Origin of the sequence: Thermodesulfovibrio sp. 1176 (assembly GCF_029946585.1) — a bacterium.
In the GTDB taxonomy this organism is placed as follows: Bacteria; Nitrospirota; Thermodesulfovibrionia; order Thermodesulfovibrionales; family Thermodesulfovibrionaceae; genus Thermodesulfovibrio.
In genome coordinates this window covers 173,015-213,757 of sequence record NZ_JARZRZ010000005.1, presented here as the reverse complement: position 1 = coordinate 213,757, position 40,743 = coordinate 173,015, and the positions used below count along the sequence as shown (strand labels likewise).

Genomic DNA, 40,743 nt, shown 5'->3' with positions numbered 1-40,743 from the left:
TATCCTTGCTGTGGCTCACAAGCTCCTTAGAACAGTATGGGCTATGCTTACTAAAAAACAACCTTTTTTTGTTAATCATACTCTTTCACCCTGTTTCTGAAGGAGGTGATTTTTCATAGTTGACTCCTTTAAAAGCTAAATGTAATGTTTATTCCTGTTACCCATGTGTCATCAAGATGTCCATTGGGATTGTAAGGGCTTCCATCAACAATTCTTTTTGTCTTACTTGAAAGTGGAAACCAATACTGAACCATAGGTTGAACTGTTAAATTTTTTGCAATTGGTATTGTAAATCCTGCCTGAAGCTTTCCATCATGAAATCCTCTGTATTTTTTCCCTGTGTAATCACCTGTGCTACTTTCGTAAGTTTTCCAGTAGGAGTCATCACCCATAAAATAGCCAAAGGATGCTGCAAGGTCTAAAGTTATGTCTTTGTAAACAGGCAGAGAATGGGAGAAACTGAGATTAATGTAAGTGCCAGGATAGGTTGAAATATCTCTGTAAATCGTCAATGTAGGCTTCGTAATTACATCATAGCTTGCACTAAGGAAAATTTCCTCTGTTTCGTCAGTATACTTTGTTCCGTAGTAAATGTAACCGCCTGTAAGAGAGAGTTTATCAATTGTGTAAGTGTAACTTAGTGTAAGGTCAGATTCATTAAAGCTTTTTCTACCTGGTCTGTCTGGAATAAAACTCTGCGTAGCCCTTTCATTTGTGTCAATGTTTCCCCAGTAGTTGACTGAAAAGCCTTTGTAAGAGAGTGTTATAGATGGTTGGATGACAACACTACCAGAACTTAACTCATAGCCTCTGAAAATATACCTGTTTGAGGCTCCTAAAGAAACACTCCCTGTTACTTTGTCCTCCTGCTTTGTATCCTCTGCCATAGTAACAGAAAAAGTAAGAAGCAGTAATACAGCAACTAACATATAGTTAATTGCTTTGTAAGTCCTCTTAAAATTTTGATGTTTCATAAAGGCACCTCCTGTTAATTTTTTATTGAATATTGCCAAAATCATACCAGATTGTAATTTGTTGGAAAATAAGGATTTTTTTAAATTAATTGCCTGACAAATTTGTAGAACAATACAAAATTGTAAGATTTTTTTATTTTTGCTGAAATTGATTATAGAGAAAAGTTGAATTTTTCCAAGAGTCGTTGTCATAAGTCCTTTGGCTTTGCTTAGAATGACTCTTTTATTGTCATCCTGCTCCATTTAGTCATCCCGAGGCGAAGCCGAAGGATCTAAGGAGGTCCTTCGGTCGCTATCGCTCCCTCAGGACGACATGTGAGGAGTCGTTCTGACCCTTTTTTCTATCATTCTGAGCAAAGCGAAGAATTCCTGAGAGATTCCTCGGGGTATTGAACCCCTCGTAATGATAGGATAAATTAGTGAGTTTTCAATTGTCCTATTTGCAATTTTAAGTCTTTCTTAAATATTTGTAAATGCATTATAATTTACAATTATGAGCATAAAAAGGAAGATTATTTTTGTATATTCTCTTTTTATTCTCTCCTTAATACTATCAACGGTTTTTGTCCATCAATTTTTTATTAGAAACACAATTTTAGATATTGAAAAAAACTATATTATAGAAGACTTAAAAAAATTAGTTCATTACTTTGACAATGAAAAACAAAATCTGTTAGGTCTCACTAAAGATTGGGCTTCATGGACAGATGCATGGCTTTTTATGCAAGATAAAAATCCTTCATTCATTGAAAATAATCTTACAATGGAATCTTTTATTAACAACAAAGTCAATCTAATAGCTTATTTTGATTTAAAGGGTAAACTAAAAAGAGGCTTTGAGTATTATTCTGAAACAAATAAACTTTCAGTAGTTAATCAAAATTTCTGGGGAAAATATGTTCAAAAATTTTTAGCAATTTTGAAAATAGAAAGTTCAAAAACTTTCGGTTTAGTTGGTTTTACCTTCAGAAATGACAAGCCCTATTTAGTTGCAGTCTGTCCTGTTTTAAAAAGTGATTCTACCGGTTCTGTAGCAGGATATCTAATAATGAGTAGAATGATTACAGAAGAAAAGCAGAGTTCTATCAAGAATTTTTTTGGATTTAGGGGTTTTAAAATTGAAAATATAAAAGATGCAGGCGAAGAATTAAAAATCAATCCAGCAATTAATGAAGATTCGGAGAAATATAGAGTCTTTTACAGAACAGAGGATTTTTTTGGCAGTTACAGTGTTGGTTTTAATATTGAAAAAGAAAAAAAGCTGTGGAAGTTAGTTAAAGGAAGCAATTTAAAGTTAATTACCTTTTATATTTCTTGCTTTTTGATTTTTGGTTTTGTTTTTTATTTGTGGTTTAAAGACAAGATAATCAATAAAATTATAAATCTTGTAAACCATATAGAAGAAGTAAAAGCAGGCAAAACAAATGAAGTCAAGGCTGACAGCAAAGATGAAATCGGATATCTTGCTCAAGAAATAAATAGATACATAAATACAGTAAAAAAACAGATTAGTGAAATAGAGACAAATCGTAAGATTTATGAGACAATTGCCGAACAATCTGAGGCAATAATTTTTCTGTTTAACAGTAAAGGAGAAGTTTTATTTGTTAATTCTAAGGCATATGAAATTCTCTATAGAGAACATCATAAAACTTCTGCTAAAAATTTATTTCATTTACTTTCAGAGATTATTCAGATTAATCAAGGAGAAAAAGTTTATTTATCGGAATTAAAACTAAAAGATGACTTATTTGTAAGCGGATGGATAATTCCTGTTGAAGTTGAAGAGAAAGAGAAAGATATACTTTTTATTGCCCATGACATAACTTCTATAAAAAAGGAAAAAGAAAGATTGTTAGACAAAGCCTATAAGGATAGTTTGACCTTATTATACAATAGAGCCTTCTTTGAGTTTTCCTTAAGAAAGATAATTAATAAAGTTCAACAGGGAGAGGCTTACTCTCTAATTTTTATTGACTTAGATGATCTTAAAGCAATAAATGACAAATTTGGACATGTTGTTGGAGATAAAGTTATACAAGAAACAGTTAACTCTATTCGCAGAAGTATAAGAGATGATGATTTAGCATGCCGATGGGGTGGCGATGAGTTTGTAGTTCTCATAAAAGGTAATACAGATATAGCAAAAGCAGTAGCAGAACGAATTCAGACAAATCTTAAAAATGTAGTTTTAACTTACAAAAATGAAACAATCATTCCATCAGTAAGCATAGGTATAACAAACATTGATGCTTCTAAAGACATAGAAACTATTCTAAGAGAAGCTGATAAATCAGCCTATGATGCGAAAAGAACGGGTAAGAATAAAATTAAAGTTTTTGACCCTAAAGAATAGCACTTTCAAAATTATTCAAGAAGAAATTTTTTCTGCATTTCATATTGGGAGATGAATAGGTCTTCTATTTCTTCCAAATTTTTGTTATCTATTCCAATATCTTGAAGGTTAATATTCATTTTTTGGGGTCTTTTAAATCCTATGCCTAAATTCCATGATATCTTGTCAGCAATTCTTACAATATTGCAAATATTTATACAAGAATTTTCTTTTTGATGGGGATAGCTTTGTCCATGATGATCCTGAATTGTTATTTTTATTTCCTCGGGATAATTCCACCTTTCAGCTATAAAAGCACCAACCTCACAATGATTGATTTCTAAAATTTCCTCTTCTAATTGAATTATTGATTTCTCTGTTTCATGGATTTTTTCATAAATTTTTTGATAACTCTCAGATATGGCATTATTTATAAAAATTTTTCCTATATCATGTAAAATTCCAGAGGCTAAGGCTTCTTCTGGTTTAATTGTTTTTGTATAATTAGAAAGCAAACTTGAGCATAATCCTACTGCTAAACTGTGTTCATAGAGCTTCTGTTCAAAGGGTCCAAAATTTTTAAATAGATATCTTGATGATGTTGCAAGAATTAAAGATTTTGCTGTATTAAGTCCTATTAACAGCAGACTATCTTTTAAGGTTTTCACTTTTCGGGTTAATCCGTAGAAAGGAGAATTAGCAATTCTTAAAAATCTTGCGGTAAATCCTTTGTCATGGGACATAAAACTTTCAATCTCATCAATTGATACATATTCATTCTTCAAAAGATTTATAACTTTAAATACAATTTTACTATGAGAGGGAATATCGAGAGTTTTTGAGATTATATTTTCAATTTTTTCATTTTTTTCTGTTTCCATTTTTTATATTTTAACATTAAGGTTTTTTGAAAACAAAAAATTTCCTTAAATTGCCATTATAAAACAACTCTTTTCGCTTATACTTTCATTCTGAGGAACACGATATTCCTAAGAATCTCATCCTTTTTCATTACTAAAGAGACCCTTCGGCTTATGCCTTAGGGTGACAGAAGAAGAGATGAGAGAATTTTCGGGGACATTAAACCCCTCAGAATTTTTCCCAAACTCTCTTGACATATTTGATTAATCTTTTATATACTGAACATCAGTTCACATGAACAAGCGTTCAGGACATGAATCAAGGAAAAGGATAATTGAATCCGCTGTTAAGCTCTTTTCTCAGAGTGGATATAATGGCACAACAATGAGAATGATTGCCAAAGAGGCAGGAATAAGTGTTGGTGGGCTTTATCTTTATTTTAAAAACAAGGAAGAACTTTCTTTATATTTAATCAAAGAAAAATTGAATGAATTTTACAGTAAAGTTTTACTACCTCTTAAAGATATTCAGACTCCTTCTCAGGCATTAAAAGAATACTTTACAAAAGCCATAGAATTTGCAAAAGAAAATCGGGAATTAATTATCATTCATGGTAAACAGCAGGGATTTGCCTTTGGGGTTGAGATAAAGAAAGAGCTTTTAAAAAAGGAAAGAGAAATACTTGCAGAGATAATTAAAAGAGGTATTGAATCTCAGGAATTCAACGAAATTGAGCCAGAAGAAGTTGCTAAATTGCTAATGAATATACTTGGAGGCTATTTGCTTTCAGTGGTTGTTGAGCCTGAAAATCTTTTTAAGCTGGAAGTCTGTATAGATGTGATTTTAAAGGGATTACTAAAAAGGAGTAATTTATGAACAAAATAAGATTCATTTTAGCCTTTTTTATCATACTGTTTACTTTCGTAGCCTGTGAGAAAAAACAGCCACAACCTCAAATTACAGAAGTGTCAGTTATAAATGTACAAACTCAGGAAGTTGTGCTTACAACAGAGCTTCCGGGAAGAACATCTCCTTACAAAATAGCAGAGGTAAGACCTCAGGTAAGTGGAATAATTATTAAAAGATTTTTCAAAGAAGGAAGTAATGTAAAAGAGGGAGATGTTTTGTATCAGATAGATCCTGCACCTTTTCAGGCATCTCTGGATAATGCCCGTGCTGCCCTTGCAAAGGCAGAATCAACACTTCCTTCAATAAAAGCAAGACTTGACCGATATGAAGAGCTTGTCAAAGTTAATGCAATAAGTAAGCAGGAATACGATGATGTAAAAGCTCAGTATGAACAGGTTTTATCAGAAATTAAATACTGGAAAGCACAGGTTAAACTTGCAGAGATAAATCTCGGATATACAAAAATAAAAGCTCCAATATCAGGAAGAATTGGAAAATCAAATGTCACAGAAGGAGCTCTTGTTACAGCCTATCAGCAGATGGAACTTACAAGGATTCAACAGTTTGACCCAATTTATGTTGATATTCCTCAGTCAACAAAGGAGCTTAAAGAACTTGAAAGAAAACTTGCTGAGGGAAGGCTTAAATATGCTGGAGGAGAGCAAAATAAAGTGAAACTCATTCTTGAAGACGGAACAATTTATCCATTAGAGGGCACTTTGCAGTTCAAGGATGTCACTGTTGATCCGACAACAGGTTCAGTAATTTTAAGAGCCCTATTCCCAAATCCAACGGAAGTTCTTCTCCCTGGAATGTTTGTAAGGGCAATTATTAAGGAAGGAATAAATAAAAATGCCATTCTTATTCCTCAACAGGCTGTATTTCGTGATCCAAAAGGAAATCCCTTTGTTTATATTGTTGACAAGGAAAACAAAGTCCAGATAAGACCAATTGTTACTGATAGAGCAATTGAGGATAAATGGCTTGTTTTAGAGGGTCTTTCTGTTGGTGAAAAAGTAATTTTAGAGGGATTTCAAAAAATTATGCCAGGAATGCCTGTTAAATATAAGACTGAAGGCAAACAGGAAAAACAATGATATCTAAATTTTTTCTTGAAAGACCTGTATTTGCATGGGTAATTGCCATAGTTATTATGGGCGCAGGAATTCTTGCTATTTATAATCTTCCTGTTGCTCAATATCCTTCTTTGGCTCCTCCTTCCATTTATATTCAAGCCTTTTATCCAGGAGCTTCTGCTGAAACTGTAGAAAATAGCGTAACCCAAATAATAGAAGAAAAAATGACAGGTCTTGACAGAATGATTTATATGTCTGCTTACAGTGACTCTTCAGGCTCATCCCGCATTGAACTAACCTTTGAACCCGGTACTGATCCTGACATTGCATGGGCAAAGGTTCAGAATAAACTTCAACTTGCAATGCCAAGCCTTCCTGAGGCTGTTCAGAAAACTGGAATTTCTGTTGGAAAGGCAACTTTTAACTATCTTATGATTGTTGCTCTTATTTCAGAAGATGGCCGTCTTGATGCTAAAGATTTAAGAGATTACATGCACTCAAATATTCAGAAAGTTCTTGCCAGAATAGAAGGAGTTGGAGAGGTAGAGGTTTTTGGATTCCCCTATGCAATGAGGATATGGGTTGAACCCCATAAACTTGTAAGTTATGGTCTAACAATTAATGATGTAATTTTAGCAATTAAATCCTACAATGTGGAGGTATCTGGTGGCCAGCTCGGAGGAACACCAGCTAAGCCCGGACAGAGACTTAATGCGCCAATAATTGTACAAAGTATGCTTAAAGAACCAGAAGAGTTTGCTTCAATTCCTGTAAGAATTAATCCAGATGGTTCAACTGTAAAAATTAAGGATGTTGCAAGGGTAGAAATTGGAACAGATTACTATGATATAAATGCCTATTATCAGGGTAAACCAGCAGCAGGTCTTGCCATAAGACCTCTTCCCGGTGCAAATGCCTTAGATGTGGCAAAAAAAGTAAAGGAAAAGATGGAAGAACTTTCAAGACAATTTCCGTCAGGTGTAAAAGTTGTATATCCCTACGATACAACTCCTTTTACCAAAGTTGCTATAAATGAAGTTGTAAAAACTCTTATAGAGGCAATTATACTTGTTTTCTTTATTATGTGGCTTTTTATGGGAAGTCTTAGGGCAACCCTTGTTCCAACAGTAACTGTTCCTGTAGTTCTTCTTGGAACTTTTGCTGTTTTAGGGATGACAGGTTATTCAATAAATATGCTTACAATGTTTGCAATGATTCTTGCAATCGGGCTTTTGGTTGATGATGCAATTGTAGTTGTTGAAAATGTTGAAAGAATAATGAGGGAAGAGGGACTTCCTGTAAAAGAAGCAGTAATAAAGTCAATGGAGCAGATTACCTCTGCCCTTATTGGAATTGGAGCTGTTTTGTCAGCAGTTTTTGTCCCAATGGCGTTTTTCGAAGGTTCAACTGGAATAATTTATAGACAGTTTGCAATAACAATAATTTCAGCAATGTTACTTTCAGTTTTTGTAGCATTAAGCCTTGCTCCAGTTCTGTGTGTAATGTTTCTTAGACCTCATAAAGAGGAGCGTAAAAAAGGTCTTCTTCACTGGTTTAATCTGATTTATGAAAAATTTTATAGTCTCTTTTTCAAATCAAGAAATCTTTATACAAAAGCAGTGGAAAACTCCTTCAGAAAGGTCCCAGTTTATATAGTTGTCTATGTCATAATTGTTGTGACTCTTGGATTTATTTTAATTAAGCTTCCAACTGCCTATCTACCTGAAGAAGACCAAGGAATTCTTCTTACTCAGATTATGCTTCCCTCAGGCTCAACTCTTGAACAAACCGAGGAAGTTTTAAAAGAAGTTCAGGATTATTTTTTAAATAAAGAAAAAGATGCAGTAGAAACTGTGCTGACTATTGCAGGAATAAGTTTTTCAGGAAGGACACAATCAAATGGAATGGCTTTTATAAAGCTTAAAGACTGGCATTTAAGGGATAAAACAGACCTCAGAGTAAAGGCTATTCAGGCAAGGGCAATGCAGTATTTTTCTCAAAATAAAAAAGCCCTTATTTTTGTTTTTCCACCACCTTCAATTATTGAACTTGGAAATGCTACAGGCTTTGACTTACAGCTTATGGATATGGGAGGACTGGGACATCAAAAACTTATGGAAGCAAGGAATCAGCTTCTTTATATGGCAAATCAAGACACAAGGCTTAAAAATGTAAGACCAAATGGACTTGATGACATTCCTCAATATAAAGTTGACATAGATTGGCAAAAGGCTGGCGCTCTTGGAGTCCCTATAACATCAATTCATAACACAATATCAGCTGCCTTTGGAAGTGCCTATGTAAATGATTTTGTAAAAGATGGAAGAGTAAAAAGAGTTTTTGTTCAAGCAGACACTTCTTATAGAATGCTTCCAGAAGATTTGAATAGATTGTATGTGAGAAACAATGAAGGTAAAATGGTTCCATTCTCATCAATTGCCGATGGAAGATGGGTTTATGGTTCACCAAGACTTGAGCGATACAATGCCTTTCCATCAATAAACATAGTTGGAGAGGCTGCTTCTGGACACAGTTCTGGTGAGGCAATGAAAGCAATTGAAGAGATAGTATCAAAACTTCCAAAGGGAATTGGATATGCCTGGACAGGGCTTAGTTATCAAGAAAAGCTTGCAACAGGTCAGGCTCCAATTCTTTATGCCTTCTCAGTTTTTGTTATATTTTTATGTCTTGCAGCTCTTTATGAATCATGGACAATTCCCATTACGAATCTGATTTTACTTCCTCTTGGAATATTTGGTGCAGCTTTAGCAACATGGCTTATGGGACTTCACAATGATGTTTACTTTCAGATAGGATTTCTTGTTACAATGGGGCTTTCATCAAAAAATGCAATACTTATAATTCAGTTTGCAAGAGATAAAATAAGGCAGGGAGAGGAGATTCATAGGGCAACAGTTGAGGCTTCAAGAATCAGATATAGACCTGTTATTATGACATCTTTGGCACTTTTCTTTGGTGTTTTACCTCTTGCGATATCAAAAGGTGCTGGTTCAGGAGCAATGAACGCCATAGGTGTAGCAATAGAGGGTGGAGTAATTGCAGGAACATTTATAACCATACTATTTGTTCCGTTAGTGTTTGTTTTAATTTTGAAATTTTTCAAAGTAAAAGAAGTAAAATGAGGAAATAAGGAGATCTTTCGCTTATGCTCAGGATCACAAAAAGAGGGTTCAGTATGCAAAAAATGAGAAAAATTGTTATTATGATTTTATTTTTAATCCTTACATCCTGCACAATGATACCTGAGTATCAAAGACCTGATGCTCCAGTTCCAAAGGAATGGCCTAAAGGCGAAGCCTATCAAGAATTAAAATTAGATGCCATACCAACCGCAAAATCCCTAAAATGGAATGATTTTCTTATAGATGAAAAACTTCAAAAACTCGTTGAAATTGCTTTAAAAAATAATCGTGACCTAAAACTTTCAGCTCTTAATGTTGAAAGAGCAAGGGCATACTACGGAATTCAAAGAGCAGAGCTCATTCCTGCATTTGATTTATTTGGTTCAGGACAGAGGCAGAGAATTCCAGAAACACTTTCTAATAATAAGGCAGAAATCACTTCACAGTATAGTGTTACTTTTGGAATTAGCTCATGGGAGATTGATTTTTTTGGAAGACTTCGTAGTTTATCTGAAATGGCTCTTGAAAGATATCTTGCCGAGGAAGCCACTCACAGAGCTGTAAGGCTTTCTCTTATTGGTGCAGTAGCGATTGCCTATTATACCTATGCTACAGGCATTGAAAATCTTAAAATTGCAAAAGAAACACTTAAAAATCAGGAAGAAAACTATGAGTTAATAAAAAAACGATATGAGGTCGGAATAGCCTCTGAGATAGATCTTCACAGAGCAAAAACACAGGTTAATCTGGCTTGGGAAGCTATGGCAAGATATACACAAATTGTTGCTCAGGATAAAAACACCATTGACCTTTTAGCTGGTGAACCTGTAAGAGAAGAACTTTTACCTGAAGGATTAAACATAAAACCACCGAAAGATATTTCTGTAGGGCTTTCCTCTGAAATTTTACTTAACCGTCCTGATATTTTAGCTGCTGAACATACCTTAAAGGCATATAATGCCCAGATCGGAGCAGCAAGAGCTGCTTTTTTCCCAAGAATCTCACTTACAACACTGATTGGAACAGCATCCCCAGAGCTTTCAGGACTTTTTGAAGGAGGTTCAAAGACATGGACATTTCAACCACAGGCTATTCTTCCAATTTTTGATGCAAGGGTATGGGCTGCCCATTCCGCAGCAAAAGTTGAAAGAGAAATAGCCCTTACAAACTATGAAAGAACAATACAGCAAGCCTTTAAAGAAGTCTCTGATGCTTTAGCAGTAAAGGGAACAATTAATCAAAGAATCAAGGCAGTTAACTCTCTTGTAGAATCTCTTAAAGAAACATACAGACTTGCAAAAATAAGATATGAAAATGGTATAGACAGTTACCTGAGTGTTCTTGATGCTCAAAGGTCATTGTTTCAGGCAGAACAGCAATTTAATAATCTAATACTTGAAAAATACGCAAACTTAGTAACCCTATATAAAGTCCTTGGAGGGGGAGAATAAGAGTTTTAATTTGTCTTTGCTATTTGAATAAATTTCTTTAAATTTGGTATGATTATTTCATACCATAAAGGGAGGTGATTATAATGTCAGGTGTTGTTAAAAAAACAATTTCTCTTCCAGTTGATTTAGCAGAAGAAGTAGAAAAAATTGCAAAAGAGGAAAATAAAACCATTAGTGCTGTAATTCAAGAAGCGATAAGATTAATAAAAAAAGAAAAATTAAAACAAGAATTTTATGAAATTCAAAATTATTGGAGCAAAAAAGCATTAGAAAAAGGGATTCTTACAGAAGAGGATTTAGAAAGGTATATCAGTTGAAATTAGTTTTTGATACTAACATATACATCTCAGCTTTTGTTATTACAGGTAGTTTAGCAGAAAAAGCAATTTTAAAAGTTATAAAAGAAAATTACAGATTATTTATTTCAAAGGAAATTGTAGATGAAGTTTTATCAGTTCTTTCAAAAAAATTTGATTATAATAAAGAAATGTTAAGCAGAACTGCAATTTTCCTTTCAGAAATAGCAGAGCTGATAAAAACTCATGATAAAGTTTATATTCTGAAAGATAAGGCAGATAATAGAATTATTGAGTGTGTCGTATTGGCAGAGGCTGATATTATTGTTTCAGGTGATAAAGAAATGCTCTCACTTAAAGAATATAAAGGCATAAAAATAATTACATTAAGAGAATTCATAGAAAATTTTTAGTTTTACTTTCTATATTTTTTCTGAAACGGTCAAGGATAAGCTCTCTAAATTTTTTTCAGTATTGCCCCAAGCCTGCTAAACATATTTACCCTAACTTGAACGAATATAATCAACAAAGTCTTCTTGAAATCTTTTCAGAGTCTTTTTGATTTTCTAAAGAATCTATCATTTTACCAAAATTTACTATACTTCTAACTCAAAAATTTATTTAGCTTCTGTGATATACTTAAATATGCTGAATAAAGTGAAAGATAGTAAAAAATCCGCTTTACATCGGGAAAATGTTTTGCATTTTGAAGAGATTACTAAAAAATTCAGCATTTATTTTTTGCTTCTTTTTGGCTCAAAAGCAGAAGGCACTGACAGACCTGAAAGTGATGTAGACATTGCTGTTTATGCAGATCATGTTCTTTCTGAAGAAGAAAAAGTTAATTTAGCCTTTGAACTATCCTTAATTTTGAAAACAGAAAACATTGATCTTGTAGATATTAAATCCGCACCACCCATACTGAAGAGAAAAATTTTTGAAAACTATAAGATTCTTTATCTAAAAGAACCTTTTATTTTTTATCAGGTTGAAATTTCAAGTTTAAAGGAGTATGATGAATCAAAAATTCTTTACGAAATGAGAGATGAAAGACTTAAGGAGTTTTTGATTGATAGATAAGGATTTTATTAAATCGAAAATTTTCTTCATAAAATCCTACTATGAAGAACTGGAGCATATACTTTCATTTTCAGACACTGAAATAAAAAAAGACTTCGTAAAATTAAGAGCCATTGAGAGAATTATCCAACTGATAGTTGATGAAATTATTGATATTAACACCCATTTCATTCGTTATGGCTCTTTGAAGATACCTGAAAGTTTTCAAAGTAGCTTTCTTGTGCTTGCAGAAAATAACATTTTACCTGAGAGTTTTGCAAAAAAAATTGCCCCTGTTGTTGGACTTAGAAACAGGCTTGTCCACAGATATGAAAAAATAGATTTGGATTTATTACTTAGTTTGGTGCGAAAAAATAAAGAAGATTTTACTGAGTATTTGAAATATATATTTCAATTTATTGAGAGAAGCTGAGTCTGAAAAACTAAAAAGGGTATATCGAATTCTTCAGGAATATCCTCTAAATCATCTGTATTTTCTTTTATCTCGTAAAGATATTGATTAAGTCTTTTTATGTCAAGATTCATAACTATCTATAAAACTCAATAAGAACTATTTCATTCATTCTGTATTGAAGAGATATCTTTTCAATATAGGCAGTTCTGACTTCTGGATTTTTATCAACAATTAAAATTCCTTTTTCAAGGACATCGATAACAAAATCGTAAGTTGCATCATTAATTATTCTTAAATCTATTTCATCTGGTAAAATATCTATTTGATTTTTTCTCAATTCCTCTGAAATAGCAATTTTTATATCAACTTGAAAGGCAAAGGGATTTTCAATTTCTTCAGTATAAACCGCTATGTCTATATCATTGGAAATTGGTAATGCCTCTGCAAAAGAGCCATAAAGATAAGCAAAAATTATTTTCTTTTCTTGTTCGATTACCTTTGAAATAATTGAAATTATAATATCTCTATGATTTTGTGAAATATTAGGCATAAAAAATTATATCACAATTTTGAGTTTTGTGAGATGTAAATTTAAAAATTAAGGGAGGCGTAAGCCTCCCTATTTGGGTTAGAGTCTGAAGTAAAGATCATATATTATATTTGGATTAGTATTGTAGTCCCCAGAGCCTCTAATGCTTCCTGTATTGTAAACACCATCATCGTATTGCTGGTCTAAGCTTTGGCAGACATCACCAGGGACATTATCAAAAGCTATCCATTGTGTTGTAAGTCCTTGAACTGTTGCATATCCAATTCCAATGCTTCCACCGTATGCATTTGAGGGCGATCTTGTACCATCAGAAGCAGTTGTTGCCCCTGTTAATATATTTGCAAGTCTCATATGTAACCATGCCTGACAAGTCTCTGTTGTGGCACCTGCTCCACATCCAAGAGTTAATCCGTCAATTAGCCCATTATTATTTCCATTTGTAGCAACTGACCAACGCGGATTGGCAGTATTATCGTCTCCTGGATACTTTCCGTATCTGTCATAATAGGTGTAAACCGCCGATAATATTTCCCTGTACTGATTATAAGCTCTTTTCATTTTAGCATTATTAATCAGCTCCTGTCCTTTTAGCACTGCACCGAGGATAATTCCGATAATTACCAATACAATGGCAAGTTCAACAAGGGTAAAACCTTTGTTGCTTCTTAAATGCTTCATAGCCTATCCTCCTTTTTTGTTTTTTATTTTTGCTTATGCAAAATCTATGCCATCTTAATTTATTATTCCTCTAGATTTAATGACCCGGTCTCCTCCTTTTCTGTCATTCCGAGGGGTTCGATACCCCGAGGAATCTCTCTGAAAAAAGGAGGAGATTCTTCGCCTTGGGCTCAGAATGACAAAGAGAGAGTATATCAGAATGACAAAGAAGGAGTGCATCAGAATGCCCAAAGAGAGTGTGCCTCAAAATGACAAAGAACAAGTACCGCAGAGTGATATAAAGAGAGTGCCGCAGACATTGTTCTGAGCGAAGCGAAGAGATGACAAAAATAAAGTGCTTCAGAATAGCACTTTTTCATGTCAAATTATAATCCATTTTAAAATGAAAATGTCAATATTTTTGACATTTTGAATTCGTTTATAAATTATCTTTGAAAGGATGAATTTAATTTAACTCTTTCAATTCCTTCTAAAGCATAGGGATCACCAAGTTGAAGTAATTTTTCGTAGAGTCTCCTTGCTTCCTCAAATTCACCTTTTTGCTCCTTTAGAAGAGCGAGATTATATAGGGCATTTTTATTATTAGGCTCTAAAGCAAGAGCTTTTTTAAAGTAATCCTCTGCTTTGGTAAAATCCTTTAATTTTGCCTTGATCACGCCATTGTTTATAAGAATTGGAATATTCTGAGGAGCAATGTTAAAAGCTGTCTCTGCATAATGGGAAGCCTCTGACAGATTGTTTAAAAATAAATACAATGTGGCAATTTTATTTAATATTTTGGGGTCCTTCTTTTTGGTAATTTTTAAATATTCAATATATTCAATAATTGCTTCTTTATGCATCCCTTTATTCTCAAAATCTTGAGCTCTGTATAAATAATCAACTGCCCGAAAGGTCTCTAAATCGGGACTTGTAATTGGAATTTCTTTATTTTTCTCTATTTTTTCTTGTTTGGAGACTTTAGAGGGATTTTTCTCTGGTTTTATATCTACATTTTTTGGGGATTCTGTCTTTGATAGAGCTTTATTTTCAGTGAAAGAGGATGATTCATTTTTTACCGTCACAGATTCCATTTTTATATCTGTAGGTAAATTTTGTTCATTAATCGGGGTTGGATTTTTAGAAGCATCTTTCAGGTAGTTATTAAAGATAAAAAGCGAGGTAAATCCGAGCAAAACTGCAAAGACCGATGCTCCAATGATAAAGAGAGATTTTTTAGACTTTTTTTCACCCTTTACAATCCTGATAAGCCCAGGTGGTATATCTTTCTTTATTTTTGAGAACATGGAATATTATATCAGAGAAAAAAGATTTTTTAATAAAAACCTATCCCAAAATCTTTGATTTCGATGTTTTGCGTACGCCCCCCTGTTCCTTCTGTAAAGCCAAATTTGACAGAATTCATTGTTGAAGGCAATTGAAAACAATGGCTAATGGTCGGGGATGCTGAGTAATCCTGGGTTAAATCATTACAAGAGGTACAGTCGATCCATGCTTTTATAAGGGAATAATTTTGAGGATTAGAACTACAGTTATTACAAGCTGGATTACATCCTGTATGAATTTCAACTCTTACAGTATGTTCAACTCCATCTTCTAACCATGTTACGGAGGTAGTTCTGTAGCAGCCTTCAGATGGACAGAGTGGGTTATTACCCATTGGTGTAGAAGCACCATGTGTATTGTTACCTCTTTTTATAATGGCAACATGATTATTTGGTGCTGGATCATTTCTCCAACCAGAGCCATTCGGATAAGTATCAAACTCAACAGCCACTGAATCATAATTTAAACCACCAAAACCAATATCTACTCCTAACCCTCCACAAGCGGTTACAGGCATATTTCCATCAACTACTGCAAAAGTAAAACCATCTGCATAGGCAGTTGAATCAGATGATGTATCAACAGTAGTAAATCTGAATTTAAAATAGGCTCTCATTTTTTTGTTATTTAGAGTATATGAAGAAGGAAACCAAAAACAGCCTCTTTCACTGTATATATTCCCTCCTAAAATTAATGTATTGCCGACAACCTGTACTGCATTTGGATTGTTTTCTACCTCTTGAAATTGATTTATATTGTTAGCAAAGGATACTTGGGCACCAGAAGGACCTGAGGAACCTGAAGAGGTTTGTGGATGTATTGTTAAAACAAGGGTTTTCTGGGCTGTATTATTGCCATCATCTTTTACATAGAAAGTGAGATGATAAGTTCCGTCTGAAAAAGAACGAATATTGACAGAATTAGTATCAAGTTTCAGAAAGTCAGCGTTGTACCAATTAGTTGGATGAAAATCATCACATTGAGAATCACTATCATAGAGAACATTTAGAGTATATGATGAGTTCCCTAAATAAATCCTAATATCAGTATCATTGAATTTCTTAGTAGAATCTAAATCCTTATCCTGAAAGACACACCATTTATATTTCCCTCCACTTGTAAAGGGAACTCCTCCTTCAGCATATATTGTAGCATTGTATGTAGACCCTACATATCCATAAGGAAGTTCATTGTTGAGTATTTTTAACTGAGCACCCTGACAGCCTACCTTAATTCTCAATTCATCTAAGGTTATCCATTTGACTATATCGTCATACTCTTCTGCTCTTGCGCCCTCTGGGAGATCGGGAGGATAATCATCTACGTTAGGATAATCCTGTGGATATACTTTATAACATGTTTTTCCTGAAGGGCATGGAGAAGTAGTTAAGGAACCAGTTTGAACATTGTAATTTGGACCACCACTTACAACTATAAAAGCCACATCTTGAATTTGACTTCTACAGTCTGCATCTGTGCAAACTATTAAATTTGTTGTTTTTCTTCCACATATACCTTCTGCTGGATTGTTGGGAGTAGCAGTCAAAGTAGGGTCAAAAAAATAAATAAGAGGTTTTGTCCATGCATCATTGGAGTTTCTTACTGCCTGAGGAAATTCCTCATTTGTAGGAATTCTGTTATTTTTTACTCCAAAACCTATTACTGACTCAACTGCTGCATTAAGAGTATCTTTTGTCTCTGTTATCTTCGCCCTCTTTGTAAGGGGACCAATTAAGCTTGCGCCAAGTCCTATAAGTAAACCAAGTATTACAAGGACTATGGCAACTTCTACAAGGGTAAGCCCTTGATTTTTAGATTTATTTTGCATATTCTTTTATAACAGATTCTAATTAAATTTTCAATAGACAATGCTCCCTATCATTCTGAGGAAGTGTAAGTGACCGAAGAATTTTCTCTATTTTTATAATTATGAACGAAGCGATAACTGAATGAAGAACCTCCACCTCTTAAAAAGGATTACAAAAGAAGTATAAAATTTGTCAATCTATTAACTTAATTTGTATAATGGATTTATGCTCAATAAAAAATATCTCCTTCCGCAAGAGGCAGTTCAGCTACTTTTAAAATATATTCCCTTTAAATGTCTTCCTTCAGAGATTATTCCCATTGAAGAAGCATTCGGTAGGGTTACCTATGAGGAGATTTTATCTCCCGAAGACTTACCGGGTTTTATCCGTTCTACTGTTGATGGGTTTGCTGTAAAGGCTTCTGATACCTTTGGTGCCAAAGAAAGTTCGCCTGCCTATCTAAATGTAAAAGGTGATATTCCAATGGGAGAAATCCCTCAATTTTCTCTTTCAAAAGGAGAAGCAGCTTCAGTTGCTACTGGTGGAATGCTTCCAGAAGGAGCTGATGCAGTTGTTATGATTGAACATGTTAATACTGTCTCCGATGATTTGATTGAGGTTTTAAAATCAGTATCACCAGGTGAAAATGTAATATTTAAAGATGAAGATGCCAAGAAGGGTGAAGTAATTGTAAAATCAGGAATTAGATTAAAACCTCAAGATGTTGGTGCCCTTGCAGGATTAGGTATATGTCAAGTTAAAGTTACAAAAAAACCTGTAGTATCTATAATTCTAACAGGCGATGAAATTATCCCCCACACAGAAAAAGTTTCTTTAGGCAAGGTAAGAGATGTAAATTCCTTTACTTTAGCAGGATTATGTCTTCAATATGGAGCAGTACCTTTAAAGATGGGAATTGTCAAGGATGAATACGATAAGATAAAAAATATAGTTCATGAAGCCTATGGAAGAAGTGATATTGTTCTTATAACTGGCGGAACTTCAGCAGGAGTAAAGGACTTGACAAGTAAAGTTATAGATGAGCTTGGCTCTCCTGGTGTGCTTTTCCACGGTGCATCAATAAAGCCCGGAAAGCCTATTATTGGCGGTATCTGTCAGGGCAAACCTGTGTTCGGGCTTCCGGGACATCCAGTTGCTGTATATGTTTGTTTTGAAATCTTTGTTAAACCTCTAATTGAACATATGCTTGGTTTAAGAGAAAGACAATATAAAACTCTAATCAAGGCTAAAATGTCTCGCAGTATTCCTTCCCAAGCAGGAAGGGAAGATTTTATTAGGGTATCCCTTGAAGAAAGGAATGGTCAAATTTGGGCAACTCCCCTTTTAAGCAAATCAGGGCTTATAATGAGTCTTGTCAGAGCAGATGGTGTTGTTCGTATCTCTTCAGATTTACTTGGAATTCAAGAAGGTGACGAAGTTTTAGTTGAGATAATTAAGTAACTTTGTCTAATAAAAGGCATTTTCAATGTGCTCAATCTCTTTGTCCCTTATAGCTATTACATCAAATCTTACAGGATGTTCTTTACCGAGCTTGTAAAGATACAATAAAGCCAGTTTTTTTAACTTTTCCTGTTTTTTAGGATTTACAGAAAGTTCTGGGGAGCCAAAGCTATCTGACATTCTTCTTTTAACTTCTATGATAACAATATACTCACCCTCTTTTGCAATTATGTCTATTTCACCAAATTTGGTACGAAAATTTTTTTCAAGGATTTTATATCCCTTTGAAAGAAGATACTCAATTGCTATGCTTTCTCCTTCCTTTCCAAAATCTATTCTTCCCATTGTGTTACATCAAGATTTTGCCCTGAAATTCTCATAAAAAGCTTGGGAATTTCTTCTATTTCTGCAATCTCTTTTTGGCAAAGTAATTTTAAAAGTTCCCGAATACCTGCAAAATCTTCCCACATTCCCTGAAGATTTTCCCCTACCTTTGAGTAAAGTTCTTCACCTTTTTCATCCCAGTCAATTAGCAAGACAACTTTTTCAAATTTTTGTGTTATTGTCTCTGTAAATTCATATATTGATTTTCCGCTATGCAGTGTTATAATTTCACCTTCAAAGCCAATCTCTCTTAGAGCCTTTTTATCTTTTTTGCCTTCAACAATAATTGGAACAAGTTTATTAATCTCATAGAGATAGTGAAGGACTTCCTTTATTTTTTCCGCCCTTTCCCAGTCAACAGGAACAAACTCTTTTTTATTTTTTGTCTGTTTTTTATAAAGTGACATAGTAAAATCTGCTCTTGAAATCCTCTTCGGTCATATTTACAACGTTGGCAAGGGCTTTAAGACGGTCTCCTTCAAAATCTTCTTTTTCAAGTCTTATCATATATTTTCTTCCCACTTCATAATTTTCTGATGTTACATCAACTTTTCTAACCTTAACTTTGCCTGTTCTGTAATCTAAGAGTTCAACAAAGGGAATGGGCCTGAGATGTCCTTCTTCAAAGGTTATCATTGCACCTGTACCACCTCTTAATAGGTATCTTACTGCACCGTAGCCAAGATTTCTTGTATATTCAATGTCGAAAGGGATAGGGTCTGCTGACCTTAATTCATACCCTATGTTTTTATCGACAATTGTAATATTTATGCCCATTTCCTGAAGAGATTTTTTAACAAAGTTTTTCATAATTCTTCCAAGCTGAATCTCGCTTAGTCTGACTCTTCCTGTTTCATCCTTCTCAAGCTGTTCATGTTCACTTAGTTCTTCAGGATCAAATTTTTCCGCTAAACCCTCTGCAAGTATAGCAACACCATGATCTCTTCCCATGCTTAATCTTTTAATTATGGCTCCTGTCAATATATCTGCTACTTTTTTAAAGGATATTTTTTCTTCTGGAAATTCTTCAGGAATTATTGTAAGGGTTGCACCTGCTGCTTTACCCACTCCCAAAGCAAGATGTCCTGTATGTCTTCCCATTATTGTCAGAAAATACCATCTTGCTGTAACCCTTGCATCTTCCATTATGTTTTTTACAATCTCAACTCCCCAATGTCTTGCTGTTTCATATCCAAAAGTTGGTGAGCCACCTGGAAGGGGAATATCATTATCAATGGTTTTTGGAACATGAACAACATTTATATCTCCCCTTGCTTCTCTTTCAATCCAGTTTGCCATAAAAAGAGTTCCATCTCCACCTATTGTTATAAGATATTTGATTTCCAGTTTTTTCAATGTATCCATTAAAATTGGGAATTTTTCTTTAACTCTATCAGCATGTTCTCTTGATGTCCTTAAAATTGAGCCACCCTTTGTATGAATTCTTGATACATCATCAACAAATAGAGGTATAGCACAGGTGAGATCGCCATCAAAAAGAGGCTTAAACCCTCCCTTTATTCCTATAACTCTTTTTCCCTGATTTACTGCTTCAATTGTTGCAGCACTTATTGTTCCATTTATTCCAGGAGCAGGACCACCTCCTACTATAATTCCAACTGTTTCCATTTTTCAGTCCTCCTAAATTTCAATCTTTACAGGAACTTTTACAGGAATAACTGTCTTCTTTACAATATCAAAGGTGTTTACTACTCTTAATTTTTCAAAGAGAAGTTCAAATTTTTGTTCAAGTTCTTGCATTATTGGTTCTTTAACTTCTTTTGGTAGACTCCACCACTCTTTTTTAAAGGGTCCAAATCCCTTTTTACGGGTGCTGTATATGAATTGTTCCTCTGTTTGTCCTTCTTTCCATTCAGAGGCAAACTGTTTTTTAAGATAATCATATATCATTTTTCTGAAATCATCTGGTAAGTGTTTACTGTCGTAAATTATATTCTGGAATCCTGTTGCAAGATGTATTTCCGATGTACCTGTTTCAGGGAATTTATCAAAGGCTTCTTCTGGAAGGGTACTTGCACCGTGCTGAACACATCCACTTAGTCCGTATTCCTTGCGAACAATGTCTGAGAGAGTTTTCAATGTATCAAAATCGATCTTAACCTGTGCAATGCTTCCATCTGGAAGAACAACGCCCCCGTGTTTTGTTCCTGTTTGGACACTAAGCTTACTTAAGCCTTTTTCACCTTTAAAGACTTCTTTAAATCCATCAAGATAGGCTCTTGCCTCTTCAGGGGTGGAGTTTTTTCCACCTATTTCACCAATTTCACCACCAATGGATATTGTGATGCCTTCAGGTTGCAAATTTCTTACATGTTCAGTAAGTCTGGCTGTGTTTTCAAAATTAGGTCTTTGCTGTTCATAAATAGTCTCCTTGCTTAGGTCTACAAGGGTTGATGTGTCAATATCAATATTATAGAATTCTGCTTCTATAGCTTCCTTGATTAGCCCTTTTACATAGTTTGTCTCCATAACAGGGTCCTTTTCAAAATATCTTCTTACTATTTGGAAATGGTCTCCTTGAAGAAATACTGGACCAATGAATCCTTCCTTAACAGCAGCTGCTAAAACACAAGCTGAATACTCAAGGGGTCTTTGTTTGGTATAACCTATCTCAGAACGGGCAATTTCAAAAATAAGAGCTCCCACATTCTGCTGTATAGACTTTCTAAAAATTGCTCTTGCCACATCATAGGTTAATCCACGAATATTTATTGCAGGTACAGTAAAACCTAAAAAATTTTTTCCCATTTCTTCATAGAGTCCTTGAATTGAAGAGGGTATTGCACCCATTTCCTTAGCTATTTCCTTGATTATTAAAAGTTTTTTTGTTCTTATATCATCGGATTCTTCAAAAACAGCATCAAATATCAGTTCATCAATACTTTTTAGTATGGATTCTTTATTTTTCACTTTAACTATTCCTTCTTTGATTTCTACGACTTCTGTAAACTTTTCAAATGCCATATTTCACCTCCACAAAAAATTTTTTAATATTATACTCAATTTGAACAGTGATAGAAAATAAAAAATTTATGCTTCTAAATTACTGAAAGAGGAAATACTGTCTTTCGCTCATGAGAGATTTTGAAACTTTTTGCTTCACCTCAGAAAAATGTTTTGCATTTGGGGACAGTTTTAAGTTTGCTTACTGTGGTTATTCCGAAAGGTTCAATATCCTAAGGGGTTATCATCTTTTCTGTCACTATGTTTTCCTTTATATTATCCCTTCACTTTGTTTAGGGCAGACTCTGAGGCGAAGCCTAAGGGACTTATCCCTCCTGTCCCATTATGTTACCCTGAACCCTTGCTTTATTCAGGATAAACTCCGTTAAGGGTCTCTTCCTTCTGTAATTCTGAGGGACTCAATGTCTGAGGAATCTTTCAGAAAAAAGAGGGGATTATTCGCTCTGCTATCGCTCCGTTCAGAATGACCCTTACATTGTCACCCTGATTATCCCTAAATTGTCACCCTGAGGCGTAAGCCGAAGGGTCTCCTGATTAGATTCTTCTTCGGTCGCTTACACTCCTTCAGACGCTGTCCTGAGCAAAGCGAAGGAATGACAAAAAAGCAGAATGACAGGAAAGCGGAGAAGATCCTTCGCTATCGCTCAGGATGACGAAGGAAAGTCTAAGGATGATAGAGAAAAATATCAGACTTAATGAAAAAGAGGCTCAGACGTTGTCCCAAGTCAAGCAAAGAAATTACAGAATTGGTTCAAGATAGCACTGATTTCAAGGCAATTTTAAGGAGAGATTAAAAAAGGCTTGCAGATGTTAAAATAAAGAATGTTTAAATGGATTTTAAGAGTTTTTATTCTTTTTTTTCTTATTTATCTGGCATATATCATTATTTATCCCTTTACAATTGATATATCCTCATTGAAAAAAAAGAATCCTGAATTAACTGCTATGATGAAATATCGAATAAATCAATGGCAGAAAGAAGGAAAGAAGGTTAAAATCAAAAAAATCTGGGTTTCAATTGATAGAATATCTCCCTATCTTATAAAGGCTGTTTTAATTGGAGAGGATGACAAATTCTATCGTCATTCTGGATTTGATATTGAAGGGATAAAAAAGGCAATTGAAAGAGATATAAAAGAAAAAAAATTAAAATATGGAGGAAGCACAATAACTCAACAATTAGCCAAAAATCTATATTTAAATCCCTCTAAAAATCCTGTAAGAAAACTTCAGGAAGCAATAATTACCTGGCGAATGGAAAGAATACTTACAAAAAAGAGAATACTTGAAATTTATCTTAATGTAGCTGAATGGGGAGAAGGAATTTTTGGAGCTGAAGCAGCCTCAAGAATTCATTTTGGAAAGTCTTCGGCAGATTTGTCTCCTATTGAAGCAGCAAGATTAGCAGCATCTCTGCCTAATCCTATTAAATACTCTCCATCTGGTAATTCAAAATTTGTTGAAAGAAGGGCAACCCTTATATACTTCATAATGCAAAAAAGAGGAATAATTAAAGAAGAATATACTGAAACTCAACAAGATGAGAAACAACCAATCCTTGAAGAACAAAAAGATAAAAATTTAAATGAAAGTCAAAAAGAAAAATTTGAAAATTCTCCAAATTAGGCATTAAAAGAAAGATTTTAATCAAAAAAGCTATGCTAAAAAAGCTCTATATCTCAAAGAGAGTTCAATTTTTTTAAAAATTGGTGATTCTATAATTTCATCTAAACTTTTTGATAATTTTATTCGCCAATTTGGATACTCTGCAATTGTTCCTGGGAAATTAGTTTGCTCATCCATAAGGAGTAGGTCTTCAGGATAAAGAAGAAGATATCTTGATGAAGTAGCAGAGAGAAACTTTATTAATGCAATGAGAATTTCTTCAATCTCATATTCATTTTTTTCTTCCGAAAGATATCCCTCTTCTTTCAAAAGGGATATAATATTTTCTTTATCTTTTTCTCTTTCCTGTAAGGCTTTGTTATAAGCTGATTCATCAAAGATATTAAAATCTTTTCTCATCTTTATGTCTTTACCATTCCAATAACCTTTAAATGTAGGAAGGTCATGGGTTGTAATACTACATAAAGATTCCTCTGGATAGGCTCTTGATGGCTTAAATTTCTCATTTTCTTTTTCAAAATAAAAAACTTTCCAAGAATTTATTTTTCTTTTAATAAGTTCCTGTCTCATCCATTCTTCAGCTGTACCAAGATCCTCACCAATTACGGCAACTTTATTTAATTGACTTTCAAGGACTATAATTCCTAATAAATCCTTCCAGGGATATTGAACATAGGCTCCTTCATAGGGAGCACTTCCCTCGGGAATCCAAAAGGCTCTGAAAAGTCCAAGGGCATGATCAATCCTTAAAATTTGTCCTTTCATATTGGCTTTTAAAAATTTTATAAAAGGAAGATACCCTTGTTTCTTTAATTTAAAGGGAATCACAGGTGGAAAGCCCCATTTTTGTCCCTTTGGATTAAAATCATCGGGAGGTGCTCCATATTCTGCTGAAAGTGCATAAAGCTCCTGCTGTATCCACACATCAAAACTTGATTTAATTGAACCAAAACCCAAATCAAGTAAAATTGGACATTTAATTTCATTGAGTTCACTTTCAACAAGCCACTGAAGATATTCATAAAAGAGGACTTTTTTTTCGTTTTCACAGTAAATTTTATTTAAAAATTCTTTAGTAGGAGATTGCAATTCAGGTTCCCAGCTTTGCCAGTCTTTTCCAAATTTTTCCCTGAGGAAACAAAAAACTGAAAAATATTTTAAATCCTCTCTTATAACTGGACAAAGACTGTTTTTATAATTAATAAAATCCTTTGCTCGTCCATTAATATAATCTATATAAAATTTCTCAAAATCTTGTCTGAGAGCTTTCTCTTTTTCTTTCCATATCCGCAAATAATCAAAAAATTTTTCATTCTCTTCCTTTACAGAGCCCCGAGATAAATAAAGGGGGGTTTTAAATTCCCTTGATAATGCCGAGTAGGGACTAATACCATAAATATCCTCAGGATCATTATAATGCAAAGGATTTATGCTTATAAATCCACCAAGAGAGTTTATAATTCTTGCGAATTCCTTTAAATGAGAAAAATTTCCTTCTAAGGAATTTCCTCTTAAGCTCCAAAGATTGAGATGAATTCCCCAAGTTTTATTTTTGTAAGGAAGGAAGCATTCTTTTGGAACCATTATTAAAATACTTTCTCCGAATGCTCTTTCTAAAAAAATTCGCAATTTATAATAACCAATTGATAAAGGTGGGATATCGATACGATATTTGTTTTCTGATATATGTATGGGTTCAACCTGAAGATGGAAAGCATCTCCCTTTTGACCTAATTTTTCAAAGGGGAAAATTTCAATAGATGCTCTTTGGGGTTTCTTTAAATAAATCTCTATATAGCCGTATTCCTCAATAACATAAACGGGTTCTATAAAATCCGTAGCTGGATAATTTTTAAAATATTCAATCCAGTATTTAATGGATTCTTCTTCAAGGGAAAATCCCATTGCAGAGATTATTTTAGTTTTTGTATCAAAGGAAATCTCAATTCTATTACCTTTACAATCATAATAAAAAGGAATTATTCCAACTAAATTAGAAAGCTCACATATCAATTGTTTCAGGTGCTTCAAGGTAAAGTTCTCCTGCATCATAGTCATAGGCAAAAAGTTCTGCGTATCTTCCCCAATCAATGGCTGTCTCAAGCTGATTCCATGATTCTTCGGGAGTAAAATGATTTTTTAAAATATCAATGAAAAACTCTTCCGATACTCTGTGTTTAGAAATTGTAGATAGAACCTGCATAATTTGCTTAATAAGTTGAACATTCTGTAAAGCCACTTCTTTAAATATTTCCTTTTTCTCAAGTGTGTCAGCTTCTGCCCATTTCTTCCCTTTTTCAGTTAATAAAAAATCACCTTCTCTGATTTCTCCAAAATCAAGAATAACAGCAGCTTCAATTAATGGAAAAATATCATCTACTTCCATGCTAAGTTCTGACGAAAGGGCATAAATATCTACTATACCGCCTTTATCATGAACAAGTTCAATAAGACCAGCAATTGCTCCAACCTTTGCATGAGGTAAAAATTGATATCTTCCTGCTGCAAGTAAAAAGGGGATTTCTTCTGGAGATTTTATTAATGCAGTGTATATTTTATCCAACAAAAATTTAAAATCCCTTGAGTTTCTATCACGAGGATATGGTAATTCAATAGGAATTTCAGCTTTTATTTTTCCAGGATTGTGACTTAGGATAATTGCTCTCGATGACATACTAACCGCTTCCTCGATATTATGGGTAACAAGAATTATAGCCTTAACTGGTAGCTTTCCATCTTTCCATAAATCAATAATATCTCCTCTAAGATTGTCTGCTGTAAGAACATCCAAAGCAGAGAAAGGTTCATCCATAAGCAATAATTCAGGTTCTACTGCCAAAGCTCTTGCAATTCCGACTCTTTGTCGCATACCTCCACTTAATTCCCTTGGATAGGCATCTTCAAATCCATCAAGTCCTACAAGATCTATTGCTCTTATTGCCCTTTCATTCATTTGTTCTTCATTAAGTCCTAATTCAACAAGTCCTACCTTCACATTTTCTAAAACAGTAAACCACGGAAAGAGAGCAAAACTCTGGAAAACCACGGCAATCTTAGCATCTGCCTTTTTAAGAGGAATCCCTTTGTATAGAACCTCTCCATCTGAAGGTTCTACCAAGCCTGCTATAATTCTTAAAAGGGTTGATTTCCCAGCTCCAGACTGTCCAAGAATAGATACAAACTCTCCAGAAAAAATTTTCAAGTCTATACCTTCAAGAACAGCGATTTCTCTGTTTTTCCCTATGAGAAAGGATTTTTTTATTTTTTTTGTCTCCAAAATAATCTCTCTTTTCATAAACTACTCCAGAACATATTTTGTTTTAGCAAGAATAAAAAGTCTTTTCCATATTAATCTGTTTATTCCAACTACAATAGCGGACATGAAACAGGTTGAAAGAAGCAATAAACCAAAATTTCCCTCAGCACTTGAAGAACTTATCAAAGCCCCAAGTCCCTCTGTCCTCATTATATCTCCACCAAAAGAAACATACTCACTTACTATTGTAGCATTCCAGGCACCACCTGATGCAGTAATAAGTCCTGTAACAAGATATGGAAAAATTCCAGGGAGAATCAAAGTCTTCCATTTTCTTATACCTTTAATACCATAGGCACGGCTAATTTCAATTAAATCTTTAGGAATGGAAGAAGCACCTGCAATTATATTAAATAACAGATACCATTGAGTGCCAAGAAGCATAAGAAAAATTGCACCTATATCAAGTCCACCGCCAAGTTTAATGAGGAAAAGCAATATTACAGGAAAGACAGCAGTTGCTGGTACACTGGCTGCTATTTGGACAATACCTTGAAGAAATTTTGCAGCTCGAGGATTTAATCCAATATAAACACCAACAGGAAGTGTCCATGAAAGAGCTATCAAAAGTGCTACAAAAACTCTTATGAGAGAATAAAATGAAGCTTCCAAAATTATAATAATATCATTAAAAGTTATAGAGGAAAGTAGTCCAACAGCCTTTAAAAAAGCCCATAAAATAATTGAAATCAATGTAAGTAAGACAATCAAACCCAAAATTTTGCTAATTTTATTTATTAAAGACTTTTCAGGTAATTTAAATTTTGTATAACTTAGTTTTTCAATCTTATTAATGCCATTGTTTAGAAAGTCTGCCAATTTTCTTACCACTGTTGAGCCTGTAAATAGATTAAGAACAAAGGATTCTCTTTCTTCTTCCGGTGGAATTGTTTCCATCCTAAATCTTTGAGACCATACAATAAGAGGTCGCCAGATAAATACATCAAGGATTATTATCAATAAAATCATTGTTCCTAGTCCATATATGACATATTCAATGCTACCAGTGTTCGCAGCTGTCTGAATGTAGGAGCCAAGTCCGGGAAGTCTAAAGTCTTTATCTTCAAGAACAAACATCTCACATGCCATAAGAAAAAACCATCCACCTGCAACACTCATCATGCTATTCCATATTAATCCTATAGCACTGAAAGGAAGGTCAAGCCTTAAAAATTTAGAAAATTTGTTGAATTTAAAAATTTTAACTACTTCTCTCATCTCCTTTGGAATTGTGCTTATTGAATGATAGAAACTAAAAGTCATATTCCAGACCTGTCCTGTAAATATCAAAAGTACGCAGGCTATTTCAAGCCCTATTCTTTTACCTGGAAAAAGAGCAATCATGGCAAGAACAACACCTGGTAAAAAGGAAAGCACAGGAATTGATTGTAAAATATCAAGCAAGGGAATCATAATTTTTTCATGAATCTTTGTCCTTGAAGCAGTATATCCATACCATATGGAAAAAACTAAAGAAAGCAGGTAGGCTAAAAATATTCTCGCGAGAGACTGCATAGCATAGGCAGGAATATTAGCAGGATTTAAATCAATTTCAAGTGTTCTTTCGTAGGGTCCTCCCCATTGGGAAGCAATGTAGATGATAAAGGAAAGTATCCCTAAAACAATTAAAAATACTCCAACATCTATAGCCCTTATTCGAAAAGTTTCTGCAGGAATAGATATTGGGATTTTCATTCATTTCTCCTTGATATTGAAAATCTTATTATTATAAAAAAAGAAAACAATATTTACCAATTAAATTTAGCTTCAAAATCGCCTTTACTGTCACTCTGAGTGAAGTGAATGATCTTATTCTTCTTTAATGAGAAAAGAGGAATTTCTTCGCTATCGGTCAGGGATTACAGGAAGGAATCTTGGATATTGTCCTAAGTCAAGCAAAGGAGTGACAGAATCGATCAGGACAACAAAAATTTCAAGGTTTAATTGGAAAATTGATAAATATATGGGCTAATATTAACTATGCAAAAATTAAGCGCCAATGAGGTTTTAATATTAAATAGAAGATGCGTAAAACATCCAGAAAAAGGCGGGGCAGAAATTTATACCTATCATTTAGCAAAAACTTTAATTGAAAAGGGTATAAGTGTTGAATGGTTTTGTTGTAGAGTAAAAGGACTAAAACCAGAAGAAGAAATTGAAAACATTAAATTTATTAGAAAAGGCAGTGAATTAACAACACACTTTTGGGGTTTTTTATATGCAATAAAAAAGAAAAAATGTTTAATAATCGATGAATTTAACGGAATTGGCTTTTTTACTTTTTTTAGAAAAAATTCTATTATACTTATACATCAACTTTATGATAATTTTTGGACATCTCAGTTAGGTATATTCGGCTATCCTTTTAAGCTTCTTGAAAAAATATTTCTATTCCTTTACAGAAAAAAACCTGCAATAACTGTTTCACAATCAACATATAATGATTTAGAAAAGATTGGTTTTAAGGATATAAAAATTATACATAACGGATTAGAAATTGAAGCTGTAAGTTTTGATGTCAAAAAGGACCCTAATCTCACCCTTATTTATCTTGGAAGACTAAAAAAAACAAAAAATCCAGAGGACGCAATCAAAGCTTTTTTTATTGTAAAAGAACATATTTACGAAAGCAAGCTAATAATTATAGGAGAAGGTCCTTTATTTTCTGCCTTAAAATCAAAATATGAAAATATAGATGGAATTAAATTTACAGGATATATAGACGATTTAAAGAAATTAGAAATTTTAAAAAAGGCTCACTTTTTACTCGTTCCAAGTATAAGAGAAGGATGGGGACAAGTGGTAATACAAGCAAATGCAATGGGCACACCAGCTATCGGATATAATGTTTCAGGCTTAAGAGATAGTATTATTGATGGTAAAACGGGTTTTCTTGTAAAAGATTACAAAGAAATGGCAGAATTTGTTATAAAATTGTGGCAGGATAAATCCCTTTATCAGGAACTGATAAACAACTCAATAAGATGGGCAAAAAATTTCTCATGGGAAAGGACAAAGAGAGATTTTATAGATTATCTTAAAGAAAGGCAATTAATTTGAAGATATGTACTCCCTTGTAATAATACCCACATATAATGAAGCAGAAAATATTGATAGACTTCTACCCAAAATACTTGACCAAGAGGCAGAGATTCTTTTTATAGATGATGCTTCTACAGATGGCACGGCAGAGAAGATAAAAAATTGGATGAAAAATTCAAAAAGAATAAACTTAATTGAAAGACCTGCAAAGCTTGGTCTTGGAACTGCTTACATAACAGGGTTTAAATGGGCTTTAAGTAGGGATTATTCGTATATCTTTGAGATGGATGCAGATCTTAGCCATGACCCAGCTGAAATTCCGAATTTCATAAAAAAATGCAGTGAAGGCTATGACCTTGTAATTGGCTCAAGATACACTCGGGGGACAATAAGTGTTGTTGGATGGGATTTTAGAAGACTACTTCTTTCAAAGTTTGCAAATAGGTATGCTATAACAATACTTGGACTTAACTTTCTTACTGATATAACAAGTGGATATCGTTGCTACAGTAGAAAAGTCCTTGAAAATATGAACCTTGACATTATAAAGTCAAATGGTTATGCTTTTCAGATAGAGATGGCTTATAGAGCCTACAAGGCAGGATTTAAGATTGCTGAAATTCCGATAATTTTTTATGAACGCAACAGTGGCTCATCAAAGATGAGTAAAAAAATCATCCGCGAAGCAGCAATAATGGTTTGGAGATTGAGATTTGGAAGATGAAAGAATAAAATGTTATATTCAACACCTCAGATAGTAGACAAAGGCAATTTGTAAGAGAAGTTAATTAGCCTGGTTCTAATCTCTTTATTCCCTCAAATTTATCAAAATCTTCATCATAACTATATATCTCTTTTATCCCTTCTTCAATCATAAAATAGTAGTTAAAAATATCTGCAAAGGAAATGTTTACCTGAGGAAACACTTCAAGAGCTTTTTCAAATACTGATTTAAAAGGTAATTTTAATCCTCTTAAATTTAAAATTGGAAGTAACAATTCTTTAATTTCTTCTCTGGACTGTTTATAATAGGTTTGAAGGGTAAAAATTACTTCAAAAATTACTAGTGGAGAAGTTATAACTTTTTCTTCGTTTCTTTCTATTCTTTTTAGCAGTTCCAGAACATCATAAGCTTTCTTTTCGTCGTCCTTTGTAAAGTATCTAAGGAGTATGTTTGTATCAAGAAATTTTTTCATTGAATTTCTTTAATTGATTCCTCTGAGATTTCTTTTTCAACAAAATCTCTGATTTGTTTAAAATCTTCTGGTTTCTGTATAGGCTTTACTTTTCCAAAATTTTCCTCAAGTTTTGATTTCACTGGCATAATTTTAACTGTATTATCTTCTATAACAAAAGTAATCTGCTCACCGGGTTTAACTCCAAGAAACTCTCTTACTTGTTTAGGTAAAGTAATTTGCGATTTTTTTGTAAGAACAGATTTATCAGTAAGAATTTTCATAATTTCTTACCTCCTTTTAAGTATTACTTATTGAATATAATATAAAAGCTCATATAAAAAGTCAATAAATTTTTTTATTGTCTAAATTTTCTGATAGAAAATAGCTGTCTTGAGAGATATTAGAGATTCTTAGGTAACAGTACTTAGCGAAGCGTCCGCAGTAGCAACTGTTTGAACCGAAGGTTGAGTTTTGCGGCTGTAGCGAAGTGAAGCCCCGCCAAAGTTCGGGGTTTCACTTCCTCAAAGGGTTTAAACATATTAATCTTCCAGATTTTTTCATCAGGAGATATTATAATTTCAAAGACATTTTTTATGATCTAATAAGGATTGAGATTTGGAAGATAAAGAAGTGATATAATTTAAGTATGTTCCAGTATGAAAAAGAATCATTATTAAAAATTACCGAAAAATTGAAATCTGCCTTCTCAGAGAGGCTTAAAACTGTTGTGGTTTTTGGTTCAAGAGTAAGAGGAGATTTTGAAATCATTGATAAAGAAAAAGCGGAAGATGCTCTAAATTTTGTTTTTACATGATAAAAAAATAAAGAAAATAATAACGCAATATGAACCCTAAATATAGAGAAAAAATTTACAGAAAATATGTTGAAATTCTGACAAAATATTCAGAAAAATCAAACGATAATCAAGAATATAAAAAACGAAAAAAACTCTATAATTTGAATTATAAAAAGTTTTTACCCTCTAATAGAGAATCTAAAATTCTTGAATTAGGCTGTGGTAAAGGTTTTTTTCTTAAATATCTCAAAGAAATGGGATATTCTAATATTCTGGGAATTGAAAAATCCGAATCGCAAATCTTACATGCCTTATCTGATATAAAAAATTATATTGTTGAGGACGATATGTTTAATTATCTTCAAAACTGTTCTATAGAATATGATATGATAGTGCTGTTTGATGAAATTTTAGAACTATTGGAATTAATTCATAAGAGACTTTCAAATAAAGGAATACTTATAATTGAAGTCCATAATGCAAGTTCTCCGCTTTTTGGATCATTTGGAAGATATAGTGACTTTACTCATGAGGTAGGATTTACTCCGTTAAGTTTAAGGCAATTACTTTTAACATATAATTATGTTGATATAGAAGTTCATCCTGTAAAAGGAGTTTCTCCTTATGCAAGGATATTTTTCTTAATTGTAAACCGTATTTTACACTCAAGATTTACAAGGCATATGTTTATAGAGGGCGAAATTTATGGAGTAGGAAAGAAAAAATGAAAGAAAAACCTTTAATCTCTATTGCTTTGACTACTTATAACGGAGAAAAATACTTACGAGAGTTTTTAAATTCGATAACTTCTCAAACTTATAAAAACATAGAAGTTATTGCATGTGATGACCAATCCACAGACAAAACTATTGAAATTTTAGAAGAATACTCTAAAAAAATGAATTTAAAATATTTCGCAAACAAAAGAAGATTAGGCGTGATTAAGAATTTTGAAAAAACTATAAACTTATGTAGTGGAAGTTTTATTGCCTTAGCAGACCAAGATGATATCTGGGTACCAGATAAAATAGACACGCTGTATAAAGAAATTATAGAAGATGATAGTATTCTCTGTATTCTTTCTGATGCATTTGTAATAAATGAAAATGGTAAATTAATTTTAGATAGTTTTATTAAATACATTGGCGTAGATAGAAATACTGACTTTAAAAGCTTTTTATTCGGGAGTAGATTCCCCGGATGTACTTTTATGATAAAAAGGAATTTAGTCAATTATGCTTTGCCTTTTCCTGATGATATATGTTGCCATGATTGGTGGCTAAATATAGTAGCCTCTAAAAAAGGAAAGGTTAAGTTTTTAAATAAACCACTAATTTACTATAGAATTCATGGAGCAAACACTACTGGAGCTATAAAAGCCTCGTTCATGGATTTACTAAATTTTTACTTACAAAAAGGTGGTAAATTTATGGAGGATCATCAAAAAATACTGTTAGCTACATTAGAAAGGCTCAAACCTGATTTAACATCAGAAGAAAATGAAGTAATAAAAGATTTGGTAAAATTTAATCAAAGAAAAGATAAATATATATCACCTTACGCTTTTTATATTTTTATTAAATATTTTAGATGGTTTGCTTCTGGAAAGAGTAAATTTTTAAAATTAATGTCTATGTTTTCTTCTTTAATTGGATATAAAACAGTTAAAAAAATGACCTTCTTTTTAAAATGAAAATCCTTCATCTAATCTACGATCACATTAACAATCCCTGGGTTGGGGGTGGAGGTGCTGTTAGAGTTTATGAAATTTATAAAAGACTTGCTCCAAAGGGATATGATATAACCGTTGTTTCAGGAAAATATCCAGGTGCAAGGGATTATGAAGAAGGGGATATCAAATTTAAATTTTTAGGAGCAAAAAATAACTATATCTTAAGCACTTTTTCTTATGCTTATTACACAAGTAAATTTTTAAGAGAAAACTATAAATTTTACGATATAATTATTGAAGACTTTGCTCCATGGAATCCTCTATTTTCATTTAAATATCAGCATAAAAAATTAATAATTTTACAAATTCAAAACTACCTTGGCAAAGAAATTATCAAGAAATATTTATTATTGGGCATTCCTTTTTATTTTATGGAAAAAAATTATCCTAAAAAATTTAAAAATATAATAGTTGTCTCAGAAGCATTGAAAAAGAGATTAAATTTGAATGTCTCAGTTATTCCAAATGGAGTTGAAAAAGTCTATGAAATAAGTAAAACAGGCAATTATGTCGGTTTTATTGGAAGAATTGATATCAGGCAAAAGGGGCTTGATTTAATTGTAAAAGTTTGTAAAGAACTTAAATATTTAAATTTCACAATAGCTGGTGATGGTAAAGACAGAAAAAGATTTCTTAAAATAATAAACAATCTAACTAATATTAAATATGTGGGGAAGGTTAAAGGATTAGATAAAGATAATTTTTTACAAAATTCCAGATTCCTTATTATGCCATCTCGTTTTGAAGGACAACCTATAGTTGCATTGGAGGCTGCGGCAATGGGTAAACCTCTGATAGTAAGTGATATACCTGAGCTAAGCTATGTTACAGAGAATGGTTTTGGAATAAGTTTTCGTAGTGGTGATACCAATTCTTTGAAAGATGCGATTGAATATTTATACCATAATGAACAACTCATTTTTCAGATGGGTGAAAAAGGAAGAGAGTTTGCAAAACAGTTTACATGGGACAGAATCGCAGAGGAATATGAAAATTATATAAATGAAATTTTGGATTTGTTATAATAATTTCAAATATGAAAATTTGGAGGTACAACATGATTAATGAAAAATATATTGTAGATGAAAAAGGAGAGACTATAGCTGTGATACTTGATATTTCAGAATATAGAAAAATTCTTGAAGAACTTGAAGAATTAGAATCCATCAAAGCTTATGATATTGCAAAACAATCAGGTGATGAAGTTATACCCTTTGAACAGGCAATTATGGAAATTGAACAAGTCAAAAGATGAGTTATAAACTTTTTATCTTACGAAGGGCACAAAAAGAACTATCCAAACTACCAGAAGATATATATGAAAAGATTAAGCAGGAAATATTTAAATTAAGTCAGAATCCTCAACCCATCGGAGCTAAAAAGCTGATTAATAGAGAAGGTTGGCGAATAAAAATCGGTAATTATAGAATAATTTATGAAATTGACAAAGATAACCAAACCATCACCATACTCCATATTGGACATCGTAAAGATGTCTACAGGTAAAATATTTTTTATATGTTTAAAGACATTTCCTCGGTTACTTTTGCCTTTGTATATGTCAATATTCTTGGCTATGTTTTTCACTCTATTGTAAGCCGAAGCCTCGGACCTGCTGGATATGGCGAATTTATGGTGCTTTATTCCTTTATGCTTACAGTTGGTAATATAACCGCACTTTTGGCAACAGTAAGCATAAAAGTCATAGTTGAAAACTTTACGCAAAGATTTGAATATTTAAGGTCTTTAAGAATTCTTGGATTAACAGCAGGTTTATTTTCTGCAATTTCAGTGAGTCTATTCGCCCCCTATCTGAAAACTTTTCTCAATGTAGGTTATATTTACTATTTTTACATAATTGCCTTTGTATGGCTTGGTATGTTTATGCTTGCAGTTGAAAGAAGTTTTTTACAATCTACAGGAAAATTCCCTCTTTTTGCCTTTTCTTCAGCCTTAGAATTGACAATTAGATTAATTTTCGCTATCACTATAATTTATGCGGGATTTAAAATCGGCGGGGTTCTCTTTTCTTCTTTTGTGGGGATTTTCACAGTATTAATCACTCTTCTTTTAATCGATGGAGCATTAATAGGTAGACTCGCAAGATTAAACATTAAGAAAATAATTACTATTGCTCTTTATGCATCTCCTTCTGGTTTTTTCGTATATGCTGATGATATTTTTATTAGAAGAATATTTGATGAACACACTGCAGGACTTTTTGCTTCTGTATCAATTGTCGGGAAAGTGCTTGTCTGGTTTACTCTGGCTATGCTCGGGATATATTTTCCTAAATTTGTTCATTCTAAAGGTACCGAAGGTTTAAAAAAATTTATTTTACAAATGGTTGGAATAATAATTATAGCGCAAATAATAGGTCAAATTTTTATTTTTATTGTAGGAAAACCTTTGTTCCTGTTGCTTTTCGGGAAAAAATTTGAGTTAGCAGTGCCATTTTTGCCTTATTATTTTTTTTCAGTGCTACCTCTTTTGTTCAGTTTGGTTTTTATAAGTCTGGCAACAGCCTTTGAAAAATATATCTATTTGATTTACATTCATCTTTTGTGTTTTTATATTGGCTTTATTTTATTGAAATTTAGTAGTATTTTTGACTATTTGACTTACATTTTTTGTTTAAATGGTGCTTTTGTTTTATTATATTTCTGGGTATTAAGTAAATTAATATGGAGAAAACATGCAGTATAAAATAAAAGTAAAACCCGAAGACTTTTATGTTAAAGAGATAATATCTTTACCAATCAAAGATAAAGGTCAGTACGGAGTTTTTATTCTTAAAAAAAGAGGATGGAATACTGTTGATATTTTAAAAAGAATTGGGAAAAACTTAGGAATTCCATTCCGCAATATTTCCTACGGAGGTAAAAAAGACAGACATGCCCTCACTGAACAGTTTATCACAATTAAAAATATAAAAAAGAAAATCCTCTTTAAAAATGATAATTATTTACTTCAACCTGTCGGATTTTCTGAGGAGCCTATGGATCCGAGGCATATCATAGGGAATGAATTTAAAATCGTGATAAGGTCTATTTCTAAAGAAGCTGAAGAATTTCTTTATTCCCCTCTTCAAAGTATAGAAAAATACGGGTTTATTAATTACTTTGATGACCAAAGATTTGGTAGTTTTGATCCAAAACAGGGCTTTATTGGAGAAAAAATTATTAAGGGTCATTACAATGGAGCTTTAAAAATATATTTAACCCACATTTATCCTGAAGATAAAAAAGAAGCCAGAGAAAGAAAAAATTTTTTATTTGAAAACTGGGGAAATTGGCAGAAGTGTTTAAGTGTAGCAAAAACCCAAATGGAAAATTTTGCTTTTAATCATCTGATTGAAAACTCCAAAGATTATTTAACAATTTTAAGAAAAATTCCAAAAGAGGAAATGTCAATGTTTTTTTCTGCCTATCAGAGTTTTCTATGGAATGAAACTGTAAGACGTCTTTTAGTGACTTTGCTATCCGATGAAGAAATTATTGTTCATAAAGGTATCGTAGGAGATTATATTTTTTTCAATGAAATCGACAAAGAAAAGTTCGGTTACTTAGTGAAACTGCAAATTCCTACAGCATCATCAAAATTAAAAATGCCTGATGAAATAACTGAAAAAATATATAAAAATATATTAAATGAAAGAGAAGTTAAGCCTTCGATGTTCAATCTAAAAAAAATAAGACAGGCTTTTTTCAAATCCGTTGAAAGAGATATTCTTGTTAAACCTGAATCATTTAAATATACCATTGAAGATGACGAAGTTTATGAAAACAGAAGTAAAATAACCCTCTCCTTTTTCCTTCCAAGAGGTAGCTATGCAACAATGCTTATTAAAAGAATTTTTGCCAAAAAACCTCAGAGGAGGCAATAAAATGCCATATTTTGTTGTCCATGAACACCATGCAAGAAATTTGCATTTTGATTTAAGATTGGAAAAAGATGGGGTTCTTAAATCTTGGGCACTTCCTAAGGGACCATCAATGAATCCTGCAGATAAGAGACTTGCTATTATGGTTGAAGATCATCCCTTAGATTACGGAGATTTTGAAGGAGTTATCCCTGAAGGACATTACGGAGCAGGTAAGGTATATATATGGGATAAAGGTGAATACAATACTGTAAAAGGCTCTATCGAGGAAGGACAGTGGGAAATTAATATGGAAGGGAACATTCTCAAAGGAAATTTTGTTTTACTAAAACTTAAAGGAAGAGCTGACCAGTGGCTTTTTATCAAAAAAAAGGACAAATTTGCCGATCACAATTTTAAATTGTTTTACAGAAAATCCTGATTTTTAAAAAACTTGACTTTCAAAATATCAAAGGGAAAACATAGGGAATAAAGATGTAGATGGAGCTAAAAGAACTAAATAAAACAGGAGTAAAAATTCCAGCAATAGGCATAGGAACCTGGGGAATTGGGGGATATTTAACTCCTGATTACTCAAAAGATGAAGAAGCAGTAAAGGCTTTAAAAAAAGGAATTGAACTGGGAATGTACTTAATTGATACAGCAGAGATGTATGGAAGAGGACACAGTGAAGAAATTGTTGGAGAGGCTATAAAATATTTTCCCCGAGAAAAAGTTTTTATAGTAACTAAGGTTTTACCAGAAAATTTAAGATACAATGATTTAATTAATTCTTTCCAAAAAAGCTTAAGAAGACTAAATACAGACTATATTGATCTTTATCTTATCCATGCTCCAAATCCAAATATTCCACTTAAAGAAACAATGAGCGCTATGGAAAAACTTGTAGAAGAAGGAATTTTAAAATTTATTGGTGTAAGTAATTTTAATATCTTTCAAATTGAGGAGGCAAAAAAATATCTTAGAAGAACAGATATTGTTGTAAATCAAGTAGAATATAGCCTTGTTGACAGAAGGATTGAAAGAGATTTACTTCCATACTGTTTAAAAAATAATATTACTGTAATGGCTTATTGTCCTCTTGCAAGAGGAATACTACCTAAAAATGAGCTTCTTAAACAGATAGGCATTAAATATGGTAAAACAGCAGCCCAAGTAGCCCTTAACTGGTTAATTCAGAAAGAAAATGTTGTTGCAATACCAAAGGCTTTAAATACAGAACACCTTAAAGAAAATGCTCAGGCTACTGGTTGGAGATTGACAGAGGAAGATTTACAATTGATAAACAAACATTTTAAATGAGACTTCCTATCTATTTTTATAAGGGTGATCCACATAAGTTCGCTGTAGTATTTATACATGGACTTGGCATGGATAGTTCAATATGGATTTCTCCTTCAGAGACAAGAATACTTGGTGGAGCTTTTCCATTAAGTACACTCACAAGAAATGAACCTCAAACAATAAAGTTTTATCAAAAGCCTACAGTTTTGCCTGAAAAGTTTACAATAGGGGATACATTTCCTCTTACTACATCTTTTAATGACTTAAAAGAAAAAGGATATTCAGTGATAACATGGTCGCAGAAAAAACTTCTTGGGTCTGTTTATAATGCTATAGAGGAACTTAAATATGTAGTTAATTTTAGCAATCTTTTTACCCGCAAAGGAATTGTTTTAATAGGACATAGTAGAGGAGGACTTATTGCAAGAAAATTTATTGAAAAATCTAATGGAATCAAAGCATTGATAACTATTGCAACCCCTCATAAAGGAAGTACAATGGCAAAATGGGTTGAATATATATCTAATTTACCTGATTTATTAAAACCGATTTTTAAAATCTTACCTAAAGAGAAAATCTTAACAAAGATATCAGATTTTTTGAAAAGTGAAGCAGTAAAAGAACTTTTACCTAATTCTTCTTTTATATGTTCCCTTAAAAAAATTGAAAATGTAAGATATTTTTGTCTCGCCGGAGAAAATCCTAATCTTTTAAATATATATCAGTGGAAGTTAAAAAAAGAAAATGATTTATTTATTCTTACCCCTGAGAAGGTTTTTTCTTTCCCTAAATCTTTTATTTCTTTATTACCAGAAAAACTAATTCCGAAAGAATGGATAAATGGAGATGGTTTAGTATCTGTAGAAAGTTCTTTAATTGATGAAAAATTTTGTAGAATCTTCTATGTTAATCATGCTGAAATTATTATAAACTCTGAAGTTAGAAGCTACATTTTAAATATCGTTGAAAGCCTTCAAAATGAAAATTAACTACATTTTTCTGAAACAAATTTTTTAACAATGCTTAATGCCTTTTTTCTATTTGTAAATCTGATCTGTCTATAAAGTTTATCACAATCTTGAAAATCAAGCCTATTTACCAACTGCACCGCTTTAATCTCATCTAAAATATGCGGAGCTTTGTTTTCTTCCGTTGGAATCATTTCTTCCTTCTCAATAATCATTATGTAAATTAAAGCCCTTGCTGATAGAATATTTTCTAATTCTTCATTTTCCTTTACACCATATATATATCTAATCGTAAGAAGGTCTCCAGGCGGAAATATCCATCTCTTACCAGTGATATTTTTTACAATTTCTTCTAAGGTAAAAACTGTTGATATATTTAAATTTTTTAATTTTTCACAAAGATATTTCTTAAAATACTGATGAATGGCACCTGCTTCAATAAATACTCTTCCTTTGTCAGGTAAAGATTTTAAAACTGCTTCAGCTCTTAAAATATCACGGAAACGGAATCTTTCAGCATCAGCTTTAGCGAATACCTTAACAGCCTCTACAACTTCCTGAAAATTGCTATTTATTGATATTTCATAAAAATCAATTAAAGCCTTTGAAGCCTTTTTCTCTATTGCATATACTTCTTTAAGCTCAGGATTTAATTCAACATCTTTTGGTGTTCTGCCTTCTAAAAACATATTATGTATATATAAAAGCCTTTCCATATAAGGTTCAATCTGCAAGATCTTTTTTCCTTCTTTAAAAAGACTCTGAAGAATTCGAAAAAATCGAAATGAAAAATTTGGAAAATCAAACATTTCTTCTATTAGATAATCTTCAATAGAAATTTCTCCCTTTAACATTTTCTCAAATAATAAGTTTGGTGCTTCTTCGAGAATGATTACATCACTTTGTCGCATTATTTTTTCTAAAATTGGTAAAGTCTCTACCCTATGATAAGAAAAAACTATTGTAATTTGCTGTTCCATAATCTATGTTATAATTTTTTGGGAAGACAATCAAAAAAATATCCGGGAGGTGTAAATATGTTTCTTTATCTTGTCCAACACGCAGAAGCAAAACCAGAGCATGAAGACCCTCAAAGGGGACTTTCTGAAAAAGGACTAAGAGATATTAAAAAAGTAGCTTACTTTATCAGCAAAATTAATATTCAAGTAGATGAAATAATGCATAGTGGAAAATTAAGGGCAAAAGA

The 40,743-nt window shown here is 32.7% G+C and carries 42 protein-coding genes (1 of these 42 running past the window's edge); 25 read left to right on the top strand and 17 right to left on the bottom strand.

The features are described from left to right. Nucleotides 1-128: 128 nt before the first annotated feature. Nucleotides 129-1,217, bottom strand: a complete 1,089-nt coding sequence (locus QI155_RS09845; protein WP_068861077.1) for a hypothetical protein — start codon at nt 1,215-1,217, stop codon at nt 129-131. Between the two features lie 250 nt (nt 1,218-1,467). On the opposite strand from QI155_RS09845, the gene QI155_RS09840 reads away from it, so the two are divergent. Continuing rightward, entirely contained in the window at nt 1,468-3,330 is a 1,863-nt protein-coding gene (locus QI155_RS09840) for a diguanylate cyclase (protein WP_281321523.1), read from the top strand. An 11-nt stretch (nt 3,331-3,341) separates the two neighbouring features. Here QI155_RS09840 and QI155_RS09835 read toward each other — a convergent pair whose 3' ends face one another. Continuing rightward, nucleotides 3,342-4,190: an HDOD domain-containing protein gene (locus QI155_RS09835; protein WP_068861080.1), complete on the bottom strand. Its 849-nt coding sequence runs from the start codon at nt 4,188-4,190 to the stop codon at nt 3,342-3,344. A 274-nt stretch (nt 4,191-4,464) separates the two neighbouring features. Between QI155_RS09835 and QI155_RS09830 the strand changes: the two genes are divergently transcribed. The 8 genes from QI155_RS09830 (at nt 4,465) to QI155_RS09795 (ending at nt 12,537) form a co-directional block, all read left to right on the top strand. Continuing rightward, nucleotides 4,465-5,046, top strand: coding sequence for a TetR/AcrR family transcriptional regulator (locus QI155_RS09830; RefSeq protein ID WP_068861082.1), 582 nt, complete (start codon nt 4,465-4,467; stop codon nt 5,044-5,046). Next, on the top strand, nt 5,043-6,176 hold the full coding sequence (locus tag QI155_RS09825) for an efflux RND transporter periplasmic adaptor subunit (protein WP_068861084.1): 1,134 nt from the start codon (nt 5,043-5,045) through the stop codon (nt 6,174-6,176). The genes QI155_RS09830 and QI155_RS09825 overlap by 4 nt, the downstream gene beginning before the upstream one ends. Further along, nucleotides 6,173-9,298 (top strand): efflux RND transporter permease subunit, encoded by a 3,126-nt coding sequence (locus QI155_RS09820; protein ID WP_068861086.1) that lies wholly within the window; start codon nt 6,173-6,175, stop codon nt 9,296-9,298. Before QI155_RS09825 ends, QI155_RS09820 begins: the two co-directional genes overlap by 4 nt. 62 nt (nt 9,299-9,360) lie before the next feature. Then, nucleotides 9,361-10,749 carry an efflux transporter outer membrane subunit gene (locus QI155_RS09815; RefSeq protein WP_143600782.1) on the top strand — a complete coding sequence of 463 codons (1,389 nt, stop codon included), beginning with the start codon at nt 9,361-9,363 and terminating at the stop codon, nt 10,747-10,749. Nucleotides 10,750-10,832: 83 nt separating this feature from the next. Continuing rightward, entirely contained in the window at nt 10,833-11,066 is a 234-nt protein-coding gene (locus QI155_RS09810) for a ribbon-helix-helix protein, CopG family (RefSeq protein WP_068861090.1), read from the top strand. After that, nucleotides 11,063-11,458 carry a putative toxin-antitoxin system toxin component, PIN family gene (locus QI155_RS09805; RefSeq protein ID WP_068861092.1) on the top strand — a complete coding sequence of 132 codons (396 nt, stop codon included), beginning with the start codon at nt 11,063-11,065 and terminating at the stop codon, nt 11,456-11,458. The genes QI155_RS09810 and QI155_RS09805 overlap by 4 nt, the downstream gene beginning before the upstream one ends. A gap of 244 nt (nt 11,459-11,702) precedes the next feature. Next, nucleotides 11,703-12,125 (top strand): nucleotidyltransferase domain-containing protein, encoded by a 423-nt coding sequence (locus tag QI155_RS09800; protein ID WP_254045471.1) that lies wholly within the window; start codon nt 11,703-11,705, stop codon nt 12,123-12,125. Continuing rightward, on the top strand, nt 12,115-12,537 hold the full coding sequence (locus QI155_RS09795) for a DUF86 domain-containing protein (protein WP_068861096.1): 423 nt from the start codon (nt 12,115-12,117) through the stop codon (nt 12,535-12,537). The genes QI155_RS09800 and QI155_RS09795 overlap by 11 nt, the downstream gene beginning before the upstream one ends. On the opposite strand, the gene QI155_RS09790 is transcribed toward QI155_RS09795, so the two are convergent. From QI155_RS09790 to QI155_RS09770, 5 genes are all read right to left on the bottom strand, one after another. Then, nucleotides 12,516-12,650 carry a hypothetical protein gene (locus tag QI155_RS09790; RefSeq protein ID WP_256364147.1) on the bottom strand — a complete coding sequence of 45 codons (135 nt, stop codon included), beginning with the start codon at nt 12,648-12,650 and terminating at the stop codon, nt 12,516-12,518. The two genes, QI155_RS09795 and QI155_RS09790, sit on opposite strands and share 22 nt — an antisense overlap. A gap of 2 nt (nt 12,651-12,652) precedes the next feature. Next, on the bottom strand, nt 12,653-13,069 hold the full coding sequence (locus tag QI155_RS09785) for a nucleotidyltransferase domain-containing protein (RefSeq protein WP_281321522.1): 417 nt from the start codon (nt 13,067-13,069) through the stop codon (nt 12,653-12,655). A gap of 78 nt (nt 13,070-13,147) precedes the next feature. Further along, entirely contained in the window at nt 13,148-13,747 is a 600-nt protein-coding gene (locus QI155_RS09780) for a prepilin-type N-terminal cleavage/methylation domain-containing protein (protein WP_281321521.1), read from the bottom strand. Nucleotides 13,748-14,172: 425 nt separating this feature from the next. Beyond that, a complete protein-coding gene (locus tag QI155_RS09775) occupies nt 14,173-15,033 on the bottom strand; it encodes a tetratricopeptide repeat protein (RefSeq protein ID WP_068861641.1) in 861 nt (286 codons plus the stop codon). A 29-nt stretch (nt 15,034-15,062) separates the two neighbouring features. Beyond that, on the bottom strand, nt 15,063-16,901 hold the full coding sequence (locus QI155_RS09770) for a prepilin-type N-terminal cleavage/methylation domain-containing protein (RefSeq protein ID WP_281321520.1): 1,839 nt from the start codon (nt 16,899-16,901) through the stop codon (nt 15,063-15,065). 205 nt (nt 16,902-17,106) lie between these two features. Between QI155_RS09770 and glp the strand changes: the two genes are divergently transcribed. Next, the gene (glp, locus tag QI155_RS09765; protein WP_068861643.1) at nt 17,107-18,342 is read left to right on the top strand and encodes a gephyrin-like molybdotransferase Glp; all 1,236 of its coding nucleotides are present in this window, start codon (nt 17,107-17,109) and stop codon (nt 18,340-18,342) included. A 6-nt stretch (nt 18,343-18,348) separates the two neighbouring features. Here glp and QI155_RS09760 read toward each other — a convergent pair whose 3' ends face one another. The 4 genes from QI155_RS09760 to QI155_RS09745 are packed head-to-tail and all read right to left on the bottom strand — an operon-like array spanning nt 18,349 to nt 21,711. Then, nucleotides 18,349-18,687, bottom strand: coding sequence for a YraN family protein (locus QI155_RS09760; RefSeq protein WP_068861644.1), 339 nt, complete (start codon nt 18,685-18,687; stop codon nt 18,349-18,351). Further along, nucleotides 18,675-19,133 carry a toprim domain-containing protein gene (locus tag QI155_RS09755; protein WP_068861645.1) on the bottom strand — a complete coding sequence of 153 codons (459 nt, stop codon included), beginning with the start codon at nt 19,131-19,133 and terminating at the stop codon, nt 18,675-18,677. The genes QI155_RS09760 and QI155_RS09755 overlap by 13 nt, the downstream gene beginning before the upstream one ends. Then, nucleotides 19,120-20,355 (bottom strand): diphosphate--fructose-6-phosphate 1-phosphotransferase, encoded by a 1,236-nt coding sequence (gene pfp, locus QI155_RS09750; RefSeq protein WP_068861646.1) that lies wholly within the window; start codon nt 20,353-20,355, stop codon nt 19,120-19,122. The genes QI155_RS09755 and pfp overlap by 14 nt, the downstream gene beginning before the upstream one ends. Nucleotides 20,356-20,367: 12 nt before the next feature. Beyond that, entirely contained in the window at nt 20,368-21,711 is a 1,344-nt protein-coding gene (locus QI155_RS09745; protein ID WP_281321519.1) for a class II fructose-bisphosphate aldolase, read from the bottom strand. Between the two features lie 822 nt (nt 21,712-22,533). Here QI155_RS09745 and mtgA point away from each other — a divergent pair. Next, on the top strand, nt 22,534-23,337 hold the full coding sequence (mtgA, locus tag QI155_RS09740) for a monofunctional biosynthetic peptidoglycan transglycosylase (protein ID WP_068859935.1): 804 nt from the start codon (nt 22,534-22,536) through the stop codon (nt 23,335-23,337). A gap of 30 nt (nt 23,338-23,367) precedes the next feature. On the opposite strand, the gene malQ is transcribed toward mtgA, so the two are convergent. From malQ to QI155_RS09725, 3 genes are read right to left on the bottom strand one after another with little or no spacing between them, the layout of a single operon-like run. Beyond that, on the bottom strand, nt 23,368-25,368 hold the full coding sequence (malQ, locus tag QI155_RS09735; RefSeq protein ID WP_173894040.1) for a 4-alpha-glucanotransferase: 2,001 nt from the start codon (nt 25,366-25,368) through the stop codon (nt 23,368-23,370). After that, a complete protein-coding gene (locus QI155_RS09730; protein ID WP_281321518.1) occupies nt 25,340-26,632 on the bottom strand; it encodes a nitrate/sulfonate/bicarbonate ABC transporter ATP-binding protein in 1,293 nt (430 codons plus the stop codon). The genes malQ and QI155_RS09730 overlap by 29 nt, the downstream gene beginning before the upstream one ends. A gap of 3 nt (nt 26,633-26,635) precedes the next feature. Then, nucleotides 26,636-28,348, bottom strand: a complete 1,713-nt coding sequence (locus QI155_RS09725) for an ABC transporter permease subunit (protein ID WP_281321517.1) — start codon at nt 28,346-28,348, stop codon at nt 26,636-26,638. Nucleotides 28,349-28,633: 285 nt separating this feature from the next. Between QI155_RS09725 and QI155_RS09720 the strand changes: the two genes are divergently transcribed. Both QI155_RS09720 and QI155_RS09715 read left to right on the top strand, forming a co-directional pair. Continuing rightward, nucleotides 28,634-29,713 (top strand): glycosyltransferase family 4 protein, encoded by a 1,080-nt coding sequence (locus QI155_RS09720; protein WP_068859943.1) that lies wholly within the window; start codon nt 28,634-28,636, stop codon nt 29,711-29,713. A gap of 4 nt (nt 29,714-29,717) precedes the next feature. Further along, complete coding sequence (locus QI155_RS09715) at nt 29,718-30,419, top strand: polyprenol monophosphomannose synthase (RefSeq protein ID WP_068859945.1); 702 nt, start codon at nt 29,718-29,720, stop codon at nt 30,417-30,419. A gap of 64 nt (nt 30,420-30,483) precedes the next feature. Here QI155_RS09715 and QI155_RS09710 read toward each other — a convergent pair whose 3' ends face one another. Then, nucleotides 30,484-30,891 (bottom strand): PIN domain-containing protein, encoded by a 408-nt coding sequence (locus QI155_RS09710; protein WP_068859947.1) that lies wholly within the window; start codon nt 30,889-30,891, stop codon nt 30,484-30,486. Then, complete coding sequence (locus tag QI155_RS09705; RefSeq protein WP_068859948.1) at nt 30,888-31,154, bottom strand: AbrB/MazE/SpoVT family DNA-binding domain-containing protein; 267 nt, start codon at nt 31,152-31,154, stop codon at nt 30,888-30,890. The genes QI155_RS09710 and QI155_RS09705 overlap by 4 nt, the downstream gene beginning before the upstream one ends. Nucleotides 31,155-31,519: 365 nt before the next feature. Between QI155_RS09705 and QI155_RS09700 the strand changes: the two genes are divergently transcribed. The 11 genes from QI155_RS09700 to QI155_RS09650 are packed head-to-tail and all read left to right on the top strand — an operon-like array spanning nt 31,520 to nt 39,557. Beyond that, nucleotides 31,520-31,687, top strand: coding sequence for a hypothetical protein (locus tag QI155_RS09700; RefSeq protein ID WP_159426684.1), 168 nt, complete (start codon nt 31,520-31,522; stop codon nt 31,685-31,687). Between the two features lie 29 nt (nt 31,688-31,716). Then, complete coding sequence (locus QI155_RS09695) at nt 31,717-32,397, top strand: methyltransferase domain-containing protein (RefSeq protein WP_281321516.1); 681 nt, start codon at nt 31,717-31,719, stop codon at nt 32,395-32,397. Continuing rightward, complete coding sequence (locus tag QI155_RS09690) at nt 32,394-33,362, top strand: glycosyltransferase family 2 protein (RefSeq protein WP_281321515.1); 969 nt, start codon at nt 32,394-32,396, stop codon at nt 33,360-33,362. The genes QI155_RS09695 and QI155_RS09690 overlap by 4 nt, the downstream gene beginning before the upstream one ends. Then, the gene (locus QI155_RS09685; RefSeq protein ID WP_281321514.1) at nt 33,359-34,426 is read left to right on the top strand and encodes a glycosyltransferase family 4 protein; all 1,068 of its coding nucleotides are present in this window, start codon (nt 33,359-33,361) and stop codon (nt 34,424-34,426) included. The genes QI155_RS09690 and QI155_RS09685 overlap by 4 nt, the downstream gene beginning before the upstream one ends. Before the next feature lie 32 nt (nt 34,427-34,458). Next, nucleotides 34,459-34,656 carry a hypothetical protein gene (locus tag QI155_RS09680; RefSeq protein WP_068859955.1) on the top strand — a complete coding sequence of 66 codons (198 nt, stop codon included), beginning with the start codon at nt 34,459-34,461 and terminating at the stop codon, nt 34,654-34,656. After that, nucleotides 34,653-34,907, top strand: a complete 255-nt coding sequence (locus tag QI155_RS09675; RefSeq protein WP_068859957.1) for a type II toxin-antitoxin system RelE/ParE family toxin — start codon at nt 34,653-34,655, stop codon at nt 34,905-34,907. Before QI155_RS09680 ends, QI155_RS09675 begins: the two co-directional genes overlap by 4 nt. A 12-nt stretch (nt 34,908-34,919) precedes the next feature. Next, nucleotides 34,920-36,107: a hypothetical protein gene (locus QI155_RS09670; RefSeq protein WP_281321513.1), complete on the top strand. Its 1,188-nt coding sequence runs from the start codon at nt 34,920-34,922 to the stop codon at nt 36,105-36,107. Further along, nucleotides 36,097-37,287 carry a tRNA pseudouridine(13) synthase TruD gene (truD, locus tag QI155_RS09665; RefSeq protein WP_281321512.1) on the top strand — a complete coding sequence of 397 codons (1,191 nt, stop codon included), beginning with the start codon at nt 36,097-36,099 and terminating at the stop codon, nt 37,285-37,287. Before QI155_RS09670 ends, truD begins: the two co-directional genes overlap by 11 nt. Nucleotide 37,288: 1 nt before the next feature. Then, complete coding sequence (locus tag QI155_RS09660; protein WP_281321511.1) at nt 37,289-37,705, top strand: DNA polymerase ligase N-terminal domain-containing protein; 417 nt, start codon at nt 37,289-37,291, stop codon at nt 37,703-37,705. 59 nt (nt 37,706-37,764) lie between these two features. Further along, complete coding sequence (locus tag QI155_RS09655; RefSeq protein ID WP_068859966.1) at nt 37,765-38,586, top strand: aldo/keto reductase; 822 nt, start codon at nt 37,765-37,767, stop codon at nt 38,584-38,586. Further along, on the top strand, nt 38,583-39,557 hold the full coding sequence (locus QI155_RS09650) for a hypothetical protein (RefSeq protein ID WP_281321510.1): 975 nt from the start codon (nt 38,583-38,585) through the stop codon (nt 39,555-39,557). Before QI155_RS09655 ends, QI155_RS09650 begins: the two co-directional genes overlap by 4 nt. Here QI155_RS09650 and QI155_RS09645 read toward each other — a convergent pair. After that, nucleotides 39,554-40,516, bottom strand: coding sequence for a hypothetical protein (locus QI155_RS09645; protein ID WP_281321509.1), 963 nt, complete (start codon nt 40,514-40,516; stop codon nt 39,554-39,556). The genes QI155_RS09650 and QI155_RS09645 overlap by 4 nt on opposite strands. Before the next feature lie 57 nt (nt 40,517-40,573). On the opposite strand from QI155_RS09645, the gene sixA reads away from it, so the two are divergent. Continuing rightward, nucleotides 40,574-40,743 carry the start of a phosphohistidine phosphatase SixA gene (gene sixA, locus QI155_RS09640; protein WP_068859973.1) on the top strand. Its footprint extends 289 nt past the window's final position, so 170 of the gene's 459 nt are visible here — the first part of the coding sequence; its start codon is at nt 40,574-40,576; the stop codon falls past the right edge of the window.

Excerpts from the sequence above, each read along its gene's own strand:
- QI155_RS09820 (WP_068861086.1), top strand. The coding sequence starts at position 6,173 with ATGATATCTAAATTTTTTCTTGAAAGACCTGTATTTGCATGGGTAATT.
- QI155_RS09655 (WP_068859966.1), top strand. The coding sequence starts at position 37,765 with ATGGAGCTAAAAGAACTAAATAAAACAGGAGTAAAAATTCCAGCAATA.
- QI155_RS09690 (WP_281321515.1), top strand. The coding sequence starts at position 32,394 with ATGAAAGAAAAACCTTTAATCTCTATTGCTTTGACTACTTATAACGGA.
- QI155_RS09815 (WP_143600782.1), top strand. The coding sequence starts at position 9,361 with ATGAGAAAAATTGTTATTATGATTTTATTTTTAATCCTTACATCCTGC.
- QI155_RS09755 (WP_068861645.1), bottom strand. The coding sequence starts at position 19,133 with ATGTCACTTTATAAAAAACAGACAAAAAATAAAAAAGAGTTTGTTCCT.
- QI155_RS09730 (WP_281321518.1), bottom strand. The coding sequence starts at position 26,632 with ATGAAAAGAGAGATTATTTTGGAGACAAAAAAAATAAAAAAATCCTTT.
- pfp (WP_068861646.1), bottom strand. The coding sequence starts at position 20,355 with ATGGAAACAGTTGGAATTATAGTAGGAGGTGGTCCTGCTCCTGGAATA.
- QI155_RS09845 (WP_068861077.1), bottom strand. The coding sequence starts at position 1,217 with ATGGAGCAGGATGACAATAAAAGAGTCATTCTAAGCAAAGCCAAAGGA.
- QI155_RS09720 (WP_068859943.1), top strand. The coding sequence starts at position 28,634 with ATGCAAAAATTAAGCGCCAATGAGGTTTTAATATTAAATAGAAGATGC.
- QI155_RS09685 (WP_281321514.1), top strand. The coding sequence starts at position 33,359 with ATGAAAATCCTTCATCTAATCTACGATCACATTAACAATCCCTGGGTT.
- QI155_RS09785 (WP_281321522.1), bottom strand. The coding sequence starts at position 13,069 with ATGCCTAATATTTCACAAAATCATAGAGATATTATAATTTCAATTATT.
- QI155_RS09760 (WP_068861644.1), bottom strand. The coding sequence starts at position 18,687 with ATGGGAAGAATAGATTTTGGAAAGGAAGGAGAAAGCATAGCAATTGAG.
- QI155_RS09670 (WP_281321513.1), top strand. The coding sequence starts at position 34,920 with ATGTTTAAAGACATTTCCTCGGTTACTTTTGCCTTTGTATATGTCAAT.
- QI155_RS09840 (WP_281321523.1), top strand. The coding sequence starts at position 1,468 with ATGAGCATAAAAAGGAAGATTATTTTTGTATATTCTCTTTTTATTCTC.
- QI155_RS09710 (WP_068859947.1), bottom strand. The coding sequence starts at position 30,891 with ATGAAAAAATTTCTTGATACAAACATACTCCTTAGATACTTTACAAAG.
- QI155_RS09825 (WP_068861084.1), top strand. The coding sequence starts at position 5,043 with ATGAACAAAATAAGATTCATTTTAGCCTTTTTTATCATACTGTTTACT.
- QI155_RS09695 (WP_281321516.1), top strand. The coding sequence starts at position 31,717 with ATGAACCCTAAATATAGAGAAAAAATTTACAGAAAATATGTTGAAATT.
- QI155_RS09645 (WP_281321509.1), bottom strand. The coding sequence starts at position 40,516 with ATGGAACAGCAAATTACAATAGTTTTTTCTTATCATAGGGTAGAGACT.
- QI155_RS09680 (WP_068859955.1), top strand. The coding sequence starts at position 34,459 with ATGATTAATGAAAAATATATTGTAGATGAAAAAGGAGAGACTATAGCT.
- QI155_RS09775 (WP_068861641.1), bottom strand. The coding sequence starts at position 15,033 with ATGTTCTCAAAAATAAAGAAAGATATACCACCTGGGCTTATCAGGATT.
- QI155_RS09770 (WP_281321520.1), bottom strand. The coding sequence starts at position 16,901 with ATGCAAAATAAATCTAAAAATCAAGGGCTTACCCTTGTAGAAGTTGCC.
- mtgA (WP_068859935.1), top strand. The coding sequence starts at position 22,534 with ATGTTTAAATGGATTTTAAGAGTTTTTATTCTTTTTTTTCTTATTTAT.
- QI155_RS09810 (WP_068861090.1), top strand. The coding sequence starts at position 10,833 with ATGTCAGGTGTTGTTAAAAAAACAATTTCTCTTCCAGTTGATTTAGCA.
- QI155_RS09745 (WP_281321519.1), bottom strand. The coding sequence starts at position 21,711 with ATGGCATTTGAAAAGTTTACAGAAGTCGTAGAAATCAAAGAAGGAATA.
- QI155_RS09780 (WP_281321521.1), bottom strand. The coding sequence starts at position 13,747 with ATGAAGCATTTAAGAAGCAACAAAGGTTTTACCCTTGTTGAACTTGCC.
- QI155_RS09715 (WP_068859945.1), top strand. The coding sequence starts at position 29,718 with ATGTACTCCCTTGTAATAATACCCACATATAATGAAGCAGAAAATATT.
- QI155_RS09660 (WP_281321511.1), top strand. The coding sequence starts at position 37,289 with ATGCCATATTTTGTTGTCCATGAACACCATGCAAGAAATTTGCATTTT.
- QI155_RS09835 (WP_068861080.1), bottom strand. The coding sequence starts at position 4,190 with ATGGAAACAGAAAAAAATGAAAAAATTGAAAATATAATCTCAAAAACT.
- QI155_RS09650 (WP_281321510.1), top strand. The coding sequence starts at position 38,583 with ATGAGACTTCCTATCTATTTTTATAAGGGTGATCCACATAAGTTCGCT.
- truD (WP_281321512.1), top strand. The coding sequence starts at position 36,097 with ATGCAGTATAAAATAAAAGTAAAACCCGAAGACTTTTATGTTAAAGAG.
- QI155_RS09705 (WP_068859948.1), bottom strand. The coding sequence starts at position 31,154 with ATGAAAATTCTTACTGATAAATCTGTTCTTACAAAAAAATCGCAAATT.
- QI155_RS09725 (WP_281321517.1), bottom strand. The coding sequence starts at position 28,348 with ATGAAAATCCCAATATCTATTCCTGCAGAAACTTTTCGAATAAGGGCT.
- QI155_RS09700 (WP_159426684.1), top strand. The coding sequence starts at position 31,520 with ATGTTCCAGTATGAAAAAGAATCATTATTAAAAATTACCGAAAAATTG.
- QI155_RS09830 (WP_068861082.1), top strand. The coding sequence starts at position 4,465 with ATGAACAAGCGTTCAGGACATGAATCAAGGAAAAGGATAATTGAATCC.
- QI155_RS09790 (WP_256364147.1), bottom strand. The coding sequence starts at position 12,650 with ATGAATCTTGACATAAAAAGACTTAATCAATATCTTTACGAGATAAAA.
- QI155_RS09675 (WP_068859957.1), top strand. The coding sequence starts at position 34,653 with ATGAGTTATAAACTTTTTATCTTACGAAGGGCACAAAAAGAACTATCC.
- glp (WP_068861643.1), top strand. The coding sequence starts at position 17,107 with ATGCTCAATAAAAAATATCTCCTTCCGCAAGAGGCAGTTCAGCTACTT.